Annotated in this window: 49 protein-coding genes and 3 pseudogenes (2 of these 52 running past the window's edge); 32 read left to right on the forward strand and 20 right to left on the reverse strand. The window is 64.3% G+C overall.

The features are described 5' to 3' along the window. A protein-coding gene (locus tag ACP694_RS08225) for a WD40/YVTN/BNR-like repeat-containing protein (protein ID WP_426011643.1) crosses the window boundary here: on the reverse strand, positions 1-1,291 show its 5' portion. The gene continues 1,034 nt to the left of window position 1, outside the view; only the first 1,291 of its 2,325 coding nucleotides appear in the window; its start codon is at positions 1,289-1,291; the stop codon falls past the left edge of the window. Between the two features lie 317 nt (positions 1,292-1,608). On the opposite strand from ACP694_RS08225, the gene ACP694_RS08230 reads away from it, so the two are divergent. From ACP694_RS08230 to ACP694_RS08265, 8 genes are all read left to right on the forward strand, one after another. Next, entirely contained in the window at positions 1,609-3,828 is a 2,220-nt protein-coding gene (locus tag ACP694_RS08230; RefSeq protein ID WP_426011644.1) for a GumC family protein, read from the forward strand. Between the two features lie 168 nt (positions 3,829-3,996). After that, the gene (gene rfbC / locus ACP694_RS08235; protein WP_426011645.1) at positions 3,997-4,566 is read left to right on the forward strand and encodes a dTDP-4-dehydrorhamnose 3,5-epimerase; all 570 of its coding nucleotides are present in this window, start codon (positions 3,997-3,999) and stop codon (positions 4,564-4,566) included. A gap of 11 nt (positions 4,567-4,577) precedes the next feature. Further along, entirely contained in the window at positions 4,578-5,636 is a 1,059-nt protein-coding gene (gene rfbB, locus ACP694_RS08240) for a dTDP-glucose 4,6-dehydratase (RefSeq protein WP_426011646.1), read from the forward strand. Continuing rightward, on the forward strand, positions 5,629-6,531 hold the full coding sequence (gene rfbD, locus ACP694_RS08245) for a dTDP-4-dehydrorhamnose reductase (protein ID WP_426011647.1): 903 nt from the start codon (positions 5,629-5,631) through the stop codon (positions 6,529-6,531). Before rfbB ends, rfbD begins: the two co-directional genes overlap by 8 nt. Next, positions 6,528-7,409 carry a glucose-1-phosphate thymidylyltransferase RfbA gene (rfbA, locus tag ACP694_RS08250; protein WP_426011648.1) on the forward strand — a complete coding sequence of 294 codons (882 nt, stop codon included), beginning with the start codon at positions 6,528-6,530 and terminating at the stop codon, positions 7,407-7,409. The genes rfbD and rfbA overlap by 4 nt, the downstream gene beginning before the upstream one ends. Further along, positions 7,409-8,527, forward strand: coding sequence for a DUF1972 domain-containing protein (locus ACP694_RS08255; RefSeq protein WP_426011649.1), 1,119 nt, complete (start codon positions 7,409-7,411; stop codon positions 8,525-8,527). The genes rfbA and ACP694_RS08255 overlap by 1 nt, the downstream gene beginning before the upstream one ends. Further along, positions 8,524-9,531, forward strand: coding sequence for a glycosyltransferase (locus ACP694_RS08260; protein WP_426011650.1), 1,008 nt, complete (start codon positions 8,524-8,526; stop codon positions 9,529-9,531). Before ACP694_RS08255 ends, ACP694_RS08260 begins: the two co-directional genes overlap by 4 nt. Beyond that, positions 9,528-10,067, forward strand: a complete 540-nt coding sequence (locus ACP694_RS08265) for a serine O-acetyltransferase (RefSeq protein WP_426011651.1) — start codon at positions 9,528-9,530, stop codon at positions 10,065-10,067. The genes ACP694_RS08260 and ACP694_RS08265 overlap by 4 nt, the downstream gene beginning before the upstream one ends. A gap of 10 nt (positions 10,068-10,077) precedes the next feature. Here the strand turns inward: ACP694_RS08265 and ACP694_RS08270 are convergent, their stop codons facing one another. The 4 genes from ACP694_RS08270 to ACP694_RS08285 form a co-directional block, all read right to left on the reverse strand. Then, positions 10,078-11,208 carry an acyltransferase family protein gene (locus ACP694_RS08270; RefSeq protein WP_426011652.1) on the reverse strand — a complete coding sequence of 377 codons (1,131 nt, stop codon included), beginning with the start codon at positions 11,206-11,208 and terminating at the stop codon, positions 10,078-10,080. Positions 11,209-11,331: 123 nt separating this feature from the next. Next, positions 11,332-12,723, reverse strand: coding sequence for a hypothetical protein (locus ACP694_RS08275; RefSeq protein ID WP_426011653.1), 1,392 nt, complete (start codon positions 12,721-12,723; stop codon positions 11,332-11,334). Further along, entirely contained in the window at positions 12,720-14,210 is a 1,491-nt protein-coding gene (locus ACP694_RS08280) for a hypothetical protein (protein ID WP_426011654.1), read from the reverse strand. Before ACP694_RS08280 ends, ACP694_RS08275 begins: the two co-directional genes overlap by 4 nt. Before the next feature lie 207 nt (positions 14,211-14,417). Beyond that, positions 14,418-15,758 (reverse strand): hypothetical protein, encoded by a 1,341-nt coding sequence (locus tag ACP694_RS08285; protein WP_426011655.1) that lies wholly within the window; start codon positions 15,756-15,758, stop codon positions 14,418-14,420. 373 nt (positions 15,759-16,131) lie between these two features. Here ACP694_RS08285 and ACP694_RS08290 point away from each other — a divergent pair, with 373 nt between their 5' ends. The 3 genes from ACP694_RS08290 (at position 16,132) to ACP694_RS08300 (ending at position 19,923) form a co-directional block, all read left to right on the forward strand. Continuing rightward, on the forward strand, positions 16,132-17,103 hold the full coding sequence (locus ACP694_RS08290) for an NAD-dependent epimerase/dehydratase family protein (protein WP_426011656.1): 972 nt from the start codon (positions 16,132-16,134) through the stop codon (positions 17,101-17,103). Positions 17,104-17,984: 881 nt separating this feature from the next. After that, on the forward strand, positions 17,985-18,809 hold the full coding sequence (locus tag ACP694_RS08295) for a cell wall hydrolase (RefSeq protein ID WP_426011657.1): 825 nt from the start codon (positions 17,985-17,987) through the stop codon (positions 18,807-18,809). 136 nt (positions 18,810-18,945) lie between these two features. Next, positions 18,946-19,923 (forward strand): acyltransferase family protein, encoded by a 978-nt coding sequence (locus ACP694_RS08300; RefSeq protein ID WP_426011658.1) that lies wholly within the window; start codon positions 18,946-18,948, stop codon positions 19,921-19,923. A gap of 3 nt (positions 19,924-19,926) precedes the next feature. On the opposite strand, the gene ACP694_RS08305 is transcribed toward ACP694_RS08300, so the two are convergent. Then, positions 19,927-20,907: a UDP-glucuronic acid decarboxylase family protein gene (locus ACP694_RS08305; protein WP_426011659.1), complete on the reverse strand. Its 981-nt coding sequence runs from the start codon at positions 20,905-20,907 to the stop codon at positions 19,927-19,929. 82 nt (positions 20,908-20,989) lie between these two features. Beyond that, positions 20,990-21,913: a glycosyltransferase family 2 protein gene (locus tag ACP694_RS08310; protein ID WP_426011660.1), complete on the reverse strand. Its 924-nt coding sequence runs from the start codon at positions 21,911-21,913 to the stop codon at positions 20,990-20,992. A 577-nt stretch (positions 21,914-22,490) separates the two neighbouring features. On the opposite strand from ACP694_RS08310, the pseudogene ACP694_RS08315 reads away from it, so the two are divergent. From ACP694_RS08315 to ACP694_RS08330, 4 genes and pseudogenes are all read left to right on the forward strand, one after another. Beyond that, positions 22,491-22,760, forward strand: a pseudogene (locus ACP694_RS08315) (transposase); the annotation flags it as partial. 122 nt (positions 22,761-22,882) lie between these two features. Continuing rightward, complete coding sequence (locus ACP694_RS08320) at positions 22,883-23,005, forward strand: hypothetical protein (RefSeq protein ID WP_426011835.1); 123 nt, start codon at positions 22,883-22,885, stop codon at positions 23,003-23,005. 41 nt (positions 23,006-23,046) lie between these two features. After that, positions 23,047-23,253 carry a transposase gene (locus ACP694_RS08325; protein ID WP_426011836.1) on the forward strand — a complete coding sequence of 69 codons (207 nt, stop codon included), beginning with the start codon at positions 23,047-23,049 and terminating at the stop codon, positions 23,251-23,253. Between the two features lie 308 nt (positions 23,254-23,561). Further along, positions 23,562-24,863, forward strand: coding sequence for a UDP-glucose dehydrogenase family protein (locus tag ACP694_RS08330; protein ID WP_426011661.1), 1,302 nt, complete (start codon positions 23,562-23,564; stop codon positions 24,861-24,863). A gap of 160 nt (positions 24,864-25,023) precedes the next feature. Here ACP694_RS08330 and ACP694_RS08335 read toward each other — a convergent pair whose 3' ends face one another. After that, entirely contained in the window at positions 25,024-25,341 is a 318-nt protein-coding gene (locus tag ACP694_RS08335) for a hypothetical protein (protein ID WP_426011662.1), read from the reverse strand. A gap of 277 nt (positions 25,342-25,618) precedes the next feature. Here ACP694_RS08335 and ACP694_RS08340 point away from each other — a divergent pair, with 277 nt between their 5' ends. Continuing rightward, complete coding sequence (locus ACP694_RS08340; RefSeq protein WP_426011663.1) at positions 25,619-25,936, forward strand: hypothetical protein; 318 nt, start codon at positions 25,619-25,621, stop codon at positions 25,934-25,936. 387 nt (positions 25,937-26,323) lie between these two features. Here the strand turns inward: ACP694_RS08340 and ACP694_RS08345 are convergent, their stop codons facing one another. The 3 genes and pseudogenes from ACP694_RS08345 to ACP694_RS08355 all read right to left on the reverse strand — a co-directional run. Continuing rightward, positions 26,324-27,004 (reverse strand): sugar transferase, encoded by a 681-nt coding sequence (locus ACP694_RS08345; protein ID WP_426011664.1) that lies wholly within the window; start codon positions 27,002-27,004, stop codon positions 26,324-26,326. A 27-nt stretch (positions 27,005-27,031) separates the two neighbouring features. Further along, complete coding sequence (locus ACP694_RS08350; protein WP_426011837.1) at positions 27,032-28,132, reverse strand: AGE family epimerase/isomerase; 1,101 nt, start codon at positions 28,130-28,132, stop codon at positions 27,032-27,034. Beyond that, a pseudogene (locus ACP694_RS08355) lies at positions 28,128-29,681 on the reverse strand (sugar phosphate nucleotidyltransferase); the annotation flags it as partial. The pseudogene ACP694_RS08355 and the gene ACP694_RS08350, both read right to left, overlap by 5 nt. A gap of 714 nt (positions 29,682-30,395) precedes the next feature. Between ACP694_RS08355 and ACP694_RS08360 the strand changes: the two are divergent. Beyond that, positions 30,396-30,656: an alpha/beta fold hydrolase gene (locus ACP694_RS08360; RefSeq protein ID WP_426011665.1), complete on the forward strand. Its 261-nt coding sequence runs from the start codon at positions 30,396-30,398 to the stop codon at positions 30,654-30,656. Positions 30,657-30,876: 220 nt separating this feature from the next. On the opposite strand, the gene ACP694_RS08365 is transcribed toward ACP694_RS08360, so the two are convergent. Further along, a complete protein-coding gene (locus ACP694_RS08365; RefSeq protein ID WP_426011666.1) occupies positions 30,877-31,467 on the reverse strand; it encodes a hypothetical protein in 591 nt (196 codons plus the stop codon). Between the two features lie 215 nt (positions 31,468-31,682). Beyond that, the gene (locus ACP694_RS08370; protein WP_426011667.1) at positions 31,683-32,498 is read right to left on the reverse strand and encodes a sulfite exporter TauE/SafE family protein; all 816 of its coding nucleotides are present in this window, start codon (positions 32,496-32,498) and stop codon (positions 31,683-31,685) included. An 837-nt stretch (positions 32,499-33,335) separates the two neighbouring features. Between ACP694_RS08370 and ACP694_RS08375 the strand changes: the two genes are divergently transcribed. The 3 genes from ACP694_RS08375 to ACP694_RS08385 all read left to right on the forward strand — a co-directional run bounded on the left by ACP694_RS08375 (position 33,336) and on the right by ACP694_RS08385 (position 38,220). Further along, positions 33,336-34,979, forward strand: coding sequence for a ShlB/FhaC/HecB family hemolysin secretion/activation protein (locus ACP694_RS08375; protein WP_426011668.1), 1,644 nt, complete (start codon positions 33,336-33,338; stop codon positions 34,977-34,979). 53 nt (positions 34,980-35,032) lie between these two features. Further along, complete coding sequence (locus ACP694_RS08380) at positions 35,033-37,471, forward strand: filamentous hemagglutinin N-terminal domain-containing protein (RefSeq protein ID WP_426011669.1); 2,439 nt, start codon at positions 35,033-35,035, stop codon at positions 37,469-37,471. A 104-nt stretch (positions 37,472-37,575) separates the two neighbouring features. Further along, positions 37,576-38,220 (forward strand): L,D-transpeptidase, encoded by a 645-nt coding sequence (locus ACP694_RS08385; RefSeq protein ID WP_426011670.1) that lies wholly within the window; start codon positions 37,576-37,578, stop codon positions 38,218-38,220. A 188-nt stretch (positions 38,221-38,408) separates the two neighbouring features. Here ACP694_RS08385 and ACP694_RS08390 read toward each other — a convergent pair. Continuing rightward, positions 38,409-39,112, reverse strand: a pseudogene (locus ACP694_RS08390) (IS630 family transposase); the annotation flags it as partial. Positions 39,113-39,205: 93 nt separating this feature from the next. Here ACP694_RS08390 and ACP694_RS08395 point away from each other — a divergent pair. The 12 genes from ACP694_RS08395 (at position 39,206) to ACP694_RS08450 (ending at position 52,266) form a co-directional block, all read left to right on the forward strand. Continuing rightward, positions 39,206-39,577, forward strand: a complete 372-nt coding sequence (locus ACP694_RS08395) for a hypothetical protein (RefSeq protein ID WP_426011671.1) — start codon at positions 39,206-39,208, stop codon at positions 39,575-39,577. A gap of 134 nt (positions 39,578-39,711) precedes the next feature. Then, a complete protein-coding gene (locus tag ACP694_RS08400) occupies positions 39,712-40,935 on the forward strand; it encodes a TolC family protein (RefSeq protein ID WP_426011672.1) in 1,224 nt (407 codons plus the stop codon). Further along, positions 40,932-42,425 carry an efflux RND transporter periplasmic adaptor subunit gene (locus tag ACP694_RS08405; protein ID WP_426011673.1) on the forward strand — a complete coding sequence of 498 codons (1,494 nt, stop codon included), beginning with the start codon at positions 40,932-40,934 and terminating at the stop codon, positions 42,423-42,425. The genes ACP694_RS08400 and ACP694_RS08405 overlap by 4 nt, the downstream gene beginning before the upstream one ends. Next, the gene (locus tag ACP694_RS08410) at positions 42,422-45,586 is read left to right on the forward strand and encodes an efflux RND transporter permease subunit (protein WP_426011674.1); all 3,165 of its coding nucleotides are present in this window, start codon (positions 42,422-42,424) and stop codon (positions 45,584-45,586) included. Before ACP694_RS08405 ends, ACP694_RS08410 begins: the two co-directional genes overlap by 4 nt. Before the next feature lie 12 nt (positions 45,587-45,598). Next, positions 45,599-45,988, forward strand: a complete 390-nt coding sequence (locus ACP694_RS08415) for a copper-binding protein (protein WP_426011675.1) — start codon at positions 45,599-45,601, stop codon at positions 45,986-45,988. 21 nt (positions 45,989-46,009) lie between these two features. After that, a complete protein-coding gene (gene copC, locus ACP694_RS08420) occupies positions 46,010-46,495 on the forward strand; it encodes a copper homeostasis periplasmic binding protein CopC (protein WP_426011676.1) in 486 nt (161 codons plus the stop codon). A gap of 687 nt (positions 46,496-47,182) precedes the next feature. Next, the gene (locus ACP694_RS08425; RefSeq protein ID WP_426011838.1) at positions 47,183-47,800 is read left to right on the forward strand and encodes a nickel/cobalt efflux transporter; all 618 of its coding nucleotides are present in this window, start codon (positions 47,183-47,185) and stop codon (positions 47,798-47,800) included. Positions 47,801-48,042: 242 nt separating this feature from the next. Beyond that, a complete protein-coding gene (locus ACP694_RS08430; protein ID WP_426011677.1) occupies positions 48,043-48,585 on the forward strand; it encodes a sigma-70 family RNA polymerase sigma factor in 543 nt (180 codons plus the stop codon). A 293-nt stretch (positions 48,586-48,878) separates the two neighbouring features. Continuing rightward, positions 48,879-49,436 (forward strand): sigma-70 family RNA polymerase sigma factor, encoded by a 558-nt coding sequence (locus ACP694_RS08435; protein WP_426011678.1) that lies wholly within the window; start codon positions 48,879-48,881, stop codon positions 49,434-49,436. After that, the gene (locus ACP694_RS08440) at positions 49,433-50,206 is read left to right on the forward strand and encodes a hypothetical protein (protein ID WP_426011679.1); all 774 of its coding nucleotides are present in this window, start codon (positions 49,433-49,435) and stop codon (positions 50,204-50,206) included. Before ACP694_RS08435 ends, ACP694_RS08440 begins: the two co-directional genes overlap by 4 nt. 183 nt (positions 50,207-50,389) lie before the next feature. Continuing rightward, complete coding sequence (locus ACP694_RS08445; protein ID WP_426011680.1) at positions 50,390-51,997, forward strand: DUF4331 domain-containing protein; 1,608 nt, start codon at positions 50,390-50,392, stop codon at positions 51,995-51,997. A gap of 11 nt (positions 51,998-52,008) precedes the next feature. Then, positions 52,009-52,266, forward strand: a complete 258-nt coding sequence (locus ACP694_RS08450) for a hypothetical protein (RefSeq protein WP_426011681.1) — start codon at positions 52,009-52,011, stop codon at positions 52,264-52,266. Positions 52,267-52,342: 76 nt separating this feature from the next. On the opposite strand, the gene virB11 is transcribed toward ACP694_RS08450, so the two are convergent. The 6 genes in view from virB11 to ACP694_RS08480 are tightly spaced (each overlapping or abutting the next) and all read right to left on the reverse strand, a layout consistent with a single transcriptional unit that may run on beyond the window. Then, positions 52,343-53,350 carry a P-type DNA transfer ATPase VirB11 gene (gene virB11, locus ACP694_RS08455; protein WP_426011682.1) on the reverse strand — a complete coding sequence of 336 codons (1,008 nt, stop codon included), beginning with the start codon at positions 53,348-53,350 and terminating at the stop codon, positions 52,343-52,345. Next, the gene (gene virB10, locus ACP694_RS08460; RefSeq protein ID WP_426011683.1) at positions 53,347-54,522 is read right to left on the reverse strand and encodes a type IV secretion system protein VirB10; all 1,176 of its coding nucleotides are present in this window, start codon (positions 54,520-54,522) and stop codon (positions 53,347-53,349) included. The genes virB11 and virB10 overlap by 4 nt, the downstream gene beginning before the upstream one ends. After that, positions 54,522-55,310 (reverse strand): TrbG/VirB9 family P-type conjugative transfer protein, encoded by a 789-nt coding sequence (locus ACP694_RS08465; RefSeq protein WP_426011684.1) that lies wholly within the window; start codon positions 55,308-55,310, stop codon positions 54,522-54,524. The genes virB10 and ACP694_RS08465 overlap by 1 nt, the downstream gene beginning before the upstream one ends. Continuing rightward, positions 55,307-56,044, reverse strand: a complete 738-nt coding sequence (locus ACP694_RS08470; RefSeq protein ID WP_426011685.1) for a virB8 family protein — start codon at positions 56,042-56,044, stop codon at positions 55,307-55,309. The genes ACP694_RS08465 and ACP694_RS08470 overlap by 4 nt, the downstream gene beginning before the upstream one ends. Continuing rightward, positions 56,041-57,216, reverse strand: coding sequence for a type IV secretion system protein (locus ACP694_RS08475; RefSeq protein ID WP_426011686.1), 1,176 nt, complete (start codon positions 57,214-57,216; stop codon positions 56,041-56,043). The genes ACP694_RS08470 and ACP694_RS08475 overlap by 4 nt, the downstream gene beginning before the upstream one ends. After that, a protein-coding gene (locus ACP694_RS08480; RefSeq protein WP_426011687.1) for a VirB4 family type IV secretion/conjugal transfer ATPase crosses the window boundary here: on the reverse strand, positions 57,216-57,549 show its end. 2,057 nt of this gene lie beyond the right edge of the window; the window shows 334 of its 2,391 coding nt (coding positions 2,058-2,391); the start codon falls outside the window, past its right edge; its stop codon occupies positions 57,216-57,218. The genes ACP694_RS08475 and ACP694_RS08480 overlap by 1 nt, the downstream gene beginning before the upstream one ends.

Below are 57,549 nucleotides of genomic sequence, written 5' to 3' on the forward strand. Positions count from 1 at the left end.
CCCTGCGGTGGACGCCGAAGTCCCAGGCGGCGAACAGCGGGGCCTGGCCGGGCGGCGCGACGACGTCATTGGCGACCAGTTCTTCGATGCCGCGGACCTGACTCGTCCAGACGGCCGTCCCACCAGCGTCCCCGACATCGGCGAAATACACGCCGCTGCCGGCGGCGTTCCAGAGCCGGTTCGGCACGACAGGATCGAACACGACGGCGCCGGTGGGGAAGTAGGCCTTGTCCACGACCTTGAGCCAGCCAGGCTCGTTGTCTCCGACGACCGCGCGGCTGGTCACGCGGGACCAATGCGCTCCCGCATCTGCGCTGTGGTAGCCGCGCCCCCCCTCGTCGAAGACATAGACTTCGCCGCTTACGGGATTGATGGCGACCGTCCCGAATCGCCTCGGCCGTATGCCGGGGTTCTGCGTCAGGTCGCTCCACTGACCCCCGGAGAACCGCCAGACCTTCTGGCCCTCCTCGTCGACGCCATAGAAGGCGCCGTTGGCGGAGAACGCGCCCTGGCGCAAGCGCAAGGGGCCCGCGGCCCGACCCCCGCCCGGGTCAGAGAACGACCGGCCCGCATCCAAAGACACCAACATTCGCGATCCCGAGGCCATCGCCCAGACCTGGCCGCCGTCCGGGGTGAACCAGACGATGATCCCGGGCGCCGCGCGGGCCGGCGGCGCGCCGGCCTTGCCGTGGGGGTTCGGGACGGAGGCGACCCGGGACCACCGCGTCCCGCCGTCGTCCGAACGCCAGAGCCCGTCGCCGGGGGTGCCGTAAATCACCAGATCGGGATTGTCGGGGTGCACGGCGACGTGGGGGCCGGAATGACGGAAGGGACTGTTGGCGTCGACCTCGCTGTGCGGCATGGCCGTCTTCACGAAACGGGCGCCGCCATCCTCGGACCGGAACAGGTCTCCGGCCATGGCGAGATAGATCCGGCGCGGGTCGGACGGCGCGACGACGACCTCGTAGACGCCCGTGTTCAAACGCATGGGCTCCCGATCGGCGAGCGGCATGCTGGCGGTGGTGACCAGATCGACCCAGCGGTCTTGGCGGGCGTCCCAGAGGTAGGCGCCGTAGACATCCGAACGGGCGACGCGCGTCGCGCCGGACAAGTCCACGCTGTACCCGGTCACGAACCCCCCGCCCCCGATGGCCACGGGCCGCCATTCGTAGGCGCCGGCGTCCCAAGCGCCGACCGCCGCCGCCCGGTCGGGCACCTTGGCCTCGCCCGCAGGATCCAGACCAATGGCGATGGCGGCACCGACCCCGGCCGACAGGACCGCAGCGCCCAAGCCAAAGGCGACGGCGCCGGACCTGAGCCGTCGCGACGTTAAAGCGGTCGAGCCTGATTGCCCATTATGCTGCGGCGCGGTATGAGATCGGTTAGCCATGATGCTCTTGATACGATCGGCTATTTCAGAACAGGAACTGTTTTCTAATGGTTCTTGGTCAAGCATCCGGCATGACATATGCAACAACACTTCCGAGGTGGGCCGTGCCCGCTGAAAATGACACACGCTGATCCTGCGACCGCCTGTTTCCGACGTGACGCCTTCCCCGCCTTGAGTTTTGCAATCCCGGCCCCGGCCAACGCCCTGATGACGGTTCAATGACAAATACCATCGACACCCAGACCGCAATCGACACCCGGTCCGGCGGCGGCGGCGAGCCGCTCGACATCCAGCGCCTGTTCTCGGTCTTCCGCCGGCGAATGAAGCTTTTCGCCGCCGTTGCGATCGTGGTCGCCCTCTGCGTGATGGTCGTCATGCTGCGTCAAACGCCGGCCTACACAGCCAGCGCTAGCGTCCAGATCAATACGCGCACGGCGCGGGTGGTCGAGTCCCAAGCGGTTCTGTCAAACCTGAACGCCGATACGAGCGTGGTGGACACCGAAGTCGAGGCGCTCAAGTCACCCGAACTCGTCGCCACCGTGGTCGACGCCCTCCATCTTGAACAGGATCCCGAGTTCAACGCCCGCCTGGCTCCGCCTGGAACGGTCCAGACCTTGAAACGGCTGGTGGGTCTCGGTCACGCCGACCCCGTTCCCAGCACGCCAGCCGAACGCGAAGCGGAGCGGCAGGCGGTCATCGATGCGGTCGGTATGGGGCTGAAGGTGCGGCGCGTCGGCCTGACCTATTCCATGAATATCAGCTTCACCTCCCAGAAGCCGGTGAACGCCGCGCGGATCGCCAACGCCTTCGCCGACCATTATCTTTCCGGCCAGCTCCAGCAGAAATTCGACGCAACACGGCAGGCCAACACCTTCCTGAACACCCGCCTCGAAGAACTTCGGCGTCAGGTGCAGGACGCGGACGCGGCGGTGTCGAACTATCGGGTCGCCAACAATCTTCTGAGCTCGCAAGGCACGACCCTGACGGAACAGGAAATTTCCGCCTACAACCAGCAGCTTGCGACAGTCAAGGCGCAGGAGGCCGAGGAACGGGCCCGTCTTCGCACTGCGCGGTCGCAACTGGCGGCGGGGTCCAACGGCGACGACGTCGGCGAGGCGCTCGACTCGACGGTGATCCAGCAGCTTCGGGCCCAGCGGGCCGGCATCAGCGGTCGTGTCGCCGAAATGACCAGCCGGTACGGCCCCCGCCACCCCGATATCATCCGGGCGCAGAGGGAGCTTTCAGACATCGACGGCCAGATTCAGGCCGAGATTCGCCGCATTGTCTCCAATCTGGAAGCGCGCGTGCAGGTCGCCAACGAGCGCACCGCCTCGGTCGCCGCGAGCCTGGGCAGCGCCCGGGGCACCCTGGCGGTTAACAGCACGGCGTCGGTCCGGCTGAAGGAGCTGGAAGGCAACGCCGAGTCCGTTCGGACGATCTATCAAAGTTATCTGGACCGGTTCAAGGAAACCGGCGCCCAGGAAGGCGCCGAACAGGCCGACGCCCGGATCGTCGCCCGCGCGTCCATTCCGACCGAGCCTAGCTCGCCCAATGTCATGCTCAACGTCGCCATCAGCCTCGTGTTGGGCATGGCCGCCGGCCTCGCCGCCGTCATCCTGGCGGAAATGATGGACGCCGGTCTGGCGACCTCGGAAGAGGTCGAACGCAAGCTGGGGCTGCCCGCGATCGGCTCGATCCCCCTGATGACCTCGGTAGCGGAAGGTTCCGACAAGAACGCCAACCCGATCGACTTCGTGCTGATGAAACCCCTGTCGGGCTTCGCCGAGGCGTTTCGATCGCTGCGGACGTCGATCACCTACTCGGTCAGCGGACAGGCCGGCAAAGTCGTGGTTCTGACCTCAGCCCTTCCGGCCGAAGGCAAAACCACGACGTCGATCGGCCTGGCCCGGGTTGCGGCCCAAGCTGGCAGTCGAGTCGTCCTGCTGGACTGCGACCTGCGTCGCCGGTCGGTCACGCGCGCGCTCGGCATCGCCGTCGACGACGGCCTGATCGAGCTTCTCCACGGTTCGACAACGCTTGAGCAGGCCTTGACCCTAGACCAGGCGTCCGGCTGCTATGTTCTGCCGCTAACCCATACGACCTCTTCGACGGAGGATATCTTCGGCTCCCCGGCCATGGACCAGCTGCTCAAACAGCTGCGGACCTCGTTTGACCTCGTTTTGCTCGACACCGCTCCCGTTCTGGCCCTGGCGGACACCCGGATCCTGGCGAACAAGGCCGACATGGTGGTGCTGCTCGCGCGGTGGCGCAAAACGCCGGCGCGGGCGATCAACAATGCCGTCAAGATGCTGCAGCAGTCCGGCGCCCACATCGCCGGGGTGGCGCTGACCCAGGTCGATATGAACGCCCAGTCCAAACACGGCTACGGCGACGCCGGCTACTACTACGAGGACTACAAGAAATATTACGCCACCTGATCCGGCTCCGATCCGTCCTCAGCGGCGGATCGGTCACCTGCGCGCGAGCGGGCCGCGTGTCCGCCGCAGTGGAACAGTGGTTGCCCGTCGCAGGTCCGGGCTGGTCCCTTCTCGCCTTGCTGCACTGCACACAAGTCGGTAATCATGGCGCGTCAGAGGGGTCTTGATATGGTTGGCGTAACACTGTTGCGGCCGAAGAGATTCGGCGACGCCCGGGGCTGGTTCACGGAAACCTATTCCGAAACAGCCGCCGCCGCCGCCGGGATCACGGATCGCTTCGTGCAGGATAACCAGTCCTTCTCGGCGTTCGAGGGCACGCTCCGCGGCATCCACTACCAGAAGCCTCCCCACGCCCAGGCCAAGCTGGTGCGCTGTGTTCGCGGGTCGATCATGGACTACGCCGTCGACCTGAGACGGGGGTCGCCGACCTACGGCCGACATGTCGCGGCCAAATTGACCGCCGAAAGCGGGGAGCAGCTTTACGTCCCAGTCGGCTTCGGCCACGCCTTCGTCACCCTTGGGCCCGATGTCGAGGTGGCCTATAAGGTGACCGATGTCTATGCTCCGGACTGTGACGGCGGGATCCTGTGGTCTTGCCCGACGATCGCCATTGACTGGCCCCTGCCTGCTTCCGGACCGGTCCTGTCGGACAAGGACAACCGTCTGCCCACCCTCGCCCAGTTCGACAGCCCGTTCGACTACGACGGCCGGCCGCTTGAGCCCTTCCCCGCGCTGTGAGGAAAACCAGCATGCGAATTCTTGTCACCGGCGGCGCCGGATTCATCGGCTCGGCCCTTGTTCGTCGCCTGATCGAACACACCGACCACGAAGTCCTGGTCTTCGACAAGCTGACCTACGCTGGCGTGCTGAGCTCGCTCGAACCGGTGGCCGCCAGCAATCGCTACAGCTTCGTCCAGGCCGACATCTGCGACGCCGATGCGGTTTCCAAAGCCTTGCATGCGTTCAAGCCCGACGTCGTCGCCCACCTCGCCGCCGAGAGCCATGTCGACCGTTCGATCGACGGGCCGGGCGAGTTCATCCAGACCAATATGGTGGGCACCTTCGTCATGCTGAACCAGACCCTCGGCTATTGGCGTGATCTGCCGGACGCCGACAAGGCCGCCTTCCGGTTCCACCATATCTCGACCGACGAGGTCTTCGGCTCCCTGGGCGAGGACGGCTTCTTCAGCGAGACAACCCCCTACGATCCGCGCTCGCCCTATTCGGCGTCCAAGGCCGGGTCGGACCATCTGGTTCGCGCCTGGGGCCACACCTACGGCCTGCCTGTTCTGGTGACCAACTGCTCCAACAACTACGGCCCCTATCATTTCCCCGAGAAACTGATCCCGCTGATTATCATCCGGGCGCTGAACGGCGAGCCCCTGCCGGTCTACGGCGACGGCTCCAATGTGCGTGACTGGCTGTTCGTCGACGACCACGCCCGCGCCCTGCAGGCGGTGTTCGAGACCGGCGCGCCCGGCGAGACCTACAACGTCGGCGGCAACGCCGAGAAACAGAACATCGAGGTGGTCACGACCATCTGCGCGATCCTGGATCGCCTGCGGCCCAAGGCCAACGGCCAGTACGCCGACCAGATCACCTATGTGACCGACCGTCCTGGCCACGATCAGCGCTACGCCATCGACGCATCGAAGATTCGCGCCGATCTGGACTGGACCCCGTCCGTGACCTTCGAACAGGGCATTGAACAGACTGTGGCCTGGTATCTGGGCAACCAGTCCTGGTGGCAGGACATCCTCGACGCTCGGTATTCGACCCAACGTCTGGGTGTCGCTGCGAATGGCTGACCCGGTCCACATTCTGATCACCGGCGGCGCCGGCCAAGTGGGGCGTGAGCTTCTGGCCGCCGCCTGGCCCGAAGGCGTGGTCCTCCACGCGCCGGCGCGAGCCGAGTTGGACCTGAGCGACCCCGCCTCGGTTAGGGCCGTCTTCGCCGCCCGGCCCTTCGCGGCCGTGATCAACTCCGGCGCGCACACCGCTGTCGACAAGGCCGAGACTGAGGTCGCCGCCGCCTTCGCCGCCAACGCCATGGGCCCCGCAGTCCTGGCCGACGCCACGCGCGAGGCGGGAATCCCCCTGATCCAGGTCTCGACCGACTATGTGTTCGACGGCTCCAAGGACGGGTTCTACCTCGAGACCGATCCGGTCGGGCCGCTGGGCGTCTACGGCGCCTCCAAGCTCGCCGGCGAACTGGCGGTGCGCAGCGGCAATCCCCGTTCGGTCGTGTTGCGCACGGCCTGGGTGTTGAGCATCCATCGCGCCAACTTCCTCAAGACCATGCTGCGGCTTGCGGTCGACCGACCTGCGCTGCGGGTCGTTGAGGATCAGGTCGGCTGTCCGACCTCGGCGCACGATATCGCCGACGTGCTCAAAACCCTTACCGTGGCGATGATCGCGAACGCCGACGCCCCTAGCGGCGTCTATCACTTCGTCAACGCCGGCGAGACGAGCTGGGCCGGGCTCGCGCGCGAGGTATTCGCGCTGAGCGCCGCAGTCGGCGGGCCATCGGCTTCGGTCGAGGGCATCGCCTCATGCGAATACCCGACCCCGGCGCGACGCCCGTCCAACTCGCGTTTGTCGACCGACAAACTGACGCGCGATTACAAGATTGCGCCCCGCCCCTGGCAGGCCGCGGTCGCCGAGATCGTCGCCGACCTACACGCCGAAAGGGCATCCGCATGAAGGGCATCATCCTGGCCGGAGGATCGGGCACGCGCCTGCATCCCATGACCCTGGTCACGTCCAAACAGCTGATGCCGGTCTACGACAAGCCGATGATCTACTATCCGCTGTCGACCCTGATGCTGGCCGGCATCCGCGAAGTGCTGATCATCTCGACGCCGCGCGACGTTCCCAGCTTCCAGGCCCTGCTGGGCGACGGTTCGCAGTGGGGGATGGAGATCCAGTACGCCGTCCAGCCCAGCCCCGACGGACTGGCCCAGGCCTACATCATTGGCGCGGAGTTCGTCGGCGGCAGCCCCTCGGCCCTGATCCTGGGCGACAACATCTACTACGGCCACGGCATCATCGACCTGTTCACCAGCGCCATGACGCGGACGCAAGGCGCCACCGTCTTCGCCTATCACGTGGCCGACCCCGAACGGTACGGCGTGGTCGAGTTCGACAAGTCAATGCGAGCACTGTCGATCGAGGAGAAGCCGGCCGATCCCAAGTCCAACTGGGCGGTGACGGGCCTTTATTTCTACGACAGCAGCGTGGTCGACATCGCCCGCGATCTGAAGCCCTCCCCGCGCGGCGAGCTCGAGATCACCGACGTCAACCGGATCTATCTGGAACAGGGCACTCTATCGGTTGAGATCATGGGCCGCGGCTACGCTTGGCTGGACACTGGAACACCTGACAGTCTGATCGAGGCCGCCGAGTTCGTGCGCGTACTCGAGAAGCGCCAGGGCTTCAAGATCGCCTGTCCCGAGGAGGTGGCTTTCAACAAGGGATTTATCGACGCCGACCAGCTCGAGGCGCTAGCCGCAAAGCTCGGCAAGTCGGACTATGGAAAATATCTACGCAACAGCGTCCTGGCCCAAGCAAGGACCGATTGATGTCTGCAGAGCGCTCGCTCTACATCCTTGGCACGCGCGGCGTGCCGGCGGCGCACGGCGGGTTCGAAACCTTCGCCCAGCGCTTCGCCCTGCACATGCGCGACAAGGGCTGGGCCGTCACCGTTTACTGTCAGGCCGACTCAGGTCCGGCGGGTGCGACGATCGACGACTGGCAGGGCATCCGGCGGGTCACGTTCGTGGCGGACGCTGGCGCCACCGGGACGATGAAATTCGACTGGGCCTGCACGATGCACGCCATGAAGGAACGAGGCGTGATGCTCGTTCTCGGCTACAACACCGCCCTGTTCAGCGCCCTGCTTCGCCTGACGGGCAATCCCCTTCTGATGAACATGGACGGCATCGAGTGGAAGCGCGCCAAATGGCCGTGGCACGGGCGCATCTGGCTCTATTTCAACGAGTGGATCGGAGCCCTGACCTCCAACACCTTGATAGCCGATCACCCGGAAATCGCTCGGCATCTGAAGCGTCGCCGGCGCGCCGCAGACATCGTGATGATACCCTACGGCGCCGATCTGATCACCGCGGCTCCGACCGAGCCGGTCGTGGCGCGTGGCCTCGAGCCCGGTCGGTACGTGATCTCGATTGGACGGATCGAGCCCGAAAACAACATCCTGCCGATGATCGAAGCCTTTGCCAGCAAGCCGCGCGATCTCAGCTTCATCTGCCTGGGCAAGCTGGAGCCCGGCAAGAATGCCTACCATGACGCGGTAATCGCCGCCGGCGCGGGTCGGGTAATCTTTCCCGGCGCCATCTACGACCCATCCGTGGTTCAGGCCCTGCGGTTCCACGCCGCCGCCTATTGCCACGGTCACAGCGTCGGCGGCACCAATCCCTCGCTCGTCGAGGCGATGGGCGCCGGTAACGCCATCATCGCCCACGACAATCCCTATAATCGATGGGTCGCGGGCGACGGGCAGTGGTACTTTGCCGACGAGACGATGTGTGGCGCCGCCTTCGACGAGGTGGATAAGGGCGGACAACCGCTGATGCTGGCTCGCCAGGCCATTTTGCGTAGATATGAAGAAAACTTCCTCTGGCCGGAAATTCTGGCGGAATACGAAACGGCCTGCGCATCGGCAGCGGACGCTATGCAATGACCCGCGCTCCACCTGTCGTGAACGTCCTCCACGTAACTAACGCCTATCCCTATCCGGAAGTGCCGGAATACGGAATCTTCGTCAAAGAACAGATCGAATCCGTCGCCGCCGCCGGCGTTGCCACCAATCTGGTCTTCATCAACGGCCGTCTTGAGGGCAAGAGCGCTTATCTGAAGGCGATCAAGGCGATCCGCGCCAAAGCGCGCCACGCCGATGTCATCCACTGCCACCACCTGTATTCAGGGCTGGCGACCTATCTGGCCTTTACGGGCAAGCCGATTGTTCTGTCGTTCCTGAATGACTGGCTACACGAGATGGACGGCGTCAACAGCACAGTCGCCAGGAAGGCTCTGTGCAATCTTGGCGTGATCCTCGCTCAGCGCGTTATCTTCAAAAGTCCCATCCCGCCGCAGTTCGTCGGCAACGACAAGTTCGTCAATCTGCCCAACGGTGCGGACGCTAAGCGTTTTTATATCACCGACCAAGCCCCGGCCCGCGTACGTTTGGGACTGGATGATGACGCCTTCTATCTGCTGTTCGTGAGCTCAAAGGACCAATACCGGACGCAGAAACGTTATGACCGTTTCAGGGCCTGTATCGACCGCCTGCAGGCGGCCCACCCGGAGCGCGACGTCCGCGAGCTGATCCTGGTCAACCAACCTCGCGAACGGGTGCTGGACTTCTTCAACGCCGCCGACGTCCACCTGATGACATCCGATTTCGAAGGCTCTCCGAACTCGGTCAAGGAGGCCCTCTGTTGCGGGATTCCCGTCGTGACCACCGATGTGGGCAATGTGCGCGACATGCTGGACGGCGTGCCGTACGCCTTTGTCTCGAACGCCACGGAGGAAGCGGAGCTGGTAGGGCTGGTCGAACGATTGTTCGAAACCCCTGTGGACCGCCCCGCCATCCGGGATGGCTTCCTAAGCAAGGGCATCAGTAAGGAAGTGGTCTTGGCGCGCTTGATCGATATCTACAAAGCGCTGTCCGCGAGAAAAGCATGATCTCGCCAAAGGGGCGCAAATTGTCATTTATAGATATCCTGAAAGCGGATCTGAGGGCGAACCTGAAGCCTCAAAGTCTTGTTGGGTTTCTCAACGGGTTTGTGTTTTCCCCCGGCTTTCGGGTAGTTTTCTTCTATCGTTGCAGTGTCAACCTTGAGAAAGCAGGTCGCATAAGTCACGTCTTGGGCAAGATGATTTGGCGCCTGAATGTTGCGCAAAGCGGTTGCTACCTTTCACCACTTTCCGTGATCAAAGAAGGTCTGTTTTTGCCTCATCCAACGGGAGTAGTCGTTGGCGAAGGCGTGGTGATCGGTTCAGATGTTACGATTTATCAGCACGTTACGCTGGGCCGTTCGCATCGAGACACCCCTTCCTACCCAAAAGTGGGGAATGGAGCGGTCATCTATGCAGGCGCGGTTATCGTAGGCGACATAAGGATCGGTGATGAAGCGGTGATTGGCGCAAATGCCGTCGTGCGGACAAACGTGCCGGAACATGCGCGCGCTGTCGGCAATCCCGCCAGAATTTTGAGCTGAAACGGTCGGTTTATTGACCGTGCGCCGTGAGTTTTCCCCGCCGACCGGCCAGAGACTTTATTTGTTCGTTCAGTCGGCCGGTCACCGGCTTTTCAAATAAAATGTAAACAATAGCTGCGGCGCCAACCGACGCTAATACGCCGGTAGCGCTGCTGACGGCAAACCAACCTGCCCCGGTCTGAGACGGCGGCAGCAGGCGATTCATGACCTCCGGCACGATTGGACCGATCATCGGATGGACGAGGTACAAAGAATAGGACGCGGCGCCAAGGAACAGCACCGGCGTAGGGACGAATTTCCCAAGCCGATCTTCGAGACCCGCCGACGACCAGATGATCAGCGCGCTCAGGATGCCCACTGCCAGGCTTGCCCTGCCCGTATCGACGCCGACTCCTTCCAAGAACCGGGTGACGCCGCCTTGCGGCGCAAAAAGAAGGATCAAGCTGAGAAGCAAGACGCAGATCATAACGGTCGGATCGGCTTTCCGACCAGAAATAACAATTTTAGCGACAACCATGCCAAACACGAAATCCAGCACGATGCCATCGGCAAGAAAGTATGCCAGCACCGGCCACTGATCAGTTTTGAATAGGGAAGCAATCGCAAAACTAAGCATGACTAGAGTTGATACAATAAATGGGTCGCGTCGTATCAAAAGTGCGATCGAGAACACAATATAGAACAACATCTCGTAGACGAGCGTCCAACCTACACCAAGAAGTGGCTTTATTTCTCCATCTAGATTTAAGCTCGGTATGAATAAGTAAGACTTTAATATATATGGAATATCAAGCTCGGCGTGAAGAACATAGTTCGCTGCAACGATAAGGGCGACAACCTTAACCGTGGTTATAACCCAATAGAGCGGCGCTATTCGCGCCATGCGCCTTAAAATGAAGGTCAGCCATTCGTTGTTTTTACTGGATCGTCTCTGGGTGGAGATGATCATTACAAAGCCGCTGATTACAAAAAACAACGCAACGCCCCTCGATCCCTCCGAGTATATGTTAAAATCGTTGTTCAAACGCTCCGATGTATAAAAAGTGCAATGGCAAGCAACGACAGTTATGGCCGCGATCATTCTTTGAAGCTGAATGATGTTGAATTTTGATGGAGAGGAAGCAGTGGCGCTGACGCTCAAAACAATCTCCTTAGCCGAGTTTACAAAAACTACTCGCTCAGGCGCTTTTGTTAGACTTTTAATATGGGTAGAATGTCCTCAAATTGTGTTCCCCCGGTATCAAATCCAGAACTGCTCAAGACGTTAATCCGTCCGTTCCTGCTGATTGTCCAGGTGGCGAATGCGGCGTTTTCTGGCGATGAAAGTGCGTGCGCTATAGCCAAATCCTAGGGCGGCCGCAAATAGAAGCAACTCGTTAGTGAATGGTGCTGACGCGGAAGATATAATCAGTATGGCGACAACTATAGAAAGGGAAAGTCTCCTATAATAGACTGTGGATGAGTTGTGAGAGAATTTGGGCGAGTTCAGCCTCCGGACTAGGACGGCCATGAACGTGACGTAGGCTGCAAAACCAATCCATCCGGCCTCGCCGATGATTTTGGGCCAGAACACGTCCTGAAGAAAATTACTGTATTCGGGACTTCCGCCGTACAATTTGTATATGTTGTACCTGTAATAGACGTCGCTGTAACCGTACTGGTAGGACGGAGCGCTTCCAAATGTGCCGCCGCCAGACCCAAGGGGGAAATTCTCATTGGCTATAGCTGGAGCGACCTCCGTCATTGCGCCGCGTACCGTAGGGATCGCACTTTCACCGACAAACATTCCAGCGTGCCCGAGAATCGCGTCGCCGATGTTGGTGCTGTAGAGAACGACCGCGGCCCCTCCCACGATGCACAGGGCGAGAACCGCTTTCCCCAGACGACCGCCATGGGCGCTGCCTGCGATGATCACCACGCCGATTAGGAAGGCGGCGATCTCCTTCACCGACAAGGTTATGAGCAGGGTGGCGCCAAAGGCGAGCGCCAGCCAAAGGAATAGTTGTTGCCGACGTTCCTGGAACAAGGTGAATGCGCCAAGGCCCGCGAGACAATAGAGCCATGCAGCTTCGGTGTGGTGGTGTAGCAACGCGCGCGGTTGCGGGAAGCCGCCCTTGATGGTCAGGTGCGCGCCGTAAATGTCGGAGCCCCGAGCCAAATCGAGAAATACGAAGGGCAGATTGATCACGGCGAAGACGGCTAGGGTGTAGACGGCGACCCGAATGATCTTTTCGGGTTCGGGGCTTCGGGCAATCAAAAAAGCCAGTGCAAAAGTGAAGATCGCAATCTTTGCGTCGAGCACGGCAGCGACAAGCGCGGCGCGCGGTTGAGGCACGCCGCCATACTGGCTCAGATAGCCCCCGAGGATCAACACGATCAAATAGACGAGGAAGAGAAGGCCAGGGATACGACCGGGCCGCGACACGGCGAACATCAAGGCCAAAGGCAGAATGGCGAGAGCAGTAAGCTCGTCCAGCAGCGTAGACTTGTATGACGTTTGAACCAAAAGAGCGATGTAATGCGCCGCGATATAACCAGCACACAGGATCTGTGCAACTGTCTGCCAGCGAATCGAGAGGCCGGACGGACGCGGGCCCTGTGTCCCGACGTGTCGATCAATCTGCGGGAGATGTTGGTTGTTCGTCGCTGTCATCATCGGTTCTCGGGTCTAAGGGGGCGCCGCAACACACTGGAAGCCAGCGACCGACTTATCGTTTGGAGCCCGCAACCATCCAACAGAAACAGAACCATAAGATAGGAGCCTCCACAAAGGGCCGTTTTTAGCGCTAGGCCCACCAAGGACGACTCTGTTGGCACAAGAGAGACAGCCATCATGACCAAACACCCTGCCACGATGGCAGCGAGATCGCGCAAGGGCCAGACTGGCCGGATGGCTCTGATCAACAGGACGCTCGAAACCACCAAGGCTGCGGCCGCGCTGGCCACATAGATGCCGACCACACCTACGAGGTTGATTTTAAATGCCGTAGTCGCGACCAGAGTCGTTACACCCAGCACTCCGATATTGATCAATGCGCCAGTGAGAACCAATTTGGATCGGCCATGAGCGTAGAAAAAGGGATCTACGACGTAAATTCGCACGCAAATCAGAAATGAAGCTAAGGTCAGCGGCATGACCCAAGCCAGATACTCGATCCGAAATGTCGATGGCACCAAGACGGCCGCCATTTGCTCCTGAACGGCGACAAAGCCTATGAAGGCTGGTGCCAACACCCCGAACGCTGCGGAGATGTGGATGCGTCCTTGGGCAACAAAACTCTCATGCGTCTCGAATTCTACAGCCCTGTTCAACTTCTGAACCAGAATAAGTGACGCCACCATGCCAATGGCCGAGAGCCCTTTTTGTGAGAGGTCGAGCGCCAGCAGAAAGCCACCGACCGACGCCTTTCCCACGCTGACCACGGCGGCGGACCGGACGATGTTCGGAGCCAAAATCGCCACGATGGACGCCGCCGCGCCGGTCAAACCGAAGGCGAGCAGGAACTTTAGTTGATCCGGGGCTATCCGGCCAAAGGGATTGCCCCAAGGCTGTCGTAAGCTGGTGACCACGGTCGCAGCGGCATAAGATCCGGCAAGGGCCAGAGTGGCCAAGATCCCGTCGCGTGTCACCAGGGCCACAGCCGCGAACATGGCCAGGCTGAGGATCGCGCGGCTGAGCAAGGAGACCGTGAATCGGCTATCGTCGCCAGCAGCGCGGGCGAAGGCCTGTCGCGCATCGAATACGCCCTGGGCCGCTGCATAGAGGGCGATGATCGCTCCCAGTTTGAACGGCGTCGAGGCTGCAGGCAGGCACAGGATCAGCGCGCCCCCCGTCGCCAGCACCATGACGGCGACGGCGTAGAAGACGACCAATGTCCGCCGCCGCCGATCGGCTAGATCATTGTCGCGGCCGTAGGCGTATCGGAGGCCGGCCTGACGGCTCCATTCGAATAGAAGGGTCGCCGCCAGCTGTCCGTAGCCGAACAGCAGGCTGAACTCGACATATTCCGAACTCGGCAGGAAGTGGGGAGCCAGCAGGCTGAGGATCAGGCCGGCGGCAGTGGCCAGCAACGCCGCCGCAGGCATGGCGATCTTGATCAGCCGCCCGCCGCGCCGCTGGCCGGCCGTCCCGACCTCGGTCATTTCCCGTGGGACTCGCGCCACGACGCCACGAACGGGTTTATGAAGTATTTTGTTTCTAAATCGCATCAAACATCGCGGCGTCCGCTTCCAAAGGGTTCGTGGAATCCGAAATCATGTTCGGATGAACACGCGGTGTCAGATCTCAGTCTCGATTTATAGGAGAACTATATCGCATAGCTGAATAAGGCCGGGTTTTGCGTAAGCATTTCACCCGCATCGATCACGACTCCAGGCTCGCGTCCTCATGATCAATCTGGATCGTATTGGAAACTGCCCACGCCAACGCGATAAGCGGCGTGTCCGTGATCGTCCGTGTGGCCGTGCTGCCCCCGCGTCGAACCCGGTCACGCTGCGAATCTCCGACGCCCACCCGAGCTCCACTCTCGAAGAGTTACCGTCCGCGCACCACAGCGCCTGACCCTCGCGTCCCTGGGCGGTTCTGATCGGCACGCGGAATACAGGCCCAGCCCGGTCCAAGGCGCCGATCGCCCCGCCCGCCAGCAGCCCGGACAGGTAGGTGAGCGCCGCACCGGGAGGCAAAACCTTGTTATTGCTGTTGAAGTCTAGGAGTCTTATGGCGCTGAACTTCTTGTCCGCCGCGTAGAAATATTGCCGCTGCAGAGCCTGGGCTTGGCACTGGTCCATGACGCGAAACGGCTCGAAAACATTGCTGCCCGATCGCCAGTCCACGAACCCCCCTGCTCTCGGAGCCCCCGGAACTCCCCCCCAGCCAAATTCCGTCGACCACATCGGGAGGTGTCCGAACCCTTCCGCGACAATGATCTCGCGCAAGCCCCGGACGAGTTCATAGATGGCCTCAGGCTGCCGGGGCATGACGTAGGTGTGCACGGAGACCACGTCGATCGATCGAGGATTCGCCTTGAACAGCACGCGAAGATAGGCCCGGAGATAGCTCCCCCGATCACCAAAGGATTGAGGACAGGCGCTCAGAACCTTGACCCCCGGCCGAACAGAGCGCGCTGCGGCTGATTGGGCTAATGTGAGATCAACGAGATCTTGAATACTGCCCGTGTAGAAATGTCTGTTCTCGGGCTCGTTCCAGCATTCGACCGCGGTGATTTGCGGGTATCGCTCAAGCAGCGCGGTCACGAAGTTCGCGGCGTCCGCGATAATACGGGGCGGGGCCGGTCGGGTCCATCCCGAGGTCTCCATCTCCCCCGACGCCCAGTTCGGCGTTTGGCCAAGGCAGTAGATGATGTCGTCATAACCGACGGTCCAAATCCGCATTTCGGCATTGAGACGAGACCAGTCATACCGCCCCCTCGACGACTCAATTCGCCACCAGGGCACGCCGCAGTCCCAGATGCGAAGAGACCGGCAGCCGAAGGTGTGACGCGGCGTGTTCAAGGGCGTCGTACCGTCCTGATCCCACCCCGTGACACCGACCAGATGCATGCCGAATGCATGCGGATCGATCCCCTTATCCGGCGTCGCGTCCGCTTCCTGGGCACCGCCGGAGCGCCCGGATTGCTGCGGCAGAAAGAGCCCCGCCGCCGCTGATCCCGAAGCAATGGCAAACGCCGCCAATCCAGTGGCTCTCCGGGACATGTGTATCAAGGAACGACCCTTAAACGCTGGTTTTTGAATATTATACTTTCGAAACGGCAAGCCGGTCGTCGTCTATACGCGTGGCGCGATCTCGGTCCTCACCACCGGTAAGTATTATCAGTGCCTAATGGAGTTTCTACCCGGTCTTTTCGTTCTCGTCTTGCTCGATCGCACGAATGATTTTTGACGAACGGCAGACGACGGTCGATCGAACCTAAGGCCGTAGCGGCGTTGCATCATGACCGTGCAGGGATTAAGCCTTCCTGGCCGCCGCCTCACTTTTGGATGTGAACGCTGGCGGTCAGGCTCATGCCTTCCTCTCATAACGTACTCTATTTTCCGGAATCACCTGATGACCGTCATCGTCACCGGCGCCGCCGGCTTTATCGGCATGCACGTGGCCGAACGCCTTCTTCAGCGAGGCGAAACCGTCATCGGCGTGGATGTGTTCAACGCCTATTATGACCCCGCGCTGAAGGCGGCCCGGGCCGAGCGGCTGGCCTCCTATCCCGCCTTCCGCATGGAGCGGGCCGACATCGCCGACGAAAAGGCCATGCTGAATCTGGTCAAGGCGACGGGCTCCGAACGCGTCGTCCACTTGGCCGCCCAAGCCGGGGTGCGCTATTCGATCGAACATCCGTTCGCCTATGAGCATTCAAACCTCAAGGGCCACCTGTCGATCCTGGAGGCCTGTCGCCACGCCGGGGTCGAGCATCTCGTCTATGCCTCGTCGAGTTCGGTCTATGGCGACCGGCCGCTGGACGGTCAGGGCTTTCGCGAGGACGATCCGACCGTCTCGCCGGTGTCGCTCTACGCGGCGACCAAGCGATCGTGCGAACTGCTGAGCCAGAGCTATGCCGCGCTGTACGGCTTTCCCCAGTCCGGTCTGCGCTTCTTCACCGTCTATGGACCGATGGGCCGGCCGGACATGGCCTATTTCGGGTTCACCGAGAAGATCATGCGCGGCGAGCCGATCGAGGTCTACGGCGAAGGCCGCATGGCGCGCGACTTCACCTACATCGACGACATCGTTGATGGGGTCGTCGGGGTGCTCGACAACCCTCCGGCCCACGGCGCCCACGAAGTCTTCAACATCGGCGACTCCAAGCCCGTGGGTCTGATGGAGATGATCCGGATTCTCGAGACGGCGCTCGGTCGCGAGGCGGTCAAGATCATGCGGCCCATGCAGCCCGGCGACGTCACCGCCACCTATGCCGACGTCTCCAAACTTCGCGCCCTGACGGGATACGACCCCAAGGTAGCGCTGGACGACGGCCTGCCGCGCTTCGTCGACTGGTGGAGAAGCTGGAACGGCCTCAATTAATTACTCAGTTCTCGGGATAGGGAAGATGAGTTCCAGCTGAGCCTTATAGGTGGTTCGGCAACGGGTCAGGATGATCGTGAGACCAAAAGGCGCCGCCATTTACGATCAGGTTATCAGATAACCAGGCGGGACCGATGTAGAATTGGGTTTTGCCTTGCGTGCCCATCCTCCAGATAGACGTCGCGCAGATCCGAAAGTCTGCATCTTGGCAGCAAATTGATCTGGTCGAAGTCGAGGGCGCGGAACACGTCTTATTTGGTGACGAAAACGACAGCGTCGGTGCCCTCAAGCGTCAAGAGCAGGCGTTAATCGTTGACGTCGATCCAACAAGTTGCTCTAGGCCAGACTCGATGATCAAATCCCGCCCTTTAAAAGACGCTCGATCTTTGACGAACCCTTGTCGATACGGGTGGCGGCGTGGCCAAAATCCGCAAACTGGCTCGTGAAACAGCCTGACGTATCCAGTTCTGGTCATCGCAACGGGCATTTTTGACGTTGGAACCGGCGTCATTGACTAGCGTCATCATCTGACTCCCCGCTCACTTGTTGGGGCCAACAATTCTTAGGCGTTGCTCTCGATACGCTCCTAAGAGACAGCTGTTTGTACTATCAATCCGTTCTCGTTCGACATTGAGCAGTCTGGAAACCGGGATCGATGAATGCCTAAGAAAATTCTGTGGCCCACGGTTTGGGCCGCGCTGGCGCTTGCCGTGGCGACGGCCGTTGGGCTGCTGTATCCGCTTGCGACGGGGCCCGGACGTCCGGCAGCCCGGCCAGCTGCGGGTTTGGCGCAGGCCAGGTTGCCCCTGCCCCGCCTTGCGCCTGAAAGCTTTACGTTATCCCCAGAGGACGTACAGCCCTTGACACCCGAGGAGGCGCGGATGGCGAATGCGGCGATGCCGCCGTCGAAGCTGCCCATTCAGCCCGCGCGGCCGTTCATCGCTCCGGTCGCTGACGTCGAATCCTATGGCCGCGCGCTCGATTGCATGACCGCTGCGGTCTACTACGAAGCGGGATCGGAAACGCCACAAGGCCAGGCGGCTGTCGCTCAGGTCGTCCTGAACCGCATGCGACACCCGGCCTATCCAAAGACGGTTTGTGGTGTGGTGTTCCAAGGATCGGAGCAGACGACGGGCTGCCAATTCACCTTCACATGCGACGGCTCTTTGGCGCGAACGCCGTCGGCGTTGGGCTGGACCCGGGCCCGGGCCGTCGCCGGTGCGGCCTTGAACGGCGGCGTCGCCACGGGTGTCGGGATGGCGACTCACTATCATGCGGATTTCGTCGTGCCCTACTGGGCTCCACGCCTCGTGAAGATCGGGCAGATCGGAGCCCACATCTTCTATCGCTGGCCGGGCGCCTGGGGCCTGTCGTCCGCCTTTAGTGGCAGGTACGCCTTGATCGAACCGGTAGAGAGCCGGATTGCGGCGCTGAGCAGCTTCGCGCTCCGGGCCGTCGATCTCGAATCCACTTTTGTCTTGCCTGACTTGCCGCCACTGGATTCCGTCGCGCCCGTGCCTGCCGCCGCGCCCCGGGTCGTGCTACAGACCAGCGCAAAAGCTATCGAAATCGACATCAGCCCGGCCGCGCCTCAGGTCCGGGCGGCCGCTGTCACGCCCCGCGCTCCCCAAGCGCTGGCGGATCCGCTCTCCGCCACCCCAGCCACCCCGGCGCGATCCCGACGCATCCCGGCGCCGCAGAACTAATTCGCCTCCTCACGCAAACAAGCGCCGCTGCACGATGCAGTACACAAGGCGTATCCGACAAGGACCCACCAGCCTTTACCGGGTTTCGCGGAGCCTGTAACGCAGAGCTATGGGATGGCTAAACTCCGTACAATGCATGCGAGGCGTCGCCGCTCTGGCGGTGGTCGTCTATCACGCCTTCATTTTCGTGCATGGCGATGTAACCACCGACCAGTGGCCGATACTCGGCATGGGCGGTGTCGACCTGTTCTTCGTCATCAGCGGCTTTGTGATGTGGGTGGCGTCCCGAGCCCCCGGCCAAACTCCGATCGCCTTCTGGAAGCGACGGATCGCCCGGATCGTGCCGCTCTACTATGTCCTGCTGAGCGTCTTCGCCCTGTTGCTGGCGTCGCGGGGCCAGTTCGTTTCGGTTTGGGAATTCATTCAGACCTTGCTGTTCATCCCCTACACCAATAGCCTGACAGGTGAACCCGGACCCTTCTTGCAGGTCGGGTGGTCGCTCAACTACGAAATGCTGTTCTATCTCATCTTCGGAGCGGCCCTGCTGCTTCCACGCTCCTGGAGGCTGCTAGCCGTCGCGGCGGCGCTGGTCGGCCTGATCGGCCTCAAGGTCCTGCATGCCACAGGACCGATCATGGTCGCCCTGACCAGCGTCAAATGGCTGGAGTTCGTCGCCGGCATGCTGCTCGGCCTGTTGGCCGAGCGGGGACTGCCGCGATCGAGCGTGGGCGGGCTGGCGCTGATGACCGCAGGGTTGGCGATGCTGGTCTTGGTGCACCTTATGGCTCCGGGCTTGCCCCCGACCCTCATTTTCGGCCCGCCTGCCGTTCTGATCGTGCTGGGCGCCCTGCTGGCTGAACCCGTCTGGCGCCTCACCGCCGTCGCGCCCCTCGGCAGGCTCGGCGACATCTCCTATTCGCTCTACCTGTCTCATCCCATCTTCATGGAACTGGCCAAGGCTCCGCTGCAGGGCGCTCCCCCGCTCCTTCGCGTGGCCCTGTTCATAGGCGGGGCTATACTGACGGGGGTCCTCGTCTATGCCGCGATAGAGAAACCGACGGCGGACTTCTTTAGCCGACGCCGCGCGGCGCAACGCGCGGTCGTGGTGGCCTGACGCTCAGGCGGCCTTGCCGCCGAGTTGGGCTTCGAAATAGCGAATGGTCTCGGTCAGACCCTCGCGCAGCTGTACCTTGGGCTGCCAATCGTCCAGCAAAGCGCGCGCCTGGGAAATGTCGGGCAGCCGTTGTTTCGGATCATCCTGCGGCAGGGGTTCAAACCGGATCTTCGATTTCGATCCGGTGATCGCCAGCACCTCGCTCGCCAGCTCGATCATGGTCATTTCCACCGGATTGCCCAGGTTCAGCGGCCCTGTGACTTCGTCACCCGTGTTCATGAACTTGTAGAATCCGCCGATCAGATCGTCGACATAGCAAAACGAACGTGTCTGGCTGCCATCGCCGAAAATGGTGATGTCGTGTCCCTGCAAAGCCTGAACGATGAAGTTGGAGACCACCCGCCCGTCGTCGGCCCGCATCCGGGGACCGTATGTGTTGAAGATCCGCGCGACCTTGATGCGCAGGCGGTGCTGTCGGTGGTAATCGAAAAACAGGGTCTCGGCACAGCGCTTGCCCTCGTCATAGCAAGAGCGCGGGCCGATGGGATTGACGTGACCCCAATAATCCTCGGTTTGGGGATGCACGCTCGGGTCGCCATACACCTCGGATGTCGACGACTGGAAGACCTTGATCTTGAGGCGCTTGGCCAGTCCCAACATGTTGATCGCCCCGATCACGCTGGTCTTGGTCGTCTGAACCGGATCATGCTGATAGTGCACTGGCGAGGCCGGACAGGCGAGATTGTAGATTTCGTCTACCTCGACAAACAGCGGAAACGTCACGTCGTGGCGGAGCAGTTCGAACCGCGGATGAGACAACAGATGGGCGACGTTGGTCCGCGATCCGGTGAAGAAGTTGTCGACGCAGAGGACCTCGTGTCCCTCCCTGATCAACAGGTCGCAGAGATGAGACCCCAGAAAACCGGCGCCGCCGGTGACCAGTACGCGTTTTCCGGAGGAGGGCTGGTTCAAGGCGAGCATCATTCGGGTCCGGATCGGGGAACGTCGAGCGCCGTCATAGGACAGAGGGATTGACAAGCCGATAATGAAGCTGGGCTCGTCAAGCTTAGGCGGACCTGGGTTGGGCCTGCATGAGCGCTCTCAGCTGGCGCCGGAAGCTCTCCGGAGCAAGGCGGAAGAAGCCAAAGGCGAATAGCTGTCGAGGGGTCGGGGCACCGTAGGTCCAGGCCGCCCGAAGCAGGGGCCGGAAGGCTTCGTTGGCGCCGTTGCTGGCCGCCATCTGGGCGACGACGGTCAGACAGAAGCCGCTAAAGGCTTTTCGGCTCAAGACCTCGCGCATGCCCATGGCCCACTCAATAGAGTTCCGCCAAGTATAGGTCCGGCTCAGGGAGGCGCGCTTTTCCGGCACGTAATAGGTCACCAGAGGCTCGCATACGGTGATCAGCCGATAGCCGTGCTGCTTGACCGCACGAATCACAAGCTCCCACTCCTCGTGTTGTTTGGTGTCGGTGAAACGGGCTAGGGCAAACAGGCTGCGTGGCATCATCAGGGAAGACGTTTGAAGGAAGCTCTCGCCGCCGCGCGTCCAGCTGTGGCGCCCAAACAGCCATTCATCGACGGGCATATCCTCGGCGTAGGGAAGGCTCGGACGCACGAAGGTTCCGTAGGAGCTGACGGCGTCCGAAAGGGTCATGATGATCGCCGGCCCTTCCGGCGCGGCGGCTAGCTGCGCGGCCAGCTTGGTTGGCATCCAGTCGTCGTCGTCATCGAGGAAGGCGACCCAGTCGGCGGTTGCAGCGTCCGCTCCCGTATCGCGCGCCTGGCCGGCGCCGCGCTTGCCCTCATGGCTGATGACCCGCAGCCGCTCGTCGTCGATGGCTGCGAGCGCCGCGCAGGTCGCGGGATCGTCACCGTCAATGACGACGATCACCTCAACCTCGACTCCCACTTGGCCCAAGGCGCCGCGCACCGCCCGGCTGACCAGCTCAGGACGCCCAAAGGTGGGGATGACAACACTCACCTGCGGCATTGATTTCTCCGGCGCATCCTAAGATCGATCGATGGCGGATCGCTGGCCCGGGGTCAATCGACACAATCGAGATGTGTTCTCGCTGTCCCCGTCATCTTTCGTAATCCACGAGCGGTTAAGGAAAGCCGACAACGTTGCGATACCTTTTCGGTATCAAGCCACCGATTTCAGTAAAACCCGTATCGGCATCCGGCGACGTTGTCAGGTTAACGCCCCCGATCGAGAAGCACCCGTCTGGCTCAACCTGGCGGGCTAGGGATCGGCCCGGACATCTCTTTCTGGCCGAGCCATCGAGGAGCTTCGCAGCCGCGCGACAAACATACTCAGAGACATAGTCTGTTTCCATGCTCATCGAAAGCCACAGCTTGCGACGGCGGAAAACTAAAGGAGCCACCTGCTTAGAGGCTGACCCGAAATGAAGTTGGGTGATTTCAGGCCCTTGTGATTCTGTTGGAGGTGCGAGTGATCAACGGAAAACGAAATGTGGACTGAGATCACCTGGGGCAAGCGTGCTTGAAAGGGCCTGCGGTATTCAAGCGATCTAACGGACCAGGAATGGGCGGTTCTGGAGCCGCTGATCGCGGCGCGGTCTCGCCTGGGTCGTCCGGCGAAGTGGTCGTTGCGGACGATCACCAACGCGCTGCTCTATGTTTTGCGCGGCGGTCTGCCGTGGCGGATGCTGCCGGGGGACTTCCCGCCGGTGACGACGGTTCGGCGCTATTTCTACGCCTGGCGCGACAAGGGGCTCTGGCAGACCCTCAATCATCTGTTGCTGATGGATTGCCGCGAGACGGTGGGACGCCAGGCCTCGCCCAGCGCCGGGGTGGTCGACAGCCAGAGCGTCAAGACCACCGAAAGCGGCGGGCCTGTTGGGGGAGCCTGTCCTCGGCCAGCCGGAGGCTGGACCGGGGGAACGCGGGCAAGAAGATCAAGGGCCGCAAGCGTCACATCCTCACCGACACCGGCGGCTTGCTGGTCACGGCCCTGGTCCACACAGCCGATATCCAGGACCGTGACGGCGCGCCTGACGTCCTGACCTCGATCCGCGCCAGCTTCCCCTGGCTGCGCCACGTCTTCGCCGACGGCGGCTAGGCTGGCGACAAGCTGCGACACGCCATGGTCGGACGCGGCGACTGGGAGATCGAGATCATCAAGCGATCCGACACCGCCAAATGCACCTTCGTGCTGCTGCCCGCCGCTGGTTGGTGGAGCGCACCTTCGCCTGGCTCGGCCGAAACCGACGCCTGGCCAAGGATTTCGAGGCCACTCTCGCAAGCTCAACCGCATGGCTCTTCATGGCTTCGGTCCAACTCATGACCCGAAGGCTCGCAACACTCTGATCACAATCAGAAACATTATGAGTCAGACTCTCAGACCTTTCGACGCTCGAGCTTTCACGCAATGTCGTGATCTCAAATCATGCAGAGATCTGGCATCCGAGATGCCTGGCTCCAACGTCACGCTTGATTCCGAGGCGTATTCGGATGCCGGGTTGGCCGCCGCAGCCTGGACGAATAGCAGCGTTTGCGAAAGACAGAGTGCTGCCTCTTTCGACCAAATGACTTGGCCCTCATTCCTGGCCTCGATCTACGCATTGCAGCGCAACATGCGACTGGCTAGACAGAGGCCATCCAAGGGGAACACCATCATGCGCGTTACGATGATCGGGACAGGCTACGTGGGCCTTGTGAGCGGCGCTTGCTTTGCGGACTTCGGGCACGTGGTGACCTGTGTCGACAAGGATCCGTCCAAGATCGAGCGGCTGGAACGGGGCGAAATACCGATCTTCGAGCCCGGTCTGGACGATCTCGTCGCCAAGAACGTCAAGGCGGGACGCCTGTCGTTTACCTTGGACGGGGCTGAAGCGATCCGAGACGCCGAAGTCGTCTTTATCGCCGTGGGCACCCCCACGCGACGCGGCGACGGCCACGCTGACCTGTCCTACGTCTATGCCGCCGCCGAGGAGATCGCCAGCCTGATCGACGGCTTTACGGTCGTGGTCACCAAATCCACCGTGCCGGTCGGCACGGGTGACGAAGTCGAGGCGATCATGAGGCGGGTGCGGCCCGATGGCGAGTTCGCCGTCGTCTCCAACCCGGAGTTCCTGCGTGAAGGCGCGGCGATCGAAGACTTCAAGCGTCCGGACCGTGTCGTCATCGGCACCGAAGACCCCAGAGCCCGCGCGGTCATGGGCGAACTGTACCGGCCGCTGAGCCTCAGCGACTTTCCGGTCGTCTACACGGCTCGCCGCACGTCCGAACTGATCAAATACGCCGGCAACGCCTTCCTCGCCATGAAGATCACCTTCATCAACGAGATGGCCGACCTGTGCGAGAAGGTCGGTGCGGACGTCCAGCAGGTCGCCAAGGGCATCGGACTGGACGGTCGGATCGGCTCGAAATTCCTGCATGCCGGCCCGGGTTACGGCGGCTCCTGCTTCCCGAAGGACACGATCGCCCTGGTCCGCACAGCCCAGCAATACGGCGCGCCGGTACGGCTGATCGAGACCACCGTCGAGGTCAACGACGCGCGCAAGAAGGTCATGGCCAAGCGCGTCGAGGCCGTGATCGGCGACTTGACTGGCAAGACCATCGGCATCCTGGGGCTGACGTTCAAGCCCAACACCGACGACATGCGCGACAGCCCCAGCCTAGACATCATCCCGGCGCTTCAGGCCATGGGCGCCAAGGTCAAGGCCTTCGACCCCGAGGGCATGAGGGAAGCCGCTCACCTGTTCACCGACCTCGAACTCGTCGATGGTCCCTATGAGGTCGCACAGGGCGCCGACGCCCTCGTGCTGCTGACCGAATGGGACCAGTTCCGCGCGCTCGATTTGGCGCAGATCAAAAACCGGATGAACCAACCGGTGTTGATCGACCTCCGCAACATCTACAAACCCGCCGAGGCCCGCGCTGCAGGCTTTCTCTACTCCAGCATCGGTCGCGCGTGACGACTTAGCAGCTCGCGCGAGCTTTAGATTGACTACGACAACGTCTCCCCAGCGCGCGTCCTGAAGAAAAGTGCGGGGCGGGTTCTCCTAACTCCTAGAGCAACTGAGCCTATCGCAGCCTCTAGTTCGGTCGCGCGGTTGCCTTCCCAAAACGCCCGCATCACTTGACCGGGGCGGCGGCCCGTTTGTAACGATTGACAGGGCGAGTTGATGGATTATGGCCATCATCTGAAGGCAAGATCTGCCCAGCCTCAGGATCGCGGATTTTGCCGGATTGTATCGAGAGCGCTCGCAGCGATTGGCCTCCCCCATAGGCTCCAATTCCGTCAGACTCCGGGCTGTGAAAACCGCTCTCGAACATCTTCCGGAAAAGCAGCAGGCCGAGCTCGCGCGTGTTCGGTCGATCCTGCTCGCGGAGTTCGAAGTGGCCAAGGCCGGCAGAGGCGGCGGCGCCCAGCCGTGGCGGCGAGACGGCCATGTCCAGAAGATCATGGTCGGGCGTCGCGGAGGGACGTCGAGGCGTGAGAACCTCGAATGAGCCAAAGCGACCCAGGCGGCGCGATGCGCGGTTTTCCTGTGCGTTGCGGCCCGTGCCCCCTCTTGCCCGCCTCGACCCGTTCTCGGAACCCGGAGCCATCGCCCGGGCGGCCTTTCATCGGAGGCGAAACCTTGGCCTCAGACGGCCGACACGCGAGCCCATCCCCGGCACCCTCGAACGGGGGTGAGCTGGAAGCGATAATCAACACCCATGGCGCGTGGCTACTGCGATCGCTTCGTCGGCGTTACGGGCCGATCTCGCCGAATATCTGGCGCAGGAAACCTATCTGCGCCTCCTGCGCCAGGTCGAGCCTGTGCAGATCCTGAAACCCAAGGCGTTCCTGCTGCAGGTCGCCCGCAACCTTTTCCTGACAGGCAACCGGCAGATCCTGCGACGGGCAGAACTGGACATCTTCAATCTTGGAACCCAGCCCGGAGCGGAAGCCGCAGGCCAGGTCGAGACGCTCGTCCTGAAGAACATCGTCCTCGGGATGCCGCAGAAAGCTTCGGGACGTCTTCGTGCTCAGCCGCTTTAGCGGCCTGAGCAACGATGCGATCGCCGATCATCTGGGCATCCGGCCCAGACCGTCGAAGCGCGCATGACCGAGGCCCTGGCCCATTGCGCAGCGCAGCTCCGCACCCCACGCGACGCCACTTCGGTCGCCACGCGTCGGGAAAGGCAGGCTTTGACGCCGGTTCCGGGCCCCTGCCCCGCCACCTCGGCCCCGGCCCCCAACTGGTCTGAACGCCGTAACTGCGCGCCCCGGGATCGGGAACGCCAACGAGCCGCCTGGGGCTGACCGGAGCGGCGAGAAGAGCCCAGCCCTTTACAATGACGGTGGGAAGCTCACGACGCCCAGGCGCGAGCTTCAACCGCATGATGATCGGCCTCGCGACAGACCTCGGCCCGACGCGGGTTCGCCTCAGTAGGCGTTGACGCGCTTCCAAAGCATCGGGAAGGTGCGCAGGATCAGCAGCAGATCGCTGCGGAAGGACCAACTGGCGGCATAGTGGACGTCGGCCTCTATCCGGCGGGCCATACAGTCAAGATCGTGGATTTCTCCGCGCAGCCCCTGGACCTGGGCGAAGCCGGTCAGACCGGGGCGAACAGCGAACCGATCGACGTATTTCGGCAGCAGCGCGCCGTAGTGGGTGTCGTGGGCCAGCGCGTGGGGACGTGGCCCCACCACCGACATGTCTCCGAGCAAGATGTTGAACAGTTGCGGCAACTCATCAAGGCTGGTTTCCCTAAGGAAGCCGCCGACGCGGGTGACGCGTTTGTCGTTCTTGCTGGCGTGTTTGATGACGTCGCCGTCCTCGGTCACCGTCATGGTTCGGAATTTCATGATCCGGAACACCTTGCCGCCCTGGCCCGTGCGGCGCTGGAGGAACAGCACCGGACCGGGCGACTCGAAAGCGATGGCGATGGCGATAGCGAACAGAGCCGGAGCCAGAACGATCAGCGCCGCCAGGGCGCAACCCATGTCGAACAGGCGCTTGAGGACAATCGAGCACCAGTTGCTGCGGGCTGTATCCCGCAACTCTGGACGCTTGACCGCAGGCCCGGCGAAGAGCCGCAAATATTCCGCTCCGCTGTCAAACATGCGTCATGTCTCGTCTCAGATGAAGGTCTACTTCTTGGTTACCAGAAATTTAAGCCTAATCCAAGAGCGCTCGGCAAGGGGACTCTCTTCGGGAGGGAAAAACCAACATAATCCGTGCGATGTCGGGCGCGGAGAGACGCCTTGGGATCCGGCCTCGCGCGGCAGCGCACCGGTTCCAGGACGCTCGGGGGCGAGTGACCGCCGAGCGGCAGTGGACCGCCCGGCCATGGCGGCGCGGGCCTTGGCGGCGCCGAAGCGGTCGACGCGACACGCGGGGCGCGACACGGTCGACGCGACACGGGGGGCGCGCTTCCAAAGCCTGGGTCTGACGCTGCGGCTGTCGTACGACGCGCCGATCAGGGCCGGATCATCGGGGCGCAAAGCGATATCGCGGATGGATCCGCGCCGGCGTCGCCCCCGGGCGGCGCCTGCGGTCGTCGGGCCGTTGGATGGCTGGGCCGGCTGTGCGCATGCGTCGCCAGCCTGCACGCCGGCCGGCTCCTTTCGTCGCCAGTCTGAGCCTAGCGTCAGTTTGCGCCCATCGCCGAGGTCGAGCGCTTTGAAGGTTCGGCTGAGCGGATCGAAGGCGGCGATGATATGGTAGAAAGAACTGGCGGGCGCGGGCTCGTCGAGAAAGGTCCCGTTCGGGAACCGCTTGTCACGCCACAGGCCGTCGTCGGTCAGGTATAGCCGTAAGGCGCGCAGGGCGGTCGCAGCGTCCTCCAGATAAAGGTGCCGCTCTCCGCCGGCCGAAATCTTGGCCAGGATCAGCGATGACTTCAGCCATTCGGTCTGTGGCCAGAGACGGGCGCGCGGACTGCGGATGGTCATGTCGTCGTTCATTGCGTCGAGTGCGACGGGCGGGCGCGGGCCGATGCCCTTGCGGCCATTGGCGTAGAGAGCCCGGGCAGCCGCAAGGGCACGATCGTCTTGGCGCAATAGGCCGTAGCGGGCGAGCAACCAGGCCCATTCGAACTGGCGGCCGGGTTCGAACAACGTCCCGTCCTCGCCGGCGGCGGGGGTCCAGTCGTCGTTGAAGAATTCGCGCAGGAATCCGCCTTTCGGGGTCGATGAAGACGTCCATGGCCAGACCGGCGATCCGGTCGGCCGTCGCGCCCCAGACTGGATCGTCGTTCAAGGCTTCCCAAGCCAGCCTGGCCTCGAACAGATGCATGTGCGCGTTCGACTGGAAAGGGTGTTCGCTGGCCTCGCGCATGGCGCCATTCGGCAGGGCGGCGGCCAACAGTTGTTTGCGCAGCTTGACGGCGTCGTTCTCCAGTTTGGCGTCATCTATGTCCGCCTGTCTGGCGGCGGCCAGCGCGAACAAAACGAAGGCCTGATCCTAGAGCATGGCCGTTTCGTCAATCGGCGCCCAGTTGGAGCCGAGCGAAACGCGCGTCGCCCCGTCTGGCCTCAGATAGGCGGCGCGCAAACGGTCGAGCGCGGCGGCGATGATCTTTCTCCACGGCCCCTTCCAGCCCAAGGCTCCGGCCTGGGCGTAGACGAAGATCTGGCGCGTCTGGACCCGGGCGCGCCGCGAGCCGGCGGTGGCCTGTCCGTCCGGCGTTAAGGACTCGTTGAAGCCACCGTCCTCGCCGAAGCCGAGGGTCGACCAGACGGGCAGCGCGCGAAACTTGAGCCAGTCCGCGAAACGTCGGGCGCTCGCGTCCAGGGTTTCCGAGGCGGATTTTTGGAAATCCAGGTGTTGCGGCGAGATCGTGTACATCCGCTCCACCAGCCGTTTTACCTCTTGCGAGCGCGAAAGGCCGCAGACCAGAACGGCGTCGTCCTCGACGATAATGGCCAGGTCGCTGACCCCCAGGGCGGCGATCAGCTTGCCATCGGGCGCCCGAGCCAGGATACGTTCGGCGTCTTCGAAGATGTGCACGCCGACGCCGCCCCCGCCACTGGCGGCGATCGCGTCCCCGGCTCCGAAGTCCGACCAGGCGAAATCGACCTCGAGCACCGACGCCCGTTTCGTCGGTTCCATCACGGCATAGTCGATCGAAATCTTCGGCACGCTGCGGAAGCCCTCACCGAGGATTTGCAAGCTGCTCATGTCAGACGCCGGCGCGACCGCGGATTTCGCCGCTGCCAGAACGGTCGGCGCATGCGCGGCGAGTTCCTCGATCAAAGTCTTGGCCGAAACGATGAAATTGCCGCTGTTCCAGAGATAGCCGGCTTCGATGAAGGCGCGAGCGGCGTCCGGTTGGGGTTTCTCATGGAAGGAGACGACAGCGGTCAAGCCGATCCCTTCCGGCTTGATGTACCCATAGGTGGAAGACGGCTCGGTCGGCTTCACGCCGAGCGTCACGATGCGACCTTGGGCGGCGGCGTTCGCGGCTTCGGTCACAGCTTTCCGGAATGCAGCCGGGTAGGGCACATAGTGATCGGATGCGACGAAAACGATGATCCCATCGGGATCGCGTTGCTGGACCCATAGAGCTGCGGCGGCCATGGCAGCCGCAGATTGACGCGCTTCTGGTTCCAGCAAAAGTCGCGCATCGACGGCGAGTTCTGAAAGCTGGGTCTCGATCGCGTCCTGGTGTGAGACGCCTGCGATGATCACGATCTTGCCGTCGTCCCCGGCCAGGGCCGCGATGCGGGTCACCCGTCGCGCTGAAGCCACGCAGGGCGGATCGTCTTGCAAAGAGCTGCACTGTGGTGAAGTCCGCACACGTCTTTGGGCGGAGATGGTCCTGGGGTCGATTACCGTCGCTGCAGGTCAGGCGCGATATGGCTCCTATCGCCGGTGCTTGAGGCTTCCCACCCACAAAAGTGTTTAGGTTCGACTCCGAAACGCGGATTTTTCCCATCCCCCTGCCGCTCTTCCCATCCAGCTTCCCATCCAGAAGACAAAAACTCGGAGAAACGCGATGAAAGGCGCTGCACGACAAAATGCTTGGCAGCGGTCTGTAAGAGTGGAACTTTCTTGGCCTGTTGGAAAAATCCTGCAAACGCCTGAAATCTCCGGCAGGCTAATACCCGCGGAGCCAGCTCTGGCTTTAGAGCGAAATCCGGCCTAACAGCCGGATTTTTGGCATCTGCGCTAGCGTCCGCTTCCACCGACCGATTAGGGTTAAAAGTCGGACGAAATCCGCCGCCGCAGGGAACGGCGAACGATATTTGGCAGCACGCTGCGGCACAAATTCGAGATTTCTCACACTTCAGACTCCGTGAAGCTGTGAAGGTCGCTTTAACTCAGGGCTAGGAGCGGACATTGGCGTCGCTCCAGACTCCGGACGTTCGTCGACGGTGCCAGTGGCGAGACCCGACCCCATCCAAGAACTTCAGAAGCCCTGCTGCCACATACGACCTTGGCTTGCAGTGAACGTCATGTTTCATCTGCAGCACCGCTGGATAGCGCTGGAAAAGCCGAAAGAGCCTGGACTTGCGTTGCATCGTGTTGGTCGCAGTCGCCCTTATGGGCGTCGCCCTGTCTTCGGCCGCTGATGCAACCGTTCAGCCAGCCCGGCAGAAAGCCGCCCCTTTCACGCCCAACACGACCTTCATCACGACCAGCGACGGCGTGCGACTGGAGGTGCTCGACGATGGCGGCCAGGGTCCGCCCATCCTGCTGGTCTCCGGCGGCGGCATGACCGCCCACGCCTTCGATCAATTCGCGCCGCGCCTAGTGCATTTCCCGACCTGACTGCGTAGGGCCGTGAGCTCTAATCTTCTGTTTTGACGCATTTTTCTTCACGCGAATCGAAACCACTTCGCTCGAAAAATGCTCTAGCCGCTCATCACCGGGTCTTCGCCTTCACCCGGCGAGCGCTCGGTCAGTCGGACACGCCGCCCCTGGATCCCGGCAGCTAGCCGCTGGCCCGCCCGACTCGTGACGTCGTCGAGGTCCTAGATGGGCTAAGGATTCAGAAGGCGGCGCTGGCCGGCTGGTCGTTCGGCGGCGCGGAGATCGGCGGCGTCGCTCGGCACTTTCCGGACAGGGTCTCAGCCCTGGCATATCCGACGCGGCCTGCGCCTATGCATTCTACGCGCAGGGCAACGCCACGCCCGACGCCTCCAACATCGAGATCGACCTCGCGGATCTGCGCGACAAGCTGCAGGCGGCGCGGTTCGGGACCAAGGAGGACGCCGCCCGCATCTACGACGAAGTTCTGACCAAGGATCTGGCTGACCTGGCGACGGACGTCCAGGCTGCGGCCGAGCGGCGTCGGCGGCTGTCGAAAGGATTGGCAGCCGCCCCGCCCGCGCCGCTTTCGAAGCCAATGACTCGCCACAACATGGAGAAATTCCCCGCCATCACCGGAATTCCAATCCTCGCCGTCTTCTCCATACCCGGTGCCGCGCCCGCCCCGATACCCGCCGAGCTCGCCGAGCTCGCCGACGAGGCGTCGCAACTGAAGTGGCTCCGCGAGCAGATCGCTCGCTATCGCGCCGCGCATCCGGCCGCTCGCGTCCTGAAGATGGACCGCGCCGACCACGACGTCTTCAATTCCCATCCCTAGATCATCGTGCGGGAAATCGAGGGGCTATTGAACCGGTCCAACGCTTCTCAATAGCAGCGCATCGAAGGCCGTTCGCCACTCGACCTCTCCGATCCTGAGGTCAGATGGCTGGCTGGGCGGCGCCATAACCGGACCCAAGCACCGCGCCAGAAACATGACATGGAGCCGACGCCTCAAAGGCGATGAACGACCTCTTGCGGATCTAAGTTCTAGTTGTGACGCCAGACTTTCACGGCAGAGATCAGCAAGATCGAACTAAGCGCCGGGAGCAGGACTGCTGATGGAATGATGCCCAATAGCATCCCGCCAATGAATGCGCCGACGATCGAACCCATCGCCATGACGACCACGAAACGGCCGTACCGACCGATGACCGCGAAGCTGCTGTCGCGGCCGTAGCGCGTGAAGCCCACGATCATGGTGGGCAGGCTGACCGCCAGAGACAGGCTACCGGCGAGTTTGATGTCCAGCCCAAACACAAGCACCAAGGTCGGTATCAGCAACTCTCCGCCGCCAACACCCAGAAGGGCGGCGACGACGCCAATGCCAAAGCCCGCGACGACCCCAGCCCCCATTTGGATCCAACCGGTCACGATGGGATGGCCGACCGATTTGGTGTCATGGGCCAGGAGCAATACCAACGCGATCCCGACAAGCATTGCCGCGATTACGCGGTAGAGAGTGTGGGACCGCAATTTTGTCGCCCACCCCGCGCCGAGCCAAGCCCCGGCCAGACTTCCGGCCAAGAGGTTCGCGACGATGGTCCAATGGTCCGCGACGATCGCCACCGGAATAATTCGCGTTCTAAATAGGAGCGCTGAGGTCACGACCACCAGACTAAGGGCCTTGTTCAGCACAACGGCCTCCAGAGGGCCAAAGCGGAAAAGGCCGATCAGAAGCGGCAGGCGAAACTCTGCCCCACCCAGTCCGATAAGCCCGCCCAACGCACCGACACCGGCGCCGGTCCCGAAACCCATCAGGCTATTGGGCTTTCGTGTGCTGTCGTGATCGTGAACGTCTATCATTGCCCCACGATCATCGCGAATCCACGGCGCAGCAACCGATGTCGGCCCACCGCCCTCTCAATCTGTCGCTGTGTCCGCTTTCCCGCGCCGATCGCCGCGGGTGAAGCGGTCCAAGTGGCGCCATGAGCGGACATTGGGACCAGCCACACTTCTCGACCTTCAGACGTCGCCTCCAATGCCCGCGACAGTTGTGCAGGCGTCTCCGGTAGCGCTCATCTCCGGCGCGGCATCAAGGTGTATGACGCAGTCCGTCAGGTTCGCTCACGGCCGACGACGGCAGCCTGGCAAGCGCCAAAACTGATCCTTGATCCAGCACCCTTACAGCCAGGGCTGATGCGACGCTCGACCGATCGCGAACGGCTGACGGTTTTTTTTCGCCCCCCCCAGACCCCCTCGAGACGACGTGCATTTCGCAAGGCGCCGGTCTGCCAAATCCCCTACAATACGAGCATTCGCCTCAGCCGTGCAAATTGATAGGCGTGGGTATGGGGAAATCGACTCTTCAGATTGAACGCTTAAGGTTGGTCGAGGTCGTATGCGACAAAACGAGCCAATATTCGGGCAACTCAAACAGGAACGAATAAATTTTTTACCCGTTGCTTATTTTACAGATTGACGCGAGAAATCCGTTCATTCCCCGTTAATGCGGGAAAACACAAAAGTCTTTTTGTCGGTACATTAGAAGTCATTTGATATTTGCAGTCGGGATTTCTCAATTCCATGCTGAATGAACCGAGCTTTTGCCTTCCAACGTGCGTGCTCTCCGCTGCGTGAGGGCCGGGCGCCCTGACATCGCGGCGGCACTACGAGGCGTCTATGTTGCGGTCGAGTCTTATCATGTTCGCGCTGTTAACGACGGGCCAGGGCGCCCAGGCCGAACAACCCCCAGCGCCGGGGCAATTGCAGCAAATTCCGCCTGCTTCCGTTCCCCAGAGGCCCGCCCCGGCCATCCGCATCGAACGGCCGGAACCGTCGGAGAACGCCGCTCCCGAAGGCGCACGGATCCGTGTGGACACGCTGCGCGTCACGGGCGCGACCCTGTTCACCGAAGCGCAGTTGGTGGCGGAGGCGGGCTTGATCCCCGGACGCTATCTTACCCTTCCCGAACTTCGCAATGGGGCCGCCCGGATCACGCGCTTCTACAGCGCTCATGGCTATGCGCTGGCCCAGGCCTATCTCCCGGCGCAGGACGTCGTGGCGGGGACCGTGACCATCGCCGTGGTCGAAGGCCACTACGGGTCGATCACCCTGCGCAATCAGTCCGGCGTGGCCGACGCCGTAGCCGGGAAGGTGCTGAAGGGCCTCAACCGCGGCGACCCGGTCGCGATCGCGCCGCTCGATCGCCGTCTATTGCTACTTTCCGACATCCCCGGCGTCGTCGTTCATTCGACGCTGTCTCCGGGCGCCGAGGTGGGCTCTTCGGATCTCACCGTTGACCTAACCAGGGCGCCCCGAATTTACGGCAGCCTCGAAGCCGACAACGCCGGCAATCGCTACACCGGCGCCTACCGGTTCGGCGGCTCGGTCAATGTCGCCAATCTGACCGGCATGGGCGACCTAATCAGCCTGCGCCTGCTCGCCTCCACCGAGGGCCTGGCCTACGGGCACGCCGCCTGGCAGGCCCCGCTTGGCGACGCCACCGTCGGCGTGGGCTTTACCCACATGCAGTACGATCTGGGGCACGAATTCTCGGCGCTTCACGCCAGCGGCACGAGCGACATCGCCGGCCTGTTCGCCAGCTACCCGCTGATCCGCTCGCGCGCCGCGAACCTCTACGTTCTGGGCGGTCTCGAGGCCAAGTTCCTCACCGACGAGATCGGCCTGCTATCGCAGGTCTCCGACAAGACCATCCACGCGGCGACGATCGGTCTGCGCGGGGATTCTCGCGACGGGTTCGGCGGCGGCGGCTGGAACTCAGCCTCTCTGTCCTGGACCTCGGGCCGCCTGAACATCGAAAGTCCGCTCGAGCGCGCCGCCGACGCGGCGAGCGCCCGTTCCCAGGGCGGTTTCAACAAGCTGCAGTTCGCCGTCTCCCGGCTTCAGACGGTGCGTGGACCGTTGTCGGTCTACGGCGCGGTGCGCGGGCAGATGGCCACCGACAATCTCGACATCTCCGAAAAGATGGAACTGGGCGGCGCCTATGGCGTGCGCGCCTATCCGGAGGGCGAGGCCTACGGTGACCAAGGCTATGTCGCGACATTGGAAGCCCGCTGGACACTTGACGCATGGACGCGGCCCATTCCGGGCCAGTTCCAGCTGATCGCATTCGTGGACGCCAGTGAGGTCGACTACGCCAAGGACCCCTGGTTTCCCGGCCCCAACCGGGCCAGGCGCAGCGGTGGCGGCCTTGGCGTCAATTGGTTTGGCCCGGACAACCTCAGCGTCCGCGTCGCTTACGCCCGCCGCTTCAACGACCAGATTTCGACGTCGGAGCCTGACAAAAAAGGCCGCGTCTGGGTCCAGATCGTCAAGCTGTTCTGATGACCACCATGGCCGTCTCGCCCCTAGCGCATCTTCTGAAAAAGAACGTTCCGATGAACAGTTTCCATCACACGATCGCCGACGCCGGGCTGGATGCGGGACGTCGATCCGACAGCATCGGCCGCCGAGGCGCCCTCGCCGCCTCCAGCTGCTTGGCCGGGATCGCAGCCTCCGCCCTGATCGGCTTGAGCGGCGTGATGGCCCTGGCGACAGCGGCCCAGGCTCAGACCCTGCCGACGGGCGGAGCGGTCACTGCGGGCGGCGCGACCATCACCACAGCTCCTGGCGCGATGACCATCAACCAGTCGACCCAGAACGCCGCGATCAATTGGCAGAGCTTCTCGATCGGCCAGGGCGGCAGCGTGGTCTTCATCCAGCCCAACAGCGGTTCGGTGGCTCTGAATCGCGTGGTGGGCCCGAACGCGTCGGCGATCTTGGGCAGCCTGACCTCCAATGGCCAAGTGTTCCTGATCAACCCCAACGGCGTACTGTTCGGACAAGGGGCTCAGGTCAATGTCGGCGGGCTGGTCGCTTCCACCCTGGCAATGACCGACAGCGATTTCATGGCCGGCAACTACCGGTTTTCTGGGAGCGGTGGGGTCGTCCGCAACCAGGGGAATATCATCGCGACAGGCGGAAATGTCGCGCTGCTGGGCGGCCAGGTCAGCAATGAGGGGCTGATCCGGGCCAATCTCGGGACGACCGCCCTGGCGTCGGGCGAGGCCATCACCCTCGACGTCGCCGGCGACGGGCTGCTCAATGTCGTCGTCGACAAGGGCGCGGCTAACGCGCTGATCCAGAACAGCGGCATGCTTCAGGCCGACGGCGGTCGGGTGGTGATAACCGCACAGGGGGCGGGCGACCTGCTCCGCACGGTGGTCAACAACACCGGCGTCATCCAGGCGCGGACGATCGGTCAGCGTAACGGAACCATCCAACTGCTCGGCGACATGACGAGCGGAACGCTGAACGTGGACGGAACCCTTGACGCCAGCGCGCCGGGCGGCGGCGGCGGCGGGTCCATCAAGACCTCCGCCGCGATCGTCAACATCGCCCCCACGGCGCAGATCACCGCGGCCGCCCCCACGGGGGTCGCCGGGATTTGGCAGATCGAGTCGGCCGACTTCACGATCGGCGCTGGTGGCAATATTTCCGGCGCCACCCTGTCGGCCCGACTCGTGACCACCAATGTCACGATCAGCACGCGGGCGGCCGTCAGTGCGTCGAGTACGGGGGACATACTGGTCAATGACGCGATCGCCTGGACCGCGTCATCCACCCCGACCACCCTGACGCTGAACAGCCGCCGCGACGTCAACATCAACGCCGCGATCAGCGCCACCAAGGGCAACTTCGTCGCCTGTTGCGGGCGCGACGTGAGCGTCAAAGGCGCCATCACCACGGTGAACGGCAGCGTCCTGCTGAACGCCGGCCAGAACGTCACCGTGTTTCACACGATCACCACCACCGACGGCAACATCGCGCTGTGCGCCGGGCATGACGTCCATATCGACGGCGCCGTCACCCTGACCCGCGGCAGCACCATTCCCGCCCAGAGCCTGGGCCTGCCGGTCGGCCTGACGCTCATCGCGGGCGCCGGCGGGACGGGCCCGGGCGTGGGCGCCGGCACGATCATCTTCAGCCCGCTGGCGCCCCGCGTCACGGTCACGGCCACCCCGGTGACGATCAATTACAACCCCGTTGCCTACGCGACGCCTTCGGCCTTCGCGACCCGCTTCACCCTGACCGAGGGCGCCGCGCTGACGCAGCGGATGCTGCTGTTCCCGGACGGAAGCCGAGTGTTCAACGGTGGGACGGCCACGACCCTCTCAGGCTTCAGGACCACGGCGGTTTCGGGGCTGCCCACCGGCGTCACCCTGGTGACGGGTCCCGGCGCGAGCGCCACCTTCGACTCGGCCACTGTGGGCGATGACATCGGGATCACCTACAGCGGCTACAGCCTGGCCGGAGCCAACGCCAGCCAATACGCCCTGGCCGACTTCTGTTGCGTGTCGAACCAGAGAACACAGGGAACGATCTCCGCAGCGCCGGTCACGACGCCACCGGTCACCCCGCCCGTGACACCGCCGGTGGTCCCGCCCATCGTCCCTCCGGTGACGCCACCCGTGACCCCTCCGGTCACGCCGCCCGTAACGCCGCCGGTGGTCCCTCCGGTGACGACACCGCCGGTGACGCCGCCAGTGACGACGCCGCCTGTTACCCCGCCCGTGACGCCGCCCGTGACGCCGCCCGCGGCGACGCCGGCCGTCTTTTATCCGCTCGTCACGCCCACCCCGATCTCGGCGACATCGTCCGATCTGGCCTTCAATGTCGTGGGGGGGGGCGTGCGGATGCCGCCATACGAGATGGCCCGCGTCCCGCCATCGGTGGAGGAGGTTGTTCGGCCGATGGAAAGAGCCGCGCCGGTCGCGCCGGCCGCGCCGCGTCCCATGCAGGTGCCGGTCTATCCCCGAAAACAGGATCGCAACTGACCATGCGATGGTTAGCGCTTGAGGCCGGCCGCCGGCCGCCCGTACCGGGACGATGGATGGCGGCGGCGGGACTGGTCCTGGGGCTGGCCTTCGGTCGGCCGGGCATGACCGCCGAACCCTCCCTCGCAGAAGGCGCCCCTGGCGCCGCCGGGGAAGCGCCCACGTCGTCAGCTGCGAGTGAGGTTGCTACCTGGGTGCACGAGACGGCCGACAATCAGGGGCTGCCCTTTCTGATCATCGACAAGGTCGGTGCGCAGGTTTTGGCCTTTGACCCCCAGGGCCGGCTATTGGGGACAACGCCCGCCCTGATGGGCCTGACGCACGGCGATATCTCGTCCCCCGGCATAGGCCATCGCCCCCTGTCGGCCATTACGCCGGACGAACGCATCACTCCGGCCGGTCGGTTCGTGGCTTCGATCGGCGAGAACCTCGGCGGCAAGAGTATTCTGTGGATCGACTATGACGCCGCCCTGTCCCTGCATCCGGTCATCACGACCCGCGCGGCCGATCGGCGACTGGAGCGCCTCGCCACCGACGCGCCCGATGACAACCGGATTTCTTATGGGTGCGTGAACGTGCCCACCAGGTTCTATGGCGATATCGTGCAACCGATGTTCAAGGGCACGATGGGCGTAGTCTATATCCTGCCGGAATCTCGATCCCTCGCGCAGGTGTTTTTCGCGCATCCGAGGGTCGCCACGTCGGCGTCAGACGCCCCGGCGAATAGCCCCGGCCTTGAAGCTTTCTAAAACCACGCACCGCGTTTAGCCCTCGACCTGCACGCCGCCAATTAAACGGTGAGTTTGGCGTAGGCGATGACTCCTCACCGCCAAGCACACAACGCGCCTGAGAGTCATGACCGGGGTCTTGGGCCGCGTCAGAAACACGACCTCCAGACCCGCGCTCCGCAGGCAATTATCGAGCCTAGCACCTGGAATCACAGATCGCTGACACGTTGGTCCTTGAGGTGTCTCTGGGAGACCTTGGTCTTGGTCCAGACGAAGGGTTTGGGGTTGGCGCTATAGTCTTCGATGAAGTGATCCATGTCCTCGCGGAGTTTTCGAACCGAGGTGAAGGAAGCCTTGAAAAGCGACTTTTTATGCAGGATGGGGAACCAGATCTCGACTTTATGGAGCCATGAGGCGCTGGTGGGCGTGAAGTGAAAGGTCACCTTGGGGTGAGCTTCGAGCCAGACGTGGTTGTTCTTGTGGGTGTTGAGATTATCGAGGATGACGTGGAGTTCCTGGTCGGGATAGGCGGCCACGACTCCGTCCATGAACTCGAGAAACTCCAGACGCCGCCTGCGCTTGGTGTGGGCGCGGTGACCTTGCCGGAAGCCACATCGAAGGCGGCGAACAGGGTGGATGTGCCGTGGCGCTTGTCGTCGTGGCTATGGCCGCTGAGCGCCCGGCCGTTGGGCAGTTTCAGGGCCTGGATCGACGGCTTCTCGTCGACACAGATCACCACCGCATTTTCGGGCGGCGCCATGTAGAGCCCGACCACGTCTGCGGCCTTGGCCACGAAATCCGGATCGCGGCTCCCGCACCAGGACTTGCTGGCCGCCAGGCCGAGCTTTTGCGCGCGCAGCACCCGCCAGACGTGCTGGGCATGCACATCCCCCAACGCGGCGGCGATCCTTGGGAACCATCCCCAACGCTGAATCATGAATCAGACACTCATGGAAGCCGGTACTGGGCGTCGACAATCGCAATAAGGAGGACTAAAGCGTTTCGTATGCGGCAACTGCTCGCCTTCCTGGCCGTTTTGGCCCTGCTGATCAGCCCGGTGGCTGCCGCTGCTGCGCAGGTCGAGTGCGCCAAGAGCGGGCCCGAGGCGATGATGGACATGCCCATGCCGATGGCCAAGTCCACCGACGGCGCCAAGGCAAGCCACGATCCTTGCTGCGACGAGCACCAGAACGCTCCGCACGACGGCAAGGCCTGCGCCCAGATCTGCGCCGCCCTGTGCGCGACGACCGCCACTCCTCCCACTTCGGAAATCAAGCTCCCGGCCGTCGTGCCGATGCGCCTAACGGCGGCCCCCGACAAGCCGTTGCGCACGTACGCGCCGCCGGGCGACGAACGACCTCCCAAACAGATCGCCTGAGCTTGGCCCGCGTCTAACGCGGGGCCATCCCGTGCTGTGTCGTCGAGGCTGCGCCCTCTTGCGCTTGCCTAACGTCATCCAGCGGATTCGAGCGCCGCCTCGCGCGGTCGCCAACTCTCGCGATCGGAAACCCTATGCGCATCACCATCACCATCGCCGCGACGCTGCTGGCCAGCGCCGTCCATGCCGCGCCCCTCACTTACCGCCAAAGTCTCGATGCTGCGGCCGCCAACGCGCCAGCTCTGCGCGCCGCCGCCCTGCAGGTCGAGGCGGCCAAGGCTTCGGCCAAGGCCGCTGGCGCCTTGCCCGACCCCAGGCTGGCGCTGGGTCTCGACAATTTCCCGGTCTCGGGCCCGCTGGCCGGTCGGCTCGGCGCCGACGAGATGACCATGGGCCGGGTCGGCTACAGCCAGGACATGCCCAGCGCCGCCAAGCGCCAGGCCCGCATCGGCCGGGCCCAAGCCGACATCGTCGCGGCCGGGGCTGAGGGCGCGGTCGAAGCCCGGCAGGTTCGCGTCGCCGCCGCCTTGGCCTGGATCGAACTGCTCTACGCCCAGCGCAAGCTGGCCGCGCTGGATGGCGTGGCAGCCCAGCTAGGCCCGCTGTGGAGCGCCGCGCCTTCCGGCGTCGCCTCCGGACGCTCGAGACCCGCCCAGGCGCTGGAGGCGGCGCAAATGCGCGCCGGCCTGGAGGATCGCCGCAGCGAGGCGGTCTCTAAGCTGGGACGGGCTCGCGCGATGCTGACGCGCTGGACCGGTGACGCCGATCCCCAGGCGATCGGCGAGGCGCCCGACCTGGACCTGGTCCCCGCCAATCTCAGGGTAGCGATCGACCGCAATCCCACCGTGCTGGCGCGAGACGCCACCACCCGCCAGGCCCAGGCCGACCTCGCCCTGGCCAAGGCCGACAAGCGCCCCGACTGGAGTTGGGAGGTAGCCTATCAGCGCCGCGACCCGATGTTCGGCGACATGGTTTCGGCAGGGGTCAGCGTCAGCCTGCCGCTGTGGGGCAAGAGCCGCCAGGACCCGATGATCGCCGCGCGCGCCGCCAGCGCTGGCCGCGCCGAGGCCCAGCGCGAGGACGCCCGCCGGACGCTGGCGGCCCAGCTCGAAGCCGATCTCGCCGACCACGTCATGCACCACGAGCAATGGCTGCGGGCTCGCGACACCCTGCTGCCGCTCGCCAAGCAGCGCGCCGACCTGGAGACCGCCGGCTACGGGGCCGGCACGGCCGCCCTGCCCGACGTGTTGGCCGCCTTCGCCGGCCTGGCCGACGCCCAACTCACCACTCTGGACCGCGAGGCAGCCGTCGCCATCGACGCCGCCCGCCTATCCCTGACCTATGGAAGCGACGAATGAACCCGTCACCCTCGATGAAGGTCCTGCTCGGGGCCGGCGCGGCCTTGGTCGTTCTGGCCGGCGCCGGCGGCTACGGCCTGGCCCGGCTGACCGCCAAGCCAGCGATGTCGGACGCTCCCGCCGATAGTCGCAAGGTTCTCTACTGGTACGACCCGATGGTCCCAGCCCAGCATTTCGACAAGCCGGGCAAGTCGCCGTTCATGGACATGCAGCTGGTCGCCAAATATGCCGGAGAAGGCGATGCGACCGGGCCTTCGGCCGGAGTCCGCATCGATCCAGCCACCGCCCAGAATCTCGGCGTCCGCACCGTGGAGACCCGCCAAGGCGTCTTGGTCGGCGGTCTGACCGCCACCGGCGTCATCGACTTCAACCAGCGTGACGTGGCCGTGGTCCAGGCGCGCTCCGGCGGCTTCGTGCAGAGGGTCTATGGCCGGGCTCCTGGCGATGTAATCGGGGCCGGCGCGCCGCTGGCCGACCTGCTGGTTCCCGACTGGGGCGGGGCCCAGGCCGAATATCTGGCGGTCAGACGCACCGGTGACGCGGCCCTGATCGCCGCCGCCCGCCAGCGCCTGCGACTGCTGGGCATGCCCGAAGGCACGATCGCCGCCGTCGATCGCGACGGCCGGGCCCGCGCGATCATCACGATCAGCGCGCCGCTGGGCGGGGTGATCACCAGGCTCGACGTTAGGGCCGGGATGACCGTGGCCATGGGCCAGGGACTGGCCGAGATCAACGGCCTGTCGCGGGTCTGGATCACCGCCGCCGTGCCTGAGGCGCAAGGCGGCCAACTGCGCCAAGGTCAATCGGTCGGCGTTGCCCTGGCGGCCTATCCCGGCGAGATGCTGCGGGGAACGGTGCAGGCCATCCTGCCCCAGGCCCAGGGCGAGACCCGCACGCTCCAGGCCCGCATTGAGTTGCCCAACCCCGGCGGCAAGCTGCGCCCAGGCATGTTCGCCACCGTCTCGTTTGATACCGACGCGCGCCCGGCCCTGCTGCTGCCGTCCGAGGCGGTGATCCGCACCGGCTCGCGCGCCATCGTCATGCTGGCCGGCGACAACGGCCGCTACCAGGCCGTCGAGGTCAAGATCGGCCGCGAGTCGGGTGGCCAGAGCCAGATCCTGGCGGGCCTGAGCGCCGGTCAGAAGGTGGTGGCCTCTGGTCAGTTCCTGATCGACTCCGAGGCCAGCCTGGCGGGCCTGCAAGTTCGGCCGCTGGCGGCGGACGCCGCCATGGCGCCGATGACCTCGGCTGCGGCAAAGCCCGCCTTGGCCGAAGCGACGGGGCGCATCGAGCAGGTGACCAAGGACAGCATCACCCTCTCCCACGGCCCGATCCCGGCCATCGGCTGGCCGGCCATGACCATGGCCTTCCGCGCCGACCCGATGCTGCTGCGGGGTTTCAAGACTGGCGACCAGGTCAGCTTCGCCTTCGACCAGCCGCCAGCGAGCCCGACGGTGCGACGCATCGCCAAGCTCGGAGGCGGCGCATGATCGCCGCCCTGATCCGCTGGTCGGTCGCCAATCGCTTCTTCGTGCTGCTGGGCGCCCTGGCCCTGATCGTGGCCGGCGGCCTAGCAGTGCGCTCGACCTCGATCGACGCCCTGCCCGACCTTTCCGACACCCAGGTGATCATCCGCACCAGCTATCCGGGCCAGGCCCCGCAACTGGTCGAGAACCAGGTCACCTATCCGCTGGCCACCACCATGCTGTCGGTGCCCGGGGCCAAGACGGTGCGCGGCTATTCGTTCTTCGGCGACAGCTTTGTCTATGTGATCTTCGACGACAAATCCGACCTCTACTGGGCTCGCTCGCGGGTCCTGGAATATCTCAACCAGGTCCAGGCCCGCCTACCCGAAGGCGCTCGCCCGGCCCTGGGTCCCGACGCAACAGGGGTCGGCTGGGTCTATGAGTACGCCCTGGTCGACAAGACCGGCGGTCACGATCTAAGCCAGCTTCGATCCCTGCAGGACTGGTTCTTGCGCTACGAGTTGAAAACCCTGCCGGGCGTGGCGGAGGTCTCGGCGATCGGCGGCATGGTTCGGCAATATCAGGTCGTCCTCGATCCGGTGAAGCTGGCTGGATACGGCGTTACCCACAGCCAAGTCGTCGCCGCCCTGAAAGGCGCCAACGCCGAAACCGGCGGCTCCGTCCTGGAACTGGGCGAGGCAGAATACATGGTCCGTGCCACCGGTTATCTGAAGACCCCCGAGGACTTCCAGGCCGTTCCGCTGAAGACGGCGGCCGGCGGGATCCCGGTACGGCTTGGCGACGTGGCGACCATACAGGTCGGTCCGGAGATGCGGCGCGGCATTGCCGAACTGAACGGCCAGGGTGAGGTGGCCGGCGGGGTGGTGATCCTCCGCTCGGGCGAAAACGCCCGCACCACCATCGCGGCGGTGAAGACCAAGCTGGCCGAGCTGAAAAAGAGCCTGCCGCCCGGCGTCGAGGTGATCACGACCTATGACCGCTCGGGCCTCATCGACCGCGCCGTCCATAACCTGACCGGCAAGCTGCTGGAGGAGTTCCTCGTCGTCGCCCTGGTCTGCGCCCTGTTCCTGGGCCACCTGCGTTCGGCCTTGGTGGCGATCATCTCGCTGCCGCTGGGGGTGCTGGCCGCCTTCCTGGTGATGAAAAGCCAAGGCGTCGACGCCAACATCATGTCGCTGGGCGGCATCGCCATCGCCATCGGGGCGATGGTCGACGCCGCCGTGGTGATGATCGAGAACGCCCACAAGAAGCTTGAACGCTGGGCCCACGACCACCCGGGCCAGACCCTGGTCGGCGAAGCCCGCTGGAAGTTGGTCACCGAGGCCGCCGTCGAGGTCGGACCGGCGCTGTTCTTCAGCCTGTTGATCATCACCCTGTCGTTCATCCCGGTGTTTACCCTGCAGGCCCAGGAGGGGCGGCTGTTCCGTCCCCTGGCCTTCACCAAGACCTACGCAATGGCGGCGGCGGCCATCCTGTCGGTGACCCTTATCCCGGTGCTGATGGGCTACCTGATCCGTGGGCGTATCCCCGACGAGGCCTCCAATCCGATCAACCGCGTCCTGACGGCGGCCTACCGGCCTGCCCTGGACTGGGTGATGGGGCGGCCCAGAACGACCCTGGTCATCGCCCTGCTGGCCTTCGCCACCACGGCCTGGCCGCTGGCCCATCTGGGGGCCGAGTTCATGCCCAATATGGACGAGGGCGACCTGCTCTATATGCCATCAGCCCTGCCAGGGCTGTCGGCGGCCAAGGCCGGACAGCTCCTCCAGCAGACCGACCGAATGATCAAGACCGTTCCTGAGGTCGACAGCGTGTTCGGCAAGGCCGGCCGCGCCGAGAGCGCCACCGACCCGGCCCCGCTGGAGATGTTCGAGACCACGATCCGCTTCAAGCCGCGCGACCAGTGGCGGCCGGGCATGACGCCCGACAAGCTGGTTGCCGAGCTCGACGCGCGGGTGAAGGTCCCGGGTCTGACCAATGTCTGGGTGCCGCCGATCCGCAACCGCATCGACATGCTGGCCACCGGTATCAAGAGCCCGATCGGCGTCAAGGTCTCTGGAGCCAACCTGGCCGAACTCGACCGCATCGCCCGCGAGGTGGAGGGCGTCGCAAAGGATGTGCCGGGCGTCAGCTCGGCCCTGGCCGAACGGCTGACCGGCGGCCGCTATGTCGATGTCCGCATTGACCGGGCCGCGGCCGCGCGGTTCGGGCTCAACATCGACGACGTCCAGTCGATCGTCTCCGGGGCGATCGGCGGCGAGACCATCGGCCAGACGGTCGAGGGCCTGGCCCGCTATCCGATCAGCGTCCGCTATCCGCGCGAACTGCGCGGCAGCCTGGAGGGCCTGCGGACCCTGGCGATCCTGACGCCGGGCGGCGCGCAGATCACCCTGGGTACGGTGGCCCAGGTCGAGATCGCCGACGGACCGCCGATGCTCAAGAGCGAGAACGGCCGACCGACCACCTGGGTCTATGTCGATGTCCGAGGTCGGGATTTAGCCTCGGTGGTCGGCGACCTGCGTCAAGCCGTCGACCGACACGTCAAGCTGTCGCCCGGCGTCAGCCTCTCCTATTCGGGTCAGTTCGAATATCTGCAGCGAGCGGCCGACCGGCTGAAGATCGTCGTGCCGGCCACCCTGCTGATCATCTTCGTCCTGCTCTATGTAATCTTCCGCCGGTTTGACGAGGCGGGCCTGATCATGGCCACCCTGCCCTTCGCCCTGACCGGGGGGATCTGGACGCTCTATCTGGCTGGTTTCCACCAGTCGGTGGCTACGGGGGTCGGTTTCATCGCCTTGGCCGGGGTCTCGGCCGAGTTTGGGGTGGTGATGCTGATCTATCTCAAGCACGCCATGGACGACTTGGGCCCCGACCCCACAATGGATCAGGTCGAGGCCGCCGTGCGCGAAGGCGCCCTGCTGCGCGTGCGGCCCAAGGCCATGACCGTGGCGGTGATCCTGGCCGGCCTGGCCCCCATCCTCTGGGGCCATGGAGCGGGCTCTGAAGTGATGAGCCGCATCGCCGCCCCAATGATCGGCGGCATGCTCACCGCCCCCCTGCTGTCGATGTTCGTCGTGCCCGCTGGCTATCTGCTGCTGCGCCGCCGGCAAGCCCGAACCTCCCCTTCCACTTCCACTTCCACTTCCACTTCCACCTCAGCCTAAGGAGATTTGCTGATGAAGACCCTGTCCCTCACCCTCGCCGCCCTGCTGGCGACGACCAGCCTGGCCGCTTGCGGCCGCAAGACCGAAGCGCCCGCCGCTCCGGCCGCGCCGGCGCCCGCCGCTGCGCCTGCTCCGGCCGCGCGCGGCGACATGGCCGGCATGGACATGGCGCCGGCCGACAAGATGGCCAAGGGCGTCGGCGTGGTGACGGCGATGGACAAGACCATCGGAACGATCACCCTCGACCACGAAGCCATTCCCGAGGCCGGCTGGCCAGCCATGACCATGGGCTTCAAGGCCGCTCCGGCCCTGCTGGACGGCGTCGCGGTCGGCGACAAGGTCGCCTTCGACCTGAAACTCCATGACGGTTCGGGCGAGGTCACCGCCATCGGCAAGCGATGACCTTCGCCTTGGCGGGAGCGCATGCGTTCCCGCCTCGCAATCGCCGCCTTCCCATCGGACCGCCATCCTGCCGCCTCGGGCTTCCCGGCTGCCCTCCAGCAAGGTCTTGATCCCATGTCCCGCTCACGCCTGACCCTCGCCGCCGCCGCGATCCTCACACTGGCGGCCTCCCCCGCCCTGGCCCATCCTAAGCTGCTGTCGGCCTCGCCGTTCGCAGGCGGGGTCAGCGGCCCGACCAATCGCCTGACGCTGCATTTCAGTGAGCCGCTGGTCGCCAAGTCCTCCAGCGCCGATCTGACCGCGACCAGCATGATGATGGGCGGCAAGCCGATGGCCCATGTGATGAAGGTCGACGGCGTCGCCGCGGTGCTCGATCCGGCCGACCACAAGACCCTGCTCCTGACCCTGAAAGCGCCGCCCACGGCGGGGACTTACAAGGTCGACTGGCATGTCGTGTCGACCGACACCCATCGCCTGAAGGGTGACTACAGCTTCACCGTAAAATAGGCCGACGATGGACCTCGTCAACATCCTGGTGCGGCTGCTCCAGTACGGCGCGCTGCTGCCGCTGTTCGGACTGACAGCGTTCGCGATCCATGCGCAGGACGCCCAGAGCCGCAGGGACCATCGACAGGTCGTGATCGTGTTGACCGCCATCGGCCTGTTGACCGCCCTCGCCTCGGTGCTGATCCTGGCGGCGATGATGAGCGGCGACCCGGCGGGCGCGGCGGATCCCGCCACCCTCTCGGCCGCGATCATCGGCACGTCGGCTGGCCGCGCGGGCCTGCTGCGCGTGGCGGCCTTGGCGCTGCTTCTCGGCTTGGTCAGACTCGGCGGTCCGCTGTCTCGACTGATCTGCGCCGCTGTGGCCTTGGCCACCCTGGCCTGGGCCGGTCACGCCGCCGGTGGCGAAGGCCTGGCTGGCGCCCTTCATCTGTCGGCCGATGTCCTGCACCTGTGGGCCGCAGGGATCTGGCTCGGAGCCCTGGTCGCCTTCTGCGCCATGGTCGCCGCAAGACGTCCTGACCCCGCCGCCACGGCTGACGTCCTGGCGGCCCCAACGGAGCGGTCCAGACCTTCGCCCTCGCCGACAAAGGCGCCTTCCTGGAGTCGGTCGAGGCGATCCCCGAACCCCATGGGTTCGATGCACGGCTGTCGATCGCCCACGGCTCGCACGGCCACGACTTCGACGTCATCTTTGCCGAACATGACCATGATCAGGGCCATGACCACGGCGGCCCGGACGTTTCGGACCCCGGCTACCAGGACGCCCACGAGCGCGCCCACGCCAACGACATCAAGCAGCGTTTCGCCGGTCGCGATCTAACCACGGGGCAGATCATCCTGTTTGGCCTGACCGGCGGGTTGATCCCCTGCCCGGCCGCCATCACGGTGTTGTTGCTGTGCTTGCAGCTCAAGCAGATTGCGCTCGGCGCGACCCTGGTGCTGTGTTTCTCGATCGGCCTGGTCATCACCATGGTCACCGTCGGGGTTGTGGCGGCCCTGGGTATGCGTCACGCCGAAAAACGGTTTGGGAGCGCGTTCTCGACCTTCACGCGTCGCGCGCCCTACGCGTCAGGCGTGCTGATCACCGTCGTCGGCCTGATCTTGGCCGTGCAAGCCGTGCGGCTCTCTTGGCTTAAGGCGTCGCCGCGACGCCATCGCCGGGCACGCCACGCCATCTGCCGAGTCTACGCTACGGGGCGACTGACCCCTGATAAACTTGGAACCACAACTCCGGCGACGAGGCCTAGTTGCCAGGTTTTCGTCGACACTCGGGTCACGTTGCAACTGACCGCAGCCTCTTGGTAGGGCACGACGCATATTTGTAGCGACCAGCGAAGCGAAAAACTCTGCCTGTTATTGGCTAAATGGCGCTGGCTTCACCAATTTAGCCATCGGCAAAACGCGTCGCTTGGCGAAGCCTAGTGCGGCCAATCCTATCATTTGACTTGATACTATGCGGAGTGCGCCACAGTTCGGCCAGTTGGTGAACCAGCCGGAGATCGTGGCGTTCTCGGCTGAGGCGTAAACGCCGTGGGTGGGAAAAGCCGTTGTCGCAATCGTCTACAGCAGTCGTCGCCGCGCGCGACCTGACCCCCGCGGGCATCGAAGCTGAAAAGCTGAATTTCGCCAGCGACCTCAAGATCTTGACGCCCACCCTGCGGCGGTACGCTCGCTCACTCTCGGGGTCCACCGACGCCGCCGAGGATCTTCTTCAAGACACGCTGGAAAGGGCTTGGCGCGCCCGGGAGCGATACGACCCAGCGCGCGGCCTGCGGCCTTGGCTCGCGACCATCATGCGCAACCGCTTTTATGACGTGGTGAGCGCCAGCCGGGACACGATCCAGGATGTTGATGGAAAATACGCGGCAGAGCTGTCGGTGCTGCCCACTCAGCTCTTCAGACTGGAAATTGAGGGCGTTATTCTCGCGATTGACGCCCTGCCTGCTCCTTACCGCGAAGCCATTTACGCCATCATCTTGCAAAGCCTAAGCTATGAAAGCGGCGCTGCGCTCATCAAATGTCCGATCCCGACGCTCAAAAGCCGGGTGCAGCGGGGCAAGTTGATGCTGCAGAAAAGCGTACTGGCTTAGCCGTGGTGCGGTACGCCGCGCGCGCAATGGCGTTAGACGACCGGTGCGGGCCTTGTTTTGATAGCAGACGTCGTCGTTTCCGCCTGCGTCCTTGAGGCGGCGCCCACCCTCGGCTGAATAATAATCGTCAAGCTGAACCAGGGGAGACCTGACGCCCTATAGAATTTCGGCCGCGGCACAATCACGAAGTCCTAATATTCCCAAGTCCCCATGCATCTTCATCGCCCCATCGTTCGTATCTGGCACCAAAGCTGACAGATGCAATGCTCTGTCGCCACGATTTGGGGCCGAAGGTGTCCGACGACTTTCGAGACCAACTTATCGCATTGACGCCAAAGATACGCGCCTACGCGATGTCGCTAACGCGCGCGCGTCATTGGGCGGACGACCTCGTGCAAGATACCTTGGAAAGAGCGTGGCGGGCCCGAGCCAGTTTTCGTCCTGAATCCGATTTACGGATCTGGCTATTCACCATCCTGCGAAACCGCTTCACCGACGGATATCGCCGCCAGCGGCACACGGTGCAAGATGTCGATGGCGAGCATGCCATTCGCCTGAGTTCGCCCGCCGAGCAGAACTGGCGCCTGCAATATGGCGACCTGCTGGCGGCGATCGAGCGATTGCCGCCCGACAGCCGTTCCGCCCTCGTCCTGATCAGCGGCGCGGGGCTGACGTTCGAGGAGGCGGCAAAGGTCTGCGGTTGCCCCGTCAGTACGGTGAAAAGCCGCGTCCAACGCGCCCGACGCCTGCTGATGGAATTCGTCGATATCGCGCCCGCGCGAAAAGCTCGACGAGCGACGCGGGGAGACGAAGCGGCCTCCGCAAAATCGACCGAAGCTTTTCTCCAATGATCGCTCGGGGCCGCACCTTACGCCTGCGCCGCTGGGGCATTAGCCTGATCGTCATCGCGTTTCACTTCGTTGTTTTCGCGGCGATGTCGCTCGGCCCCACGGTTGTTCCCACGCCACAAGCCGAGCCGGGCGTGCTGACGGTCGCACTGTTTGACAGGCTCGCACCGCGCGCCACGCCGACGCCCGAGACGCCGACGCCGACCGAGCCCCTGCCCGACCGTCCGCCCAGTCCGACCACGGACGACAAGCCTGCTTCCGCGCCGCTACTCGCACCAACCCCCGCGCCCCTGGACGTGGTCGCGGTGGTGCGCGAACTGGCGGTGGCCGATCCCACCGCGCAGCCTCGCCCCCTGTCGCACGCCGCCGCGTCGCGTCCCGAGGCGGCTGTGACCGTCAGTCAAACCGCCGACAGCGCATCGACCTGCCAGATGACCGAACAGCTGCAGGCGCGCCTGGCCGCCGATCCGCAAGTGTTGGCGGCCTTGGCCCGCATACCGCGCGACGCCAGATCGGTGGCCAACGCGCTGATGCTATGGGATGGCGCGTGGGTCGGAACAGACCAGCGAGAGACCGCCCAGGCCCTGACGACGCTCCAGGCATCCATCGCCGCGGCGATCGAAACCGCCTCGCCCGATTGCCGGAGCCTGCCCGTACTCGGCCCACGCCTGCTCTCCATCCCCGACGCCAGCGGCGCCACCTTGCTTGTGATCGGATCGGGCGCTTGGCATTGGGACGATCTTTTGACGCAGCAAACTTCCAAGCTCGGCTAAGCTAGAAAACCTTTTAAAATCAATGCGCTGCCAATCTTGGCGAAATATTGACGAAAGTTTCAAGCCGCCTGCGTCCGTCTGCGGAGTGCAGCGTATCTCAGATGAACCGTGTAGTGAGATCCGGCCTCCCGCCGACCCGCCGCGACGGTGAACGTGTGTTTCGCACGATCAAAGAGGGCGGTCATGAAGAGACGTTATGGATTTGGACTTGCGACGGCGTTCGCGGCCCTGATGGTTTTCGCAGCCGGGCCCAGCGTGGCGTCCAGCCACCGGGAAGCGCCGGGCATCACCAAGACACCGAAAGTCGACGGGACCGATTTCTATATGTTCCGCAGCTACGCGCCGGGCCGTGAGGGCTTCGTGACCTTCATCGCCAACTACATTCCCCAGGGCGGACCCGGCGAAGGCCCTAACTATTTCACCATGGACCCGGACGCGGTCTACGAGATCCATGTCGACAACGACGGCGCCGTCAACGGCGGCGCGATGGAGGACCTGACTTTCCAGTTCAAGTTCTCCAACACGCTGCGCAATGACACCGGCCTTACGCTGAACGTCGGCGGCAAGACCCTCCCGATCCCGCTGCGCCACGTGGGGCCGATCAGCGCGACAGACGACCCCAATCAGGGCGAGCAGGAATCCTATACCCTGACCGTCATTACCGGCGATCGCCGGACTGGAACACGGGCCAGCGCCACTAACGCGGCCGGCGGCGGCCTGAGCTTCCGCAAGCCGTTCGACAACGCGGGCAACAAGTCGATTCCGAACTACGCCAACTACGCCAACCAGTTCATCTACGACGTCAATCTCCCGGGCTGCGCAACGGCCGCCAAGGTCTTCGTCGGCCAGCGCGCCGAGGCCTTCGCCGTCAATCTGGGCCCGATCTTCGACCTGGTGAATTTCGTGCCTATCGAGGGGGCCAGCGCCCCTGGCGCCAACGACAACGGCGGCTTCCCGGGCGGCATCAAGCAGAGCGCTGACAACCAGGAACTGATCGGCAAGAAGAACGTGACCTCGCTCGCGCTCGAAGTGCCGATCGCGTGTCTCACGGGATCGGGCAACGGAACGATCGGCGCCTGGACGACAGCCAGCCTGCCGCAAGCCCGCCTTCTCGACCCATCGCCGACCTATCAATCGACGGCCACTCAAGGCGGCGCCTATGTGCAGGTCTCGCGCCTGGGTGAGCCCCTGGTCAACGAACTGGTCATCGGCCTGCCGCAGAAGGACCTGTTCAACGCCGCCAAACCTACCCAGGACGGCGCCCTGGCCGACTATGTGACCAATCCCACCTTCCCAGCGATCCTGGACGCTCTGTTCCGCGCTCCGGTCAATGCCACCCTGGGCACAAACTTCACCAACCTCGCGCCTAACAACTTCCCGCGTGCTGACCTGGTGGCCACCTTCTTGACGGGCATCGCCACGCTCAATCAACAGAAGACGGTCACCCCGTCCGAGATGCTTCGGCTGAACACCGGCGTAAATCCCACGCCGCGCGCCACCCAGAGCTCCTTCGGCGTGGTTGGCGATGACCTCGCCGGCTACCCCAACGGTCGTCGCCCCGGCGATGACGTGGTCGACATCACCCTGCGCGTGGCCATGGGCCGCCTGTGCCATCCCGTGCCGATCAACCACGTGCAGACCGATCTTAAGCTGTGCACGCCCGCGAACGCGCCGACCGGTATGGTCGCCTACACCGATGGCGCACCGAGCAGCGCGACCACCCTGGCCGCGACCTTCCCCTACCTCAACACTCCGCTGCGCGGCTCTCCGCGTCCGCAGACCCAGCCGTAGGAGAAACAGCGATGATCCGCATTCTGCGCAATATCGCCGTTATCGGGCTATTGGCGGCCAGCGTCGCCGCATGCGGCGGCGGTGGCGGCGGTGGCGGCGGTTCCGTGGCGGTGACCCCGCCGACGGCCAGCCCGCCGTCCATCCAAAGTGCGTTCGGGGCGGGGTTTGCGACCCTGTTCAACGCGGGTCCCAATACCGACCCAGCCAAGCCCACGACCGGGGACGTGATCGCCCTCAGCCTGACAACCGACCCGCTCAAGCTGCGCTAGCGAGCGGGGTTGGCCTACGAACAAGGCGGCGGCGCTCGAAAGAGCGCCGCCGCGATTGTATCAACTATCCGAGGTTTTAGCGCGAAGCCGAGCCGGGCTTGAAGGCAATCTCCGACACGAGCCGCCGGCCATCGCGTCGCGACAACTGCACCGCAACGTCTATGACCGCCCCGACATAGTCGACGATCTCGCCGCGCCCCAGGTTCGCGCCGGCTTGCATGACCATCAGGGCGATCTGCTCGACGGCGGCGCGCGGACTGTCGGCGTGGACCGTGGTGATCGAGCCGGGGTGACCCGAATTGACGGCCCGCAGGAAGCTATAGGCCTCGGCCCCGCGCAGTTCACCCAGGATGATGCGATCGGGCCGCATCCGCAGCGAGGCCTGCAGCAGGTCCTCGACACTGATGCGCGCCTCGCCCTGTCCGCCGCGCGCCGCGATCAGGCCGACGGCGTTGGGCCGATCTAGCCGCACCTCGGCCGTGTCCTCAATCAGGATCAGCCGCTCGTCGCGCGGGATGGCCTTGACCAGGGCGTTGAGGAAGGTGGTCTTGCCCGTCGAGGTGCCGCCGGAGACGATGATGTTCTTGCGGCCGCGCACCGCCAGCTTCAGAAAGGCGGCGATGTTGTCGGCGTCGAGCAAGGCCTGAAGTTCCTCGTCGAGGGTGGCGCGGGCGTCCAGGCTGACCCGGCGCGCGCCATCGAAGGCCCCGGCGGCGGCATAGTCGTCAATGTTCAGATCGGTGACCACGTGCTTGCGGATCGCCAGGGCCATGGGTCCACGCGTCGCGGGCGGCGCCGCGACCTGCACCCGCGCGCCGTCCGGGAGGCTGGCGGCCAGCAGTGGATGCTCGCGACTGATCCCCTGATTGCCCAGGGCGGCGATCTGAGTGACCAGGCGCCACAGGGCGGTTTCGGTGAGTTCAGGCGCGTCGTGACGCTCGAGGCCGCCACCGATGGTCTCCACCCAGACTTCGCCAGGCGCGTTGATCAGGATGTCGGTGATGTCGTCGCGCGTCAGCCATTCGGCCAGCGGTCGCAGATAGGCGTCGAGATAGACGCGCGGCTCGCCCACTCGAGCGTTCATCGCACACCGCCCACCGGCGAGAAATCCAGGTCGCGGGCCACGAAGATGCGGATCGGCGAGCCTTGTGGCACCTTGATGGTCGGCGAGATGTTGGCCGGCTGGGCCAAGGCCCCCAGGCTGGCGGCGTCCTGGCTGGAGCCGATGACGATCTGGGTGCTGGCGCGCTCCGAAAGACCCGCCACCGCGCCATTGACCACAGACAGCAGGATCGCGCCGCCGAACCGCTGGAAGAAGTGCCGATCGACCTGGCCATCCATGCCCGCCCGGCCCAGCGCATCGGCGCCCGACGAGGCGATCTGGATCGAGGCGCCGTCCGGCCGCAGGATCCGCGTCCAGATCACAAAGGCGCGGGACTGGCCTTGGGCCAGGCCGCTGCGGTACTGGCCGATGACCCGGCTACCGCGTGGGATCAGCACCGTCGAGCCATCAAAGCTGCGGACGTCGCGGCTGACCACGGCGCGGGTGAAGCCTGGGAGATCAGAACTGAGCGCGGTTTCAAGCACCGCCGGGATCATCGCACCCTGGGGCACAACCGACTGCGGATTGCGCAGCATGGTCGCCTGGGCGCTCTCGGGCTCGATCGCTCCGACGCGCTGGGCAAAGGCCTCGTCGCCATTCAGGGCCGGGCCGGTCGGACCGCCGGGCTTAACCTGGGCGGCGGCGGCGAGTCCGGTCAGGGCCGTGTTGCCCGCGCCGCCCGCCGGACCCTCGGCCAGATCGACGATCAGCGCGGGGGCGCGACGATGAACGCCCGGATCTATGCGCGGCGCGGGCGGGGGCGACCCGATGATCACCGGCACGGCGTTGTAGGCGGCCGCGACAGGGGTGGGGATGGCGCTCGTGTCAGGCAACAAGGGCGGCGGTGGCGGCAAAAGCGCGTCGCGGCCCGCCGTCTCGGCGACCAGCAGGGCCGGCGGCGGCGCGGAATCTATGGTCGCCACCGTCGAGACACCCGCCGCGCCCAGTTGGGCGTTCGCCAAGCGCGTACGGTCTGCGCGCTGGGCGCTGAGCCAGACGAACATGACGATGGCCAGGATGGCGGCCACGCCAAGGGCAAGCCACAAGCCGTTCTTGCTTTCCGCCCCCGCCACGGCCGGACGCAGGCTCTCGCCGATATCGATCGGCGGTTCCTGGTCACTGGGCAGAGGACGAGGATCGCGCGCGTCCACCATCAGGGCCTCCCGCCGGCGGCGGCGCGCGCAGTCTTGGCGTCGTTGGGCCTGGGCGCGTCGGCGCCGGCCGAGGGCTCGCGCCAGGCGCCGTTGATCACCGTGGTCACATCCTTGCCGTTGCGCAGCTGGAAGCGCGGCGCCAACTGTTCAACGACCTGAAAGCCGTCGCGAACGCTGTAGTTGACGATGCTTTCGGAGCCGTCGGCGGACAATAGGAACAGGGCCGGCGTCGACACACCTTCGGCCCACTGGAAATAGGTGAACCGGCCGTCGTCGAACACCAGAGACGGCAGGGCCGCGCGTGAGCCGGTATAGGTATAGGCCGTGTTGCGACGCTCGGGCGGCGGCGGCGGCGGCGGCTCGACACCGACGGCCACGGTCTCCAGGGGGTACAGAAAACGCACCACATAGGCCATGTCGGCCTGCCTGGGGCCGGTCGCCTTTCGCGCCACCATCTCGAAACTGTAGCGTCGCTGGTCGGTGACGACCGTCATGTTGGTGGGGGCCGCCGCCTCAACGGGTTTGATAAACAGCAGGTTGGCCTTGCGATTGGGGGTGACCTGCCACGCAAGCGCGTCGCCGATCGAGACATTCTCGATCCGCTCGCCGGGTGCGAACTCCAGCATCATCTGGTAGCCGAAGAAGCCGCGCAGCGAGACGACCTGATCGGGGTCGTACATCACCGTGCGGATGCGCGGGTCGGTGGCGCCGGGCCTGGGCGCCTGTACCGCTTGCGCCGCCACGGGCGAGAGGCTCGCCAGCACTGCGGCGATCAGGATCGCCCTCATGGCGTAACGCCCGCCTGGTCCAGGCGCACGGAGCCCGCCGCCGTCGCCTCGGCGTCGCGGCGATAGGACAGCACCTGGAAGCCGAACGGATTGAGGAACCGATCGCCCATTTTCATCGGCGCGCCGCTGTAGCGGAAGGTCATCACCGCCGCATAGGATCGTTGCTCACCCATGATCGCCCCGGAGTCGCGCCGCAGGGTGTCAAACCGCACCAGGGCCGTTGTCGGGCTCATCAGCGACACGCTCTTGATCTGTGTGCTGAGGATCGTGGTCGCCGGATAGAGATTCAGCGGGCTGGATGGCGTCTTGCGGTCCAGGCCCAGCTGATACTGGGCGCGGGCCGAGCCGGCGGACCACAGGGTGACCTTGCGATAGTTCTCGCGCAGATCGGTGGCGTCGAAGGTCTCGCGCGCTAGCACATATTGCACGACAAAGGCCTGGGTGACGGCGGCGTTCTGGGTCAGAGGGCCGGTCTGCAGGCCCCGTGAGGTCTCGACATAGCCGGTCTGGCGATCGACGACGATGGTGTAGGGCACGACGGTCTTGAGGGGCGCCATCAGGGCGATGGCCACGGCCTCCAGGACCGCCACCGCGACCGCGGCCGCCGCGATGATCCAGGCCACGCGCCGCGAGGCGCGCAGGCTGCCATGAATGTCGGACGCCCACGAGGCGGCCTGATCATAAGCCGCCTGCCGCCCCTTGAAGGGCGTCTTGCCGGGGGAGAAATCGTTCATCGCGCGCTCCTGCCGCCGGCGCGGATGCGTCGCGGGCTGGCGTTACGTCGGGGGGCCTGGCCAAGCCGGGGCTCGGCGGCGAAGGTCGGCGCGGCGCCGCGATCGATCACCGTCGTGACCGAGGTCCGCCGGTCCGTGCTGGCGCCATCGCTGGCCATCATCTGGATGTCCCGGCGGTCAAGGGCGGCAGCGGCAGCGGCGATGCGCACCGCGCGTGGCTGGCTGACGATGACATCAGCATTGGCGTTCGTGGCCGCCTGGTCCGAGGGCGTCGGCGCCTTGCGGGCCCGTGGTAATCGAAGGCCGTTGGCGATCATCGCGCCGGCGATCAGGGCGCCGACGGCGACACCGGCGAACACCAGGGCCAGGACCAGCACGCCATAGACCGGCCCCAGCGGATATTGCTTACGAGCGATCACCTCGGCCAGCTGCAACAGGCTGGGCTCGATCAGGGTCAGGGCCACGCCCAGCAGCAGCACGATGGCCAGGGGCGCGAAGGCGAAGGCCAGGCTGGCGCGGAGCCAGCCCTCGAACACGCCCCGCGTCGTGTCGAAAAGCAGCAGGGCGATGAAGATCGGCCCCAGGGCCAGCAACAGGCCCAGCACGATCTTGGCCGCCAGCAGCACGCCCAGGCTAGAGAGCAGCAGGATGGCCGACGCCGCCGTCAGGCCAAAGGCTCCGAAGCCCGCGCCGCCGATCAAGGGTGAGGCCGTGCCCGGAGCCTGTTTGGCATATTCGGCGGCATAGACCTGAAGCAGGTCGAAGGTCTGTTGCAGCCGCGCGAACACATCGACTTGCGGCGCGGCGCCCTGGGCGTCTCCGCCGCCCAGCATGGCGTTGGCGATCGCCCGGGGACCGTCAAACAGGAAGGCGTAGACCACCGTCTGATAGGTGCTCCACTGGGTGGTCAGGGCCAGCACGGCGCCCAGCTTGATCATTGTCATGGCCAGGTCGCTGATGCGCAGTTGCGCGCGGCCCAGCAGCAACTGGTAGCCAAACAGCGCGACGAAAATGGTGAGCAGCGCGGTCAGCAATCCGCCAAGGCCGCCGGTTGGCGCGAACAGCGCGCCGTAGCTGCTCTCGACCAGGCCGCGCACATTGCAGTCGACCACCTGCAGCAGGCTGGTGACCAGCGGATCGTCCGCCTTTGGAACAGGACAGGCGCCAGCCATCACGCCCGCTCCAGCAGGCGCGGCAGCCAGTCGGCCGGCGCGTCGCCGACCTCGCCGCGCAGGGCGTCCAGCCGCCGCACGCTGGCCTCGCGCCCCGACAGCACCATCAGCAGGTCTGGCATGCCCGACAGGTTCAGCCGCGCCACGACGCTGTCATTGCCGTGCTTGATCAGGAAACAGTGGGCGGTGTCGGGCAGGGTGCGCACCAGGTCGAACTCGTGCGACGTCAGGCCAAAGCCGCCGCAATAGTCCACTTCCTGGGCCTTGGGATTGACCATGAAGATCTGGGTGGCGGCCTGCTCGATGATGGCGCTGGCGATCTTGCTCGACAGG

It is taken from the genome of Caulobacter sp. DWR2-3-1b2, assembly GCF_049896345.1.
Classification (GTDB): Bacteria; Pseudomonadota; Alphaproteobacteria; order Caulobacterales; family Caulobacteraceae; genus Caulobacter.

Coding starts and splice junctions, on each gene's coding strand:
- ACP694_RS08230 (WP_426011644.1), top strand. CDS start 1,609: ATGACAAATACCATCGACACCCAGACCGCAATCGACACCCGGTCCGGC.
- rfbC (WP_426011645.1), top strand. CDS start 3,997: ATGGTTGGCGTAACACTGTTGCGGCCGAAGAGATTCGGCGACGCCCGG.
- rfbB (WP_426011646.1), top strand. CDS start 4,578: ATGCGAATTCTTGTCACCGGCGGCGCCGGATTCATCGGCTCGGCCCTT.
- rfbD (WP_426011647.1), top strand. CDS start 5,629: ATGGCTGACCCGGTCCACATTCTGATCACCGGCGGCGCCGGCCAAGTG.
- rfbA (WP_426011648.1), top strand. CDS start 6,528: ATGAAGGGCATCATCCTGGCCGGAGGATCGGGCACGCGCCTGCATCCC.
- ACP694_RS08255 (WP_426011649.1), top strand. CDS start 7,409: ATGTCTGCAGAGCGCTCGCTCTACATCCTTGGCACGCGCGGCGTGCCG.
- ACP694_RS08260 (WP_426011650.1), top strand. CDS start 8,524: ATGACCCGCGCTCCACCTGTCGTGAACGTCCTCCACGTAACTAACGCC.
- ACP694_RS08265 (WP_426011651.1), top strand. CDS start 9,528: ATGATCTCGCCAAAGGGGCGCAAATTGTCATTTATAGATATCCTGAAA.
- ACP694_RS08275 (WP_426011653.1), bottom strand. CDS start 12,723: ATGATGACAGCGACGAACAACCAACATCTCCCGCAGATTGATCGACAC.
- ACP694_RS08280 (WP_426011654.1), bottom strand. CDS start 14,210: ATGACCGAGGTCGGGACGGCCGGCCAGCGGCGCGGCGGGCGGCTGATC.
- ACP694_RS08290 (WP_426011656.1), top strand. CDS start 16,132: ATGACCGTCATCGTCACCGGCGCCGCCGGCTTTATCGGCATGCACGTG.
- ACP694_RS08295 (WP_426011657.1), top strand. CDS start 17,985: ATGGCGAATGCGGCGATGCCGCCGTCGAAGCTGCCCATTCAGCCCGCG.
- ACP694_RS08300 (WP_426011658.1), top strand. CDS start 18,946: ATGCGAGGCGTCGCCGCTCTGGCGGTGGTCGTCTATCACGCCTTCATT.
- ACP694_RS08305 (WP_426011659.1), bottom strand. CDS start 20,907: ATGATGCTCGCCTTGAACCAGCCCTCCTCCGGAAAACGCGTACTGGTC.
- ACP694_RS08310 (WP_426011660.1), bottom strand. CDS start 21,913: ATGCCGCAGGTGAGTGTTGTCATCCCCACCTTTGGGCGTCCTGAGCTG.
- ACP694_RS08330 (WP_426011661.1), top strand. CDS start 23,562: ATGCGCGTTACGATGATCGGGACAGGCTACGTGGGCCTTGTGAGCGGC.
- ACP694_RS08335 (WP_426011662.1), bottom strand. CDS start 25,341: ATGGCCGTCTCGCCGCCACGGCTGGGCGCCGCCGCCTCTGCCGGCCTT.
- ACP694_RS08345 (WP_426011664.1), bottom strand. CDS start 27,004: ATGTTTGACAGCGGAGCGGAATATTTGCGGCTCTTCGCCGGGCCTGCG.
- ACP694_RS08365 (WP_426011666.1), bottom strand. CDS start 31,467: ATGGGAATTGAAGACGTCGTGGTCGGCGCGGTCCATCTTCAGGACGCG.
- ACP694_RS08370 (WP_426011667.1), bottom strand. CDS start 32,498: ATGATAGACGTTCACGATCACGACAGCACACGAAAGCCCAATAGCCTG.
- ACP694_RS08375 (WP_426011668.1), top strand. CDS start 33,336: ATGTTCGCGCTGTTAACGACGGGCCAGGGCGCCCAGGCCGAACAACCC.
- ACP694_RS08380 (WP_426011669.1), top strand. CDS start 35,033: ATGAACAGTTTCCATCACACGATCGCCGACGCCGGGCTGGATGCGGGA.
- ACP694_RS08385 (WP_426011670.1), top strand. CDS start 37,576: ATGACCGCCGAACCCTCCCTCGCAGAAGGCGCCCCTGGCGCCGCCGGG.
- ACP694_RS08395 (WP_426011671.1), top strand. CDS start 39,206: ATGCGGCAACTGCTCGCCTTCCTGGCCGTTTTGGCCCTGCTGATCAGC.
- ACP694_RS08400 (WP_426011672.1), top strand. CDS start 39,712: ATGCGCATCACCATCACCATCGCCGCGACGCTGCTGGCCAGCGCCGTC.
- ACP694_RS08405 (WP_426011673.1), top strand. CDS start 40,932: ATGAACCCGTCACCCTCGATGAAGGTCCTGCTCGGGGCCGGCGCGGCC.
- ACP694_RS08410 (WP_426011674.1), top strand. CDS start 42,422: ATGATCGCCGCCCTGATCCGCTGGTCGGTCGCCAATCGCTTCTTCGTG.
- ACP694_RS08415 (WP_426011675.1), top strand. CDS start 45,599: ATGAAGACCCTGTCCCTCACCCTCGCCGCCCTGCTGGCGACGACCAGC.
- copC (WP_426011676.1), top strand. CDS start 46,010: ATGCGTTCCCGCCTCGCAATCGCCGCCTTCCCATCGGACCGCCATCCT.
- ACP694_RS08440 (WP_426011679.1), top strand. CDS start 49,433: ATGATCGCTCGGGGCCGCACCTTACGCCTGCGCCGCTGGGGCATTAGC.
- ACP694_RS08445 (WP_426011680.1), top strand. CDS start 50,390: ATGAAGAGACGTTATGGATTTGGACTTGCGACGGCGTTCGCGGCCCTG.
- ACP694_RS08450 (WP_426011681.1), top strand. CDS start 52,009: ATGATCCGCATTCTGCGCAATATCGCCGTTATCGGGCTATTGGCGGCC.
- virB11 (WP_426011682.1), bottom strand. CDS start 53,350: ATGAACGCTCGAGTGGGCGAGCCGCGCGTCTATCTCGACGCCTATCTG.
- virB10 (WP_426011683.1), bottom strand. CDS start 54,522: ATGGTGGACGCGCGCGATCCTCGTCCTCTGCCCAGTGACCAGGAACCG.
- ACP694_RS08465 (WP_426011684.1), bottom strand. CDS start 55,310: ATGAGGGCGATCCTGATCGCCGCAGTGCTGGCGAGCCTCTCGCCCGTG.
- ACP694_RS08470 (WP_426011685.1), bottom strand. CDS start 56,044: ATGAACGATTTCTCCCCCGGCAAGACGCCCTTCAAGGGGCGGCAGGCG.
- ACP694_RS08475 (WP_426011686.1), bottom strand. CDS start 57,216: ATGGCTGGCGCCTGTCCTGTTCCAAAGGCGGACGATCCGCTGGTCACC.